The organism is Micromonospora sp. NPDC023966, assembly GCF_040639095.1.
GTDB lineage: Bacteria > Actinomycetota > Actinomycetes > Mycobacteriales > Micromonosporaceae > Micromonospora.
Map to the genome: position 1 here is coordinate 112,941 of NZ_JBEZZJ010000008.1, position 55,406 is coordinate 168,346.

56 protein-coding genes and 3 pseudogenes (2 of these 59 cut by a window edge) are annotated in these 55,406 nt (G+C 73.1%); 38 read left to right on the forward strand and 21 right to left on the reverse strand.

Annotated features, from left to right (window positions below; translation table 11 throughout):
• The 3 genes from AB0F68_RS14100 to AB0F68_RS14110 form a co-directional block, all read left to right on the forward strand.
• On the forward strand, positions 1–410 hold the 3' end of the coding sequence (locus tag AB0F68_RS14100; RefSeq protein WP_357336741.1) for a winged helix DNA-binding domain-containing protein. It extends 712 nt beyond the left edge of the window; only the last 410 of its 1,122 coding nucleotides appear in the window; the start codon falls outside the window, past its left edge; it ends in the stop codon at positions 408–410.
• 132 nt (positions 411–542) lie between these two features.
• On the forward strand, positions 543–1,160 hold the full coding sequence (locus AB0F68_RS14105) for an IS607 family transposase (RefSeq protein ID WP_357336743.1): 618 nt from the start codon (positions 543–545) through the stop codon (positions 1,158–1,160).
• Positions 1,157–2,575 carry a transposase gene (locus tag AB0F68_RS14110; protein ID WP_357336745.1) on the forward strand — a complete coding sequence of 473 codons (1,419 nt, stop codon included), beginning with the start codon at positions 1,157–1,159 and terminating at the stop codon, positions 2,573–2,575. The genes AB0F68_RS14105 and AB0F68_RS14110 overlap by 4 nt, the downstream gene beginning before the upstream one ends.
• On the opposite strand, the gene AB0F68_RS14115 is transcribed toward AB0F68_RS14110, so the two are convergent.
• Positions 2,559–2,708 carry a hypothetical protein gene (locus AB0F68_RS14115; protein ID WP_357336747.1) on the reverse strand — a complete coding sequence of 50 codons (150 nt, stop codon included), beginning with the start codon at positions 2,706–2,708 and terminating at the stop codon, positions 2,559–2,561. The two genes, AB0F68_RS14110 and AB0F68_RS14115, sit on opposite strands and share 17 nt — an antisense overlap.
• A gap of 51 nt (positions 2,709–2,759) precedes the next feature.
• On the opposite strand from AB0F68_RS14115, the gene AB0F68_RS14120 reads away from it, so the two are divergent.
• Positions 2,760–3,140, forward strand: coding sequence for a hypothetical protein (locus tag AB0F68_RS14120; RefSeq protein ID WP_357336749.1), 381 nt, complete (start codon positions 2,760–2,762; stop codon positions 3,138–3,140).
• Between the two features lie 5 nt (positions 3,141–3,145).
• On the opposite strand, the gene AB0F68_RS14125 is transcribed toward AB0F68_RS14120, so the two are convergent.
• Both AB0F68_RS14125 and AB0F68_RS14130 read right to left on the reverse strand, forming a co-directional pair.
• Positions 3,146–4,231, reverse strand: coding sequence for a DUF3866 family protein (locus AB0F68_RS14125; protein ID WP_357336752.1), 1,086 nt, complete (start codon positions 4,229–4,231; stop codon positions 3,146–3,148).
• 59 nt (positions 4,232–4,290) lie between these two features.
• Positions 4,291–5,298 (reverse strand): cation diffusion facilitator family transporter, encoded by a 1,008-nt coding sequence (locus tag AB0F68_RS14130; RefSeq protein ID WP_357336755.1) that lies wholly within the window; start codon positions 5,296–5,298, stop codon positions 4,291–4,293.
• 150 nt (positions 5,299–5,448) lie between these two features.
• On the opposite strand from AB0F68_RS14130, the gene AB0F68_RS14135 reads away from it, so the two are divergent.
• From AB0F68_RS14135 to tatC, 5 genes are all read left to right on the forward strand, one after another.
• Positions 5,449–6,447, forward strand: coding sequence for a WYL domain-containing protein (locus AB0F68_RS14135; RefSeq protein ID WP_357336757.1), 999 nt, complete (start codon positions 5,449–5,451; stop codon positions 6,445–6,447).
• Positions 6,444–7,451: a YafY family protein gene (locus tag AB0F68_RS14140; protein ID WP_357336759.1), complete on the forward strand. Its 1,008-nt coding sequence runs from the start codon at positions 6,444–6,446 to the stop codon at positions 7,449–7,451. Before AB0F68_RS14135 ends, AB0F68_RS14140 begins: the two co-directional genes overlap by 4 nt.
• Before the next feature lie 10 nt (positions 7,452–7,461).
• The gene (locus AB0F68_RS14145; protein WP_357336761.1) at positions 7,462–7,710 is read left to right on the forward strand and encodes a hypothetical protein; all 249 of its coding nucleotides are present in this window, start codon (positions 7,462–7,464) and stop codon (positions 7,708–7,710) included.
• Between the two features lie 215 nt (positions 7,711–7,925).
• A complete protein-coding gene (gene tatA, locus AB0F68_RS14150; protein ID WP_357336764.1) occupies positions 7,926–8,231 on the forward strand; it encodes a Sec-independent protein translocase subunit TatA in 306 nt (101 codons plus the stop codon).
• Positions 8,232–8,251: 20 nt separating this feature from the next.
• A complete protein-coding gene (tatC, locus tag AB0F68_RS14155) occupies positions 8,252–9,205 on the forward strand; it encodes a twin-arginine translocase subunit TatC (RefSeq protein ID WP_357336766.1) in 954 nt (317 codons plus the stop codon).
• A gap of 73 nt (positions 9,206–9,278) precedes the next feature.
• Here the strand turns inward: tatC and AB0F68_RS14160 are convergent, their stop codons facing one another.
• On the reverse strand, positions 9,279–9,458 hold the full coding sequence (locus tag AB0F68_RS14160; protein ID WP_357336769.1) for a hypothetical protein: 180 nt from the start codon (positions 9,456–9,458) through the stop codon (positions 9,279–9,281).
• Here AB0F68_RS14160 and AB0F68_RS14165 point away from each other — a divergent pair.
• Positions 9,457–9,852 carry a hypothetical protein gene (locus AB0F68_RS14165; protein WP_357336772.1) on the forward strand — a complete coding sequence of 132 codons (396 nt, stop codon included), beginning with the start codon at positions 9,457–9,459 and terminating at the stop codon, positions 9,850–9,852. The genes AB0F68_RS14160 and AB0F68_RS14165 overlap by 2 nt on opposite strands.
• Before the next feature lie 79 nt (positions 9,853–9,931).
• On the opposite strand, the gene AB0F68_RS14170 is transcribed toward AB0F68_RS14165, so the two are convergent.
• The gene (locus AB0F68_RS14170) at positions 9,932–10,816 is read right to left on the reverse strand and encodes an ABC transporter substrate-binding protein (RefSeq protein ID WP_357336774.1); all 885 of its coding nucleotides are present in this window, start codon (positions 10,814–10,816) and stop codon (positions 9,932–9,934) included.
• A gap of 161 nt (positions 10,817–10,977) precedes the next feature.
• Here AB0F68_RS14170 and AB0F68_RS14175 point away from each other — a divergent pair, with 161 nt between their 5' ends.
• The 6 genes from AB0F68_RS14175 to AB0F68_RS14200 all read left to right on the forward strand — a co-directional run bounded on the left by AB0F68_RS14175 (position 10,978) and on the right by AB0F68_RS14200 (position 16,084).
• Positions 10,978–11,355, forward strand: coding sequence for an SCP2 sterol-binding domain-containing protein (locus tag AB0F68_RS14175; RefSeq protein ID WP_357336777.1), 378 nt, complete (start codon positions 10,978–10,980; stop codon positions 11,353–11,355).
• Positions 11,352–13,448: a glycogen debranching N-terminal domain-containing protein gene (locus AB0F68_RS14180; protein WP_357336779.1), complete on the forward strand. Its 2,097-nt coding sequence runs from the start codon at positions 11,352–11,354 to the stop codon at positions 13,446–13,448. The genes AB0F68_RS14175 and AB0F68_RS14180 overlap by 4 nt, the downstream gene beginning before the upstream one ends.
• A 152-nt stretch (positions 13,449–13,600) precedes the next feature.
• Positions 13,601–14,299, forward strand: coding sequence for a hypothetical protein (locus tag AB0F68_RS14185; protein WP_357336781.1), 699 nt, complete (start codon positions 13,601–13,603; stop codon positions 14,297–14,299).
• 137 nt (positions 14,300–14,436) lie between these two features.
• The gene (locus tag AB0F68_RS14190) at positions 14,437–14,574 is read left to right on the forward strand and encodes a hypothetical protein (protein WP_357336783.1); all 138 of its coding nucleotides are present in this window, start codon (positions 14,437–14,439) and stop codon (positions 14,572–14,574) included.
• A 36-nt stretch (positions 14,575–14,610) separates the two neighbouring features.
• Positions 14,611–14,997, forward strand: coding sequence for a hypothetical protein (locus AB0F68_RS14195; RefSeq protein ID WP_357336785.1), 387 nt, complete (start codon positions 14,611–14,613; stop codon positions 14,995–14,997).
• A gap of 127 nt (positions 14,998–15,124) precedes the next feature.
• The gene (locus tag AB0F68_RS14200) at positions 15,125–16,084 is read left to right on the forward strand and encodes an alcohol dehydrogenase catalytic domain-containing protein (protein ID WP_357336788.1); all 960 of its coding nucleotides are present in this window, start codon (positions 15,125–15,127) and stop codon (positions 16,082–16,084) included.
• A gap of 18 nt (positions 16,085–16,102) precedes the next feature.
• Here the strand turns inward: AB0F68_RS14200 and AB0F68_RS14205 are convergent, their stop codons facing one another.
• A complete protein-coding gene (locus AB0F68_RS14205) occupies positions 16,103–16,846 on the reverse strand; it encodes a hypothetical protein (protein ID WP_357336790.1) in 744 nt (247 codons plus the stop codon).
• A gap of 97 nt (positions 16,847–16,943) precedes the next feature.
• Here AB0F68_RS14205 and AB0F68_RS14210 point away from each other — a divergent pair, with 97 nt between their 5' ends.
• Complete coding sequence (locus tag AB0F68_RS14210; protein WP_357336797.1) at positions 16,944–17,870, forward strand: diacylglycerol kinase; 927 nt, start codon at positions 16,944–16,946, stop codon at positions 17,868–17,870.
• Here AB0F68_RS14210 and AB0F68_RS14215 read toward each other — a convergent pair.
• Complete coding sequence (locus AB0F68_RS14215; protein WP_357336997.1) at positions 17,833–18,789, reverse strand: EamA family transporter; 957 nt, start codon at positions 18,787–18,789, stop codon at positions 17,833–17,835. The two genes, AB0F68_RS14210 and AB0F68_RS14215, sit on opposite strands and share 38 nt — an antisense overlap.
• 167 nt (positions 18,790–18,956) lie before the next feature.
• Entirely contained in the window at positions 18,957–19,730 is a 774-nt protein-coding gene (locus tag AB0F68_RS14220) for an HAD-IA family hydrolase (protein WP_357336800.1), read from the reverse strand.
• Between the two features lie 77 nt (positions 19,731–19,807).
• Here AB0F68_RS14220 and AB0F68_RS14225 point away from each other — a divergent pair, with 77 nt between their 5' ends.
• Entirely contained in the window at positions 19,808–22,612 is a 2,805-nt protein-coding gene (locus tag AB0F68_RS14225) for a DEAD/DEAH box helicase (protein ID WP_357336802.1), read from the forward strand.
• Positions 22,613–22,645: 33 nt separating this feature from the next.
• Here the strand turns inward: AB0F68_RS14225 and AB0F68_RS14230 are convergent, their stop codons facing one another.
• On the reverse strand, positions 22,646–23,569 hold the full coding sequence (locus AB0F68_RS14230; RefSeq protein ID WP_357336805.1) for a 5'-3' exonuclease: 924 nt from the start codon (positions 23,567–23,569) through the stop codon (positions 22,646–22,648).
• Positions 23,570–23,660: 91 nt separating this feature from the next.
• On the opposite strand from AB0F68_RS14230, the gene AB0F68_RS14235 reads away from it, so the two are divergent.
• The 4 genes from AB0F68_RS14235 (at position 23,661) to AB0F68_RS14250 (ending at position 26,690) form a co-directional block, all read left to right on the forward strand.
• Positions 23,661–24,122, forward strand: a complete 462-nt coding sequence (locus tag AB0F68_RS14235) for a MarR family transcriptional regulator (RefSeq protein ID WP_357336808.1) — start codon at positions 23,661–23,663, stop codon at positions 24,120–24,122.
• 16 nt (positions 24,123–24,138) lie between these two features.
• Positions 24,139–24,996 carry a haloalkane dehalogenase gene (locus AB0F68_RS14240; protein ID WP_357336811.1) on the forward strand — a complete coding sequence of 286 codons (858 nt, stop codon included), beginning with the start codon at positions 24,139–24,141 and terminating at the stop codon, positions 24,994–24,996.
• 43 nt (positions 24,997–25,039) lie between these two features.
• Complete coding sequence (locus tag AB0F68_RS14245; RefSeq protein WP_357336813.1) at positions 25,040–25,549, forward strand: DUF1877 family protein; 510 nt, start codon at positions 25,040–25,042, stop codon at positions 25,547–25,549.
• A gap of 67 nt (positions 25,550–25,616) precedes the next feature.
• Complete coding sequence (locus AB0F68_RS14250; protein ID WP_357336816.1) at positions 25,617–26,690, forward strand: DUF4037 domain-containing protein; 1,074 nt, start codon at positions 25,617–25,619, stop codon at positions 26,688–26,690.
• Positions 26,691–26,711: 21 nt separating this feature from the next.
• On the opposite strand, the gene AB0F68_RS14255 is transcribed toward AB0F68_RS14250, so the two are convergent.
• Positions 26,712–27,977, reverse strand: coding sequence for an MFS transporter (locus AB0F68_RS14255; protein WP_357336820.1), 1,266 nt, complete (start codon positions 27,975–27,977; stop codon positions 26,712–26,714).
• An 82-nt stretch (positions 27,978–28,059) separates the two neighbouring features.
• Here AB0F68_RS14255 and AB0F68_RS14260 point away from each other — a divergent pair, with 82 nt between their 5' ends.
• A complete protein-coding gene (locus tag AB0F68_RS14260; RefSeq protein ID WP_357336822.1) occupies positions 28,060–28,950 on the forward strand; it encodes a winged helix-turn-helix transcriptional regulator in 891 nt (296 codons plus the stop codon).
• Between the two features lie 80 nt (positions 28,951–29,030).
• A complete protein-coding gene (locus AB0F68_RS14265) occupies positions 29,031–29,984 on the forward strand; it encodes a D-2-hydroxyacid dehydrogenase family protein (RefSeq protein ID WP_357336825.1) in 954 nt (317 codons plus the stop codon).
• A gap of 253 nt (positions 29,985–30,237) precedes the next feature.
• Here AB0F68_RS14265 and AB0F68_RS14270 read toward each other — a convergent pair whose 3' ends face one another.
• Both AB0F68_RS14270 and AB0F68_RS14275 read right to left on the reverse strand, forming a co-directional pair.
• Positions 30,238–31,215 carry an aldo/keto reductase gene (locus AB0F68_RS14270; RefSeq protein ID WP_357336830.1) on the reverse strand — a complete coding sequence of 326 codons (978 nt, stop codon included), beginning with the start codon at positions 31,213–31,215 and terminating at the stop codon, positions 30,238–30,240.
• A 124-nt stretch (positions 31,216–31,339) separates the two neighbouring features.
• Positions 31,340–32,233 carry an MBL fold metallo-hydrolase gene (locus tag AB0F68_RS14275; protein ID WP_357336832.1) on the reverse strand — a complete coding sequence of 298 codons (894 nt, stop codon included), beginning with the start codon at positions 32,231–32,233 and terminating at the stop codon, positions 31,340–31,342.
• 109 nt (positions 32,234–32,342) lie between these two features.
• Between AB0F68_RS14275 and AB0F68_RS14280 the strand changes: the two genes are divergently transcribed.
• The 6 genes and pseudogenes from AB0F68_RS14280 to AB0F68_RS14305 all read left to right on the forward strand — a co-directional run bounded on the left by AB0F68_RS14280 (position 32,343) and on the right by AB0F68_RS14305 (position 38,590).
• Positions 32,343–32,768, forward strand: coding sequence for a MarR family transcriptional regulator (locus AB0F68_RS14280; protein WP_357336837.1), 426 nt, complete (start codon positions 32,343–32,345; stop codon positions 32,766–32,768).
• Between the two features lie 200 nt (positions 32,769–32,968).
• Positions 32,969–33,223: pseudogene (locus tag AB0F68_RS14285) on the forward strand (TetR family transcriptional regulator C-terminal domain-containing protein); the annotation flags it as partial.
• Positions 33,224–33,431: 208 nt separating this feature from the next.
• Positions 33,432–34,766, forward strand: coding sequence for a PHB depolymerase family esterase (locus AB0F68_RS14290; protein ID WP_357336840.1), 1,335 nt, complete (start codon positions 33,432–33,434; stop codon positions 34,764–34,766).
• A gap of 224 nt (positions 34,767–34,990) precedes the next feature.
• A complete protein-coding gene (locus AB0F68_RS14295; protein WP_357336842.1) occupies positions 34,991–37,576 on the forward strand; it encodes a discoidin domain-containing protein in 2,586 nt (861 codons plus the stop codon).
• Positions 37,577–37,689: 113 nt separating this feature from the next.
• Positions 37,690–37,812: a 50S ribosomal protein L36 gene (locus tag AB0F68_RS14300; RefSeq protein ID WP_091265774.1), complete on the forward strand. Its 123-nt coding sequence runs from the start codon at positions 37,690–37,692 to the stop codon at positions 37,810–37,812.
• A 4-nt stretch (positions 37,813–37,816) separates the two neighbouring features.
• The gene (locus AB0F68_RS14305; protein WP_357336847.1) at positions 37,817–38,590 is read left to right on the forward strand and encodes an SDR family oxidoreductase; all 774 of its coding nucleotides are present in this window, start codon (positions 37,817–37,819) and stop codon (positions 38,588–38,590) included.
• On the opposite strand, the gene AB0F68_RS14310 is transcribed toward AB0F68_RS14305, so the two are convergent.
• From AB0F68_RS14310 to AB0F68_RS14325, 4 genes are all read right to left on the reverse strand, one after another.
• Positions 38,550–39,314 carry a glycosyltransferase family 2 protein gene (locus AB0F68_RS14310; protein WP_357336851.1) on the reverse strand — a complete coding sequence of 255 codons (765 nt, stop codon included), beginning with the start codon at positions 39,312–39,314 and terminating at the stop codon, positions 38,550–38,552. The genes AB0F68_RS14305 and AB0F68_RS14310 overlap by 41 nt on opposite strands.
• A 64-nt stretch (positions 39,315–39,378) precedes the next feature.
• Positions 39,379–40,047, reverse strand: a complete 669-nt coding sequence (locus AB0F68_RS14315; protein WP_357336853.1) for an ElyC/SanA/YdcF family protein — start codon at positions 40,045–40,047, stop codon at positions 39,379–39,381.
• Positions 40,048–40,073: 26 nt separating this feature from the next.
• Complete coding sequence (locus tag AB0F68_RS14320) at positions 40,074–40,358, reverse strand: DUF4873 domain-containing protein (protein ID WP_357336855.1); 285 nt, start codon at positions 40,356–40,358, stop codon at positions 40,074–40,076.
• Positions 40,355–41,071, reverse strand: coding sequence for a TetR/AcrR family transcriptional regulator (locus AB0F68_RS14325; protein ID WP_357336858.1), 717 nt, complete (start codon positions 41,069–41,071; stop codon positions 40,355–40,357). Before AB0F68_RS14325 ends, AB0F68_RS14320 begins: the two co-directional genes overlap by 4 nt.
• Before the next feature lie 48 nt (positions 41,072–41,119).
• Between AB0F68_RS14325 and AB0F68_RS14330 the strand changes: the two genes are divergently transcribed.
• Positions 41,120–42,025 carry a diiron oxygenase gene (locus AB0F68_RS14330; RefSeq protein WP_357336861.1) on the forward strand — a complete coding sequence of 302 codons (906 nt, stop codon included), beginning with the start codon at positions 41,120–41,122 and terminating at the stop codon, positions 42,023–42,025.
• A 171-nt stretch (positions 42,026–42,196) separates the two neighbouring features.
• Here the strand turns inward: AB0F68_RS14330 and AB0F68_RS14335 are convergent, their stop codons facing one another.
• Positions 42,197–43,468 carry a transposase gene (locus AB0F68_RS14335; RefSeq protein WP_357336863.1) on the reverse strand — a complete coding sequence of 424 codons (1,272 nt, stop codon included), beginning with the start codon at positions 43,466–43,468 and terminating at the stop codon, positions 42,197–42,199.
• Positions 43,469–43,538: 70 nt separating this feature from the next.
• Between AB0F68_RS14335 and tnpA the strand changes: the two are divergent.
• Positions 43,539–43,905 (forward strand): annotated as a pseudogene (tnpA, locus tag AB0F68_RS14340) (IS200/IS605 family transposase).
• Between the two features lie 121 nt (positions 43,906–44,026).
• Here the strand turns inward: tnpA and AB0F68_RS14345 are convergent.
• Genes AB0F68_RS14345 through AB0F68_RS14355 form a run of 3 tightly spaced genes read right to left on the reverse strand, consistent with a single transcriptional unit; the run spans position 44,027 to position 45,215 of the window.
• Positions 44,027–44,311 (reverse strand): BON domain-containing protein, encoded by a 285-nt coding sequence (locus AB0F68_RS14345; protein WP_357336999.1) that lies wholly within the window; start codon positions 44,309–44,311, stop codon positions 44,027–44,029.
• Positions 44,311–44,904, reverse strand: coding sequence for an STAS domain-containing protein (locus AB0F68_RS14350; protein ID WP_357336866.1), 594 nt, complete (start codon positions 44,902–44,904; stop codon positions 44,311–44,313). Before AB0F68_RS14350 ends, AB0F68_RS14345 begins: the two co-directional genes overlap by 1 nt.
• Positions 44,901–45,215, reverse strand: coding sequence for a hypothetical protein (locus AB0F68_RS14355; protein WP_357336868.1), 315 nt, complete (start codon positions 45,213–45,215; stop codon positions 44,901–44,903). Before AB0F68_RS14355 ends, AB0F68_RS14350 begins: the two co-directional genes overlap by 4 nt.
• Positions 45,216–45,371: 156 nt before the next feature.
• On the opposite strand from AB0F68_RS14355, the gene AB0F68_RS14360 reads away from it, so the two are divergent.
• From AB0F68_RS14360 to AB0F68_RS14380, 5 genes are all read left to right on the forward strand, one after another.
• Positions 45,372–46,046, forward strand: coding sequence for a response regulator transcription factor (locus AB0F68_RS14360; RefSeq protein ID WP_357336871.1), 675 nt, complete (start codon positions 45,372–45,374; stop codon positions 46,044–46,046).
• A complete protein-coding gene (locus AB0F68_RS14365; RefSeq protein WP_357336873.1) occupies positions 46,043–47,392 on the forward strand; it encodes a HAMP domain-containing sensor histidine kinase in 1,350 nt (449 codons plus the stop codon). Before AB0F68_RS14360 ends, AB0F68_RS14365 begins: the two co-directional genes overlap by 4 nt.
• Entirely contained in the window at positions 47,389–47,949 is a 561-nt protein-coding gene (locus tag AB0F68_RS14370; protein WP_357336876.1) for a GerMN domain-containing protein, read from the forward strand. Before AB0F68_RS14365 ends, AB0F68_RS14370 begins: the two co-directional genes overlap by 4 nt.
• A gap of 154 nt (positions 47,950–48,103) precedes the next feature.
• Positions 48,104–48,916, forward strand: a complete 813-nt coding sequence (locus AB0F68_RS14375; protein WP_357336885.1) for a SigB/SigF/SigG family RNA polymerase sigma factor — start codon at positions 48,104–48,106, stop codon at positions 48,914–48,916.
• 216 nt (positions 48,917–49,132) lie between these two features.
• On the forward strand, positions 49,133–53,641 hold the full coding sequence (locus AB0F68_RS14380) for a HAMP domain-containing protein (RefSeq protein WP_357336888.1): 4,509 nt from the start codon (positions 49,133–49,135) through the stop codon (positions 53,639–53,641).
• A gap of 207 nt (positions 53,642–53,848) precedes the next feature.
• On the opposite strand, the gene AB0F68_RS14385 is transcribed toward AB0F68_RS14380, so the two are convergent.
• A complete protein-coding gene (locus tag AB0F68_RS14385; protein ID WP_357336890.1) occupies positions 53,849–55,213 on the reverse strand; it encodes a nucleotidyl transferase AbiEii/AbiGii toxin family protein in 1,365 nt (454 codons plus the stop codon).
• A gap of 118 nt (positions 55,214–55,331) precedes the next feature.
• Between AB0F68_RS14385 and AB0F68_RS14390 the strand changes: the two are divergent.
• Positions 55,332–55,406 (forward strand): annotated as a pseudogene (locus AB0F68_RS14390) (pentapeptide repeat-containing protein) (its annotated part continues 281 nt past the right edge of the window); the annotation flags it as partial.

The following is a 55,406-nucleotide window of genomic DNA, read 5'->3' on the forward strand; positions in this document are numbered from 1 at the left end:
AGCCGCTCCGGGGCGAGCTGCGGGTGTTCCGCGACGAGCAGGGGCGGGAGCTGTTCGACCTGCCGGACGCGGAGCGACCCGATCCGGACACGCCGGTCCCGCCGCGGCTGCTCCCGGAGTACGACAACCTCCTGCTGTCCCACGCCGACCGCAGCCGGGTGCTCGGTGAGGCCGATCGCCGCCGGGTGATCACCCCGGCGGTGGCTGCCACGGTGCTGGTGGACGGGTTCGTGGCCGGCACGTGGACGATCGCGCGGCGGGACGGCGCGGCGACGCTGGAGGTGCGGCCGTTCCGCCCGCTCGCCGCGGCGGACCGGGACGCGCTGGCGGAGGAGGCGAGCCGGCTGCTCGCCTTCGCCGCTCCGGAGCTGCCGGACCGGATGGTCCGGGTCGCCGAGCCGGGGCCTTGACGAGTCACCGCCCGCATGCTCGTCTATGGCTCGCGGGGAAGCCGAGACATGCCGCCGGGTTCCCCGGCCGACGACCAGGGAGCAGCTACTAGTGGTTGCTTTCCTTCCTAGAGCTATCCACAATCGACTGTCGTGGGTAGTGTTTATCGGATCGGTGAGTTCGCTAAGCGGGTGGGTCGCTCGGTGAGTACGGTGCGTCGGTGGGAGGCGGAGGGCCGGATCACGGCCCGTCGTCTGCCGTCCGGGCAGCGGTATTTCGACGATTCGGATGTGCGCCGGGTGCTGCAGTCGGGCTTCGACGCCGACCGGCGGAAGGTGGTGGTGTACTGCCGGGTCTCGTCGCCGGGTCAGAAGGTCGACTTGGCCTCGCAGGTGGCGGCGATGCAACAGTTCTGCCTCGCTCGCGGTCTGGCTGTGGACGAGTGGATCAGCGAGGTCGGCGGCGGGATGGACCTTCGCCGTAAGAAGTTCCTGGCGTTGATGGACGCCGTCGATCGGGGTGAGGTCGCCACGCTGGTGGTGGCGCACAGGGACCGGTTGGCGCGGTTCGGGTTCGAGTTGCTGGAGTATCTGGCGGCGCGCGGCGGCTGCGAGATCGTCGTGGCCAACCAGGAGTCGCTGTCCCCGCAGCAGGAGTTGGTCGAGGACCTCCTGGCCGTCGTGCACACCTTCTCGTGCCGGCTGGACGGTTTGCGCCGCTACGAGAAGAAGTTGAAAAGTGCGGACTTGACCATGGAGGGTGACTGGTGAAGGTCACCCGGATCGCCTACTCGGCCCGACTGAATCCGGGCAAGTACGCTGCCCTGGTGGAGCAGGCCCGTCGGTTGGGCCGGGTGCGCAGCGAGGTGTGGCAGCGGTATGGCTCGATCAACGGTGTCGGGGCCGGACTGCGGGACCGGCAGGTGCGGGACCGGTGGCTGGCTGACGGCACGCATGTGCAGTTCGCCGTGTTGGCGAATGCGTGGAAGGAAACCGTCCGCGATGCCATGGCCGACATCGCCGCGAACCTGGAGGCGGCCAAGGTCGATGTCCGGCGGGCGATCAGCCGACGCACCAACGATCCGGCCGAGCGTAAGCGGATGTTCACGGCGTTGAAGGCTGACGATTGGGCTGACGACCCTTTCCTGGCCCGGCAGATGCGCAAGCATTGGAAGCGTGGCCGCAACCGTACACACGATCAGATAGTGGTGCGAGCCGACAAGTACAACACCATCGTCGATGGGCGTGGGCGGTTGTGGCTGGCGGTTCCCGGTCTCGAGCCCCGCAAGATGGTCCGGATCCCGTTGTCCACGACCGTCGCCCCGACGGGCACGCTGCGGCTGGTTTTGCGCGGCGGTCGGGTGGAGGTTCACTACCAGATCGACGCGGCGACGATGCGGTCGTCGCAGCGACCATGCGGCGATGCGACGGTCGGTGTGGACAAGGGCTACACCGAAGCCCTGACCGACTCCGACGGCCAGCCCCACGGTGAACAGCTCGGCGACCTGCTCACCCGCGAGTCGGACCGGTTGAAGGAACGTAACCGCCGTCGGGCGAAGCTGCGCTCAATCGCCAACAACGCCGCGCTCCGTGGCGACCAGGCGAAAGCGCACCGGATCAAGGCCAACAACCTCGGCACGGCGAAGCGGGACCGGCAGGCGGCCCGCCACCGTGCCCGGGTGCGCACGGAAATCTTCACCGCCGTGCACGAGGTCGTGGACAAGGCCGCCACCATGATCGCCGAAGACCTCACCAAACGCTTCACCGGCCGCAAAACCCTTCCTAAGAACATCAACCGGCGTCTCGCCGCGTGGACCAAAGGAGTCACCGCCGAGGCCCTGAAAAGCGTGTCGGAGCGCAGAGGTTCTGCGCTCGTACATGTCAACGCCGCCTACACCTCACAAGCCTGTCACCGCTGCGGCCGGTTCGGCCGACGCAGCGGGGACCGGTTTCACTGCACCTCGTGCGGGGTGGTGTGGCAGGCCGACGTGAACGCCGCGATCAACATCCTGCACCGAGCCGGCGACCCCGACATCGCCCTGCACACCCCACACCACAAGGTGAAGCAGATCCTGCAGGACCGGACCGATCGCCACCGGACCAGACTGCCGGTCCAGGACTCCAGCCCAGCCACCACCGGGCGGAGAGCGAAATATCCGAACCGCTCAACTACGAGCAACAAGTAGGAAGCAGCGTGACGTCATCGCACACATCGACCTCGGTCTGGACGAGCAGGCCCATCCCGGCATCAACGGGCTGGCCCGCTACCGCCCGGAGACCGCCAAGCCGCTGCTCGACCTCGCCGACACGCTGCTGCACGCCCCGCATCCCACGCTGAGCCCGGGGGAGCGGGAACTCATCGCCGCGTACGTGTCGGACCTGAACGCCTGCACGTTCTGCTGCGCGTCGCACTCGGCGTTCGCCGCCGCCCAGCTGCCGGCGGGGATGCCGCTGGTGGAGCAGGTCCGCCGGGACCTGGACGCGGCGCCGGTCGAGGCGAAGCTGCGGGCGCTGCTGCGGATCGCCGGGGCGGTGCAGCGCAGCGGCCGGGAGGTCACCACCGAGCTGGTCGAAGCGGCCCGTGCCGAGGGCGCGACCGACCTGGAGATCCACGACGCGGTCCTGATCGCCGCCGCGTTCTGCATGTACAACCGCTACGTCGACGGCCTGGGCACGCTGGCGCCGGCCGACCCGACCGGTTACACCCGGGCCGCCGCGCACATCGTCGCGCACGGCTACGGCGCGCGCTGACCGCCTCAGCTCAGCAGGCGGGCGGCGTGCCGGCCGGCGGCGGCCGCGGCCAGGAAATAGGCGTGGTCGCCGTTGAGCCCGCGGCCCATCGTCGACAGCCCCACCGGGCTGGCCCGCAGCGCCGCGTCCAGGCCCTCGGTGGGCACGGTGACGATCCGGTGCCGCGCCGCGAGCGGGGCCAGCGCCGCCGTGACCTCGGCCGCGAGGGCCGGGTCGAGGCCGTCCGGCACGACGAGGTCCGCGGGGGCCAGGGCGACCCGGCCGTACGCGGTGAGGCTGTGATGGGAGACGCCGCGGTGCCGGGGGCGGGGGTCGGCGTCGGAGACGCGCAGCGAGCCGACCGGCCGCCCGCCCAGCGTGGCGACCGCGTTGACCGCCTCGCCGACGGCCACCCCGGAGAAGCCCCAGCGGGTGCCGGTGCCGAGGTTGCCGGGGCCCTGGGCGACGATCGCGACGTCGGCGCCGAGCACGTGCCGCGCGGCGAGCAGGCCGCTGTGCAGGGTGCTGGCCTCCAGGTCACCGCCGAACGCCTGGCCCACGCTGACCGTGCCGGCGAGGTGGCCGGCGAGCCCGGCGAGGGTGCGGGAGAACCAGGCCGGCAGCGCCCCGCCGTCGGTGAGCAGGTACGCCACCCGGGCGTCCGGGGCGTCGGCGTGGACGCCGGCCAGGATCGCCGGCAGCGCGGAGTGCAGGTCGGCGGTGACCACCGGCATCCCGTCGACGGAATCCGCGGCGGCCAGCCGCGCGTGGTGCGGGGAGGCCTCCTCGTCCACGCCGAGCAGGATGGGCTGCAGCGGGGTGTAGCGGGCCTTGACCAGGTGCCCGGCCTCGCGGGTGTCGGCGGCCTGCGGCGGGTCGGCGGGGAGCCGGTCGGGCAGGGCGACAACCAGCGCGTAGCCGCCGGTGCCGAGGCCCATCAGCAGGGCGCCGGCGTTGAGCAGCACCCGATCACCGGGCTCCGGGTCGCCGACCAGCACCGGGTAGGCCAGGGCGCGCATCCGGCCGCCGTCGGGCAGGTCGACGTCGAGTTCCGCGGCGCCGGCCCATCGTCGCCGTACCGCCGTGACCGTGCCGGACCGCCATCGCACCATGCCGGCACGCTATCGGCCGGTGCCGGCACCGGCGGCCGCCGGGTCGGGCCGCCCGCCGGTTAGGGCACCCTGCCCGCCTCCTGGTCCACCGCCCGCGCGTCCTCGTCCTGGGTGGTCCGGGCCCGATGCCCGGCGCTGCCGCGCATCGAGCGGGTCGGGTCGAGGAAGACGTACGCGATCTCCGGAAACCGGCCGGTGAGCCGCCGCTCGGCCTCGTCGGCGGCGTTCTCGATGTCGGCGCCCGTGGCGTTGTCCTCGAAGTCGACCTTGGCGGCGACCAGGATGTCCTCCGGGCCGAGGAACATGGTCATCAGGGTGTCGATGCGGTCCACCGCCGGCAGCCCGGCCAGCTCGTGCTCGATCTGCCGGTGCACCCGGTCGGAGACGGCCCGGCCGACCAGCAGCGAGATGTTGCTGCGGGCCAGGATGCTGGCGACCACCAGCAGCAGCACGCCGATGAGGATCGAGGCGCCGCCGTCGTAGACCTCGTCGCCGGTGAGGTGGGACAGCGCGAGTCCGGCGGCGGCGATCAGCAGGCCGATCAGGGCGGCATTGTCCTCCAGGAAGACCGCCTTGACCGTGGTGTCGGCGGTCAGCCGCAGGTAGCGGCGCGTGGTGGCCCGCCAGCGCCGGGACTCGTTGCGGACCTGCCGCATCGCCCGGGCCAGCGAGACCGACTCGATGGCGAAGGAGACCGCCAGCACCACGTAGGCGGTCAGGTAGTCGCCGGTGTGCTCGTGCACGAGGATCGTGGTGACCCCGTGGGTGATGGCGAAGCCGGCGCCCACCACGAAGGTGAACAGCGCGGCGAGGAACGCCCAGACGTAGCTCTCCTTGCCGTACCCGAAGGGGTGCCGTGGGTCGGCGGGCCGCGCGCCGCGGCGCAGCGCCATGTAGAGCAGCACCTCGGTGGTGGTGTCGGCGACCGAGTGGGCGGCCTCGGAGAGCATCGCCGCCGAGCCGGAGATCAGGCCCGCGACGAGCTTGGCGACCGCGATGGCGAGGTTCGCGGCGCCGGCCACCACGACCGTGCCGACGCTCGCGCTCTTGATTTCCGCCTGCGCCATGCGCTTACCCTATGGCCGTCATCGGCCCCATGCCCGGCGAGCGACGTGGGCCGCGGACGGTGTGGTCCGGATCGCCTCCGGGCGGGACTGCCGCGCGGCGCGCCCGCGCGGGTGCGCGCTGCGGACGTGCGGGCTGCTAGCGTTCTCCACGTGTCGCGGACCCGTACCGAACGCCTGGTCAACCTGGTGATCTGCCTGCTGTCCACGCGGCGGTTCCTGACCGCCGCGCAGATCGCCGCGACCGTGCCCGGCTACGAGCACGATCCGGACGACGCCAAGGACCACGAGGCGTTCCAGCGCAAGTTCGAGCGGGACAAGGCCGAGCTGCGGGAGCTCGGGGTGCCCCTGGAGACCGGCACGGCCAGCGTCTTCGACGCCGAGCCGGGCTACCGGATCGCGCCCCGCGAGTACGCCCTGCCCGACATCCCCCTCGAACCGGACGAGGCGGCCGCCGTGGGCATCGCGGCGCGGCTGTGGCAGCACGCCGGCCTGGCCGCCGCCGCCTCGTCGGGGCTGGCGAAGCTGCGCGCCGCCGGCATCGACGTGGACCCGCAGGCCACGCTCGGCCTGGAGCCGATGGTCACGGTCGACCCGGCGTTCGCGCCGCTGACCGCCGCCGCGCGGGACCGGCGCGAGGTCAACTTCGACTATCGGGTGCCCGACCGGGACGCCCCGACGCGCCGCCGGCTCCAGCCGTGGGGCGTGGTCTGCTGGCGTGGCCGCTGGTACGTGGTCGGTCACGACCTGGACCGGGCGGCGACCCGCTGCTTCCGGCTCTCCCGGGTGGTGGGCGCGGTTCGGGTGACCGGCCAGCCCGAGGCGTACGAGCCGCCCGTCGGGGTGGACCTGATCAGCCACGTGGCCCGCTGGTCCGGGCCGGTGGAGCGGACCGGCCGGGCCAGCGTGCTGGTCGCCCCGGGCCGCGCCGCCGGACTGCGCCGCTGGGCGGTGGAGACCCACGCCGGGCCGGACGGCGACCGACTGGTCCTGCCGTACGCCGACGCCGACTACCTGGCCGGGCAGATCGTCGGGTACGGCCCGGACGTGCGGGTGCTGGAGCCGCCGGAGGTCCGCGAGGCGGTCATCCAGCGGTTGAAGGAGATCGCCGCCCGCCACGACGACCTGGCCGTGGCCGGGGGTGCCCGGTGACCCGCCCGGCGGCCCGCGGTGGCCGCGCCTCGGCGGACCGGCTGGCCCGGCTGCTCAACCTGGTGCCCTACCTGCTGGCCCGCCCCGGCATCGAGATCGCCGAGGCGGCGCACGACCTGGGGGTGACCGAGAAGCAGCTCCGCGAGGACCTGGAGCTGCTCTGGGTGTGCGGGCTGCCCGGTTACGGCCCCGGCGACCTGATCGACATGGCGTTCGACGGCGACCGGGTGACCATCACCTACGACGCCGGCATCGACCGTCCGCTCCGGCTCACCCCGGACGAGGCGCTGGCCCTGGTGGTGGCGCTGCGGATGCTCGCCGAGACGCCCGGGGTGGCCAACCGGGAGGCGGTCGAGCGGGCCCTCGCCAAGATCGAGAGCGCCGCCGGTGACCTGGCCGGCGCCCCGGTCGAGGTGCGGCTGCCCGGCGACACGGCCCGGGTCCGCGAGCTGCGCGCCGCCGTGGAGCGCGGCCGGGCGCTGCGGATCACCTACTACACCGCCGCCCGGGACGAGACCACCGAGCGGACCATCGACCCGCTGCGGATGCTGATGGTGGGCGGCCGGGCGTACGTGGAGGCGTGGTGCCGCCGGGCCGAGGCGGTCCGGCTGTTCCGGGCCGACCGGATCGATGCGGTCACCGAGCTGGCGGAGCAGGCCGTGGTGCCGCCGCAGGCCCGCCCGCACGACCTCAGCGACGGGGTGTTCCGCCCCTCGCCGGACCTGCCGCTGATCACCCTGCGGATCGGCCGGGGCGAGCGGTGGATCACCGAGTACTACCCGTGCGAGCGGGTCGAGGCCGACGGGGAGCACTGGCTGGTGTCGCTGCGGGTCACCGACCTGGGCTGGGCCCGCCGGTTCGTGCTCGGGCTCGGCCCGGAGGTGACAGTGGTCGCGCCGGCCGAGCTGGCCGAGCAGGTCCGTGCCCAGGCGGTCGCCGCCCTGGACGCGTACGCCACTCCGGTCGACCGCGCCGATCCGGCGGTGGCCGCGGTCACCCAGTAGGCTGACCGCCGTGGTGACGTGGATCGTGCTCGGGGTCGTGCTGTTCGCGCTGGTCGTGCTGGCCCTCGCGGTCCGTCCGGTGCTGACGCGGCTGCCCCGGCTGCGCCGCACGGCGCTGGCCCTGCAGCGGCGCCAGGCCGAAGCGGAGTCGCTGCGGTCCGCCGCCGAGGAACTCCAGTCCCGGGCCGAGTCGCTCCAGGAGCGGGTGGCCGTCGCGCAGGAACGGATGACGTTGATCAAGGCCAGGCGCGGCAAGTGATCGACAACGGTCGGTCCGCTGCTCGGTAGCTGCGCGTTCGCGGCCGGATCCGCGCACGATTGCGCCCCCGTGGGTGGTTGACGGGACACTCCGGGTTGGCCGAGACTTCACCGACCAGGCCCGCAACCGGGGGCCCGGCAGGGTGGCAACCGTCTTCGACGCACGTACGATGGGCTCGACCACCCCTCACCGACACAGAGCGACTGGAGCTTCCCATGGGTGCCCTCAAGCCGTGGCACATCGCCGTACTCGTGGTCGTGCTGATCCTGCTCTTCGGCGCGAAGCGGCTCCCCGACGCGGCCCGCTCGCTGGGCCGCTCGCTGCGGATCATCAAGGCCGAGACCAAGAGCCTGCACGACGACGACCGTGACCTGGCCGAGAAGGCCGACGCGCAGGCCGGCTACCAGCCGCTCGCGCCGCAGCAGCAGCAGGTCGCGCAGCCGCAGCAGCAGTTCGCCCCGCAGCCGCAGCAGCCGGTCGCCCCGCCGGTCGACCCGGTGCAGCGCGTCCGCGAGAACTGATCCGAAAGGGCCCCACCACCGTGGCCTTCGGGTTGAAGAAGCGCGGCCCAAGCACGTTCGAGCGGGCCGCCGACGGCTCGATGACGCTCATCGAGCACGTCCGTGAGCTGCGCAGCAGGCTGTTCCGCGCGTCGCTGGCGGTCGTCGGCGGCCTGATCGTCGGCTTCTGGCTCGCCGACCCGGTCTTCCTGCTGCTGAAGCGGCCGTACTGCCGGCTGCCCGACACGACGAACGCGCTGGGCCAGTGCCAGGACCTGCTGGCACTGGCACCGACGACCGGGTTCGTGCTGAAGCTGAAACTCGCGCTCTGGCTCGGTCTGATCATCGGTGGGCCGGTCTGGCTCTACCAGCTGTGGGCGTTCATCGCCCCGGGTCTGCACCGTCACGAGCGCAAGTGGGCCTACGTCTTCGTGGCGATCGCCGCGCCGCTGTTCGCCGCCGGTGCGGTGCTGGCCTACTTCGTGGTCGACAAGGGCCTTAGCTTCCTGATGGAATCCGGCGTGGGCGGGCTGTCCAACCAGTTCGAGGTCAGTGCCTACATCGGGTTCATCACGAACATGATCCTGCTGTTCGGGGTGGCGTTCGAGTTCCCGCTGATCCTGCTCATGCTCAACTTCACCGGCGTGGCCACCGCCCGTCGTCTGTTGAGCTGGTGGCGCGTGGTGATCTTCGTGTCCTTCGCGTTCGCCGCGATCGCCACGCCGGACCCGGGTCCGTTCGGCATGACGTTGCTGGCCACCGCGCTGTCCCTGCTCTACTTCGTCGCGGTCGGGGTGGCCTTCGTCAACGACAAGCGGCGGGGGCGCGGCCGGGAGCTCTACTCGGGCGTCGCCGACGACGAGGTGTCGCCGCTGGACCTGTCCGTCGAGCCGGTTGGGGCCGCCGGCGGGGTGGAGGCGACCGCCCCGATCGGGGCGCCCGAGCCGATCGCCACCCCGGCGCCGATCGAACGCCGCTACGACGACATGACCTGACCGGCCCCGTCCGAGCACCGACGCGAACGCCGTCCCCGCCCCGGGGGCGGCGTTCGCGCGTATCGGCGGGGGATCAGAGGAGGGCGAGCAGCCGGTCCAGCGGCGCCGGAGTGCGGGCCGGGCCGAGGGCGTCGGCGAGCAGCGTCGCGTACTGGCTCTTGCGGCCGGACCGGTTGCCGATGAAGCGGTGGAGCTGGCCGGCGAGCGGCCGGGGACACCGCGAGGCCCGGTGGCTCGGCATACTGGCAGCCATGATCGACAATGGCCGGCCGAGCCGTCCGGATCTGCCCTCGGCGCTGCGCTTCCTGACCGAACTGGTCGCCTGGGTCGCCACCCCGTGGGCCCTCGCCCCGCACTCCGTGGTGCTGGCGGTCGCCTCGGTGGTGCTGCTGATCGGCCTGCCCACCGTGTTCGCCACCCCCGGCGACAAGCGACAGGTGATCGTGCCGGTGCCCGGGCTGGTCACCGTCGCGCTGGTGCTGCTGCAACTCATCGCCGCGGTGCTCGGGGCCTGGGCGGCCTGGCCGAGGCCGGTCGCGATCGCGGTGACTGTGCTGGCGGTGATCACCGTGGTGACCGAGCTGCCCCGCTGGCGCCGGCTCGCCCCGCTCGGCCGCGACGGCCACCCGGCCCGCCGCGCCGGCTGACCCCGCCAGCTGGCGGGCCGCCGATCCAGGCCACCCGGCCCGCCGCGCGGCTGATCCCGCCCGTCGTGGCGGCCGCCGGTCAGGCCACCCGGCGGGCCGCGTCCGGTGGCGGGGCCGGCACGGCGTCCGGGTGCAGGATCGCCGCGATCGCCTCGGCGCCGTCGACCAGGCGCGGGCCGGCCCGCACGATCAGTCCGTCCGCGTCCAGCGCCCAGACCTCCGCCCCGGGGAACCGCGCGGCCACCCCGGCGGCCTGCGTGGCGGCCCCGTCCAGGTGGAAGCCGCACGGCGCGACCAGGACCACCTCGGGCCGGGCGGCCCGCAGCGCCGCCCAGGTGGTCGGCGTCGACCGGGCCCCGGGGTGGGTCGCCACCGGCTCGCCGCCGGCGGCCTCGACCAGGTCGGGGATCCAGTGCCCGGCGCCGAACGGCGGATCCACCCACTCCACCACGGCGACCCGCCGCCGGGGCCGCCCGGCCACCGCCGCGCGGACCGCCGCGAGCCGCGCCCGCAACGCGTCCACCAGGGCCTCCGCCCGGTCCGGCACCCGGGCGGCCGCGCCCACCGCCAGGATCGTGTCCAGCACATCCGCCAGGGTGTACGGGTCGAGCGACAGCACCTCCGCCCGGCAGCCGAGGTGGTCGACGGCGTCCGCGACCCGGCCCGACGGCAGCGCGCAGACCCGGCACAGGTCCTGGGTGAGGATCAGGTCCGGGTCCAGCCCGGCCAGCGCGCCGGCGTGCAGCGTGTACAGGTCCGCGCCCGCCGCGAGCTGGCCCTTGACGTACGCGTCGATCTCGCCGGGGCTCATCCCCCGGGTGTCCCGGCCGCCCACCACGACCGTGGTGCCGGCCCGGTGGGCCGGTGGCACCGCGCACTCGAAGCTGACCCCGACCAGCTCGTCACCGAGCCCCAGGGCGTAGACGATCTCGGTGGCCGAGGGGAGCAGGGAGACCAGGCGCATCCCGCCATCCTGCCGCCTTCGCAGTTCCCCCGATCTTCGGGTCCGTGCCGGGGTCCGGCGTTAGTCTGGGGCGGCGCCCGACCGGTGCGGACGCGTCCGTTGTCGTGGCCCGCCGAGCATCAGTGCCGGCGACGCGACGGCCCTCTCCCGGAGGCGGTGCGGTGTCCGATCCGATCGAGGCGTACTTCGCGCAGGTCGCCCGGCGGGCACCCGAGCGGCTGCTGCGCCGCACCGCCGGCACGATCCGGTTCGAGCTGGAGGAGGCCGGCACGCTCGACGTCTGGCACCTGACCATCGCCGACGGCCGGATCGCGGTGGACCATCGGGCCCGGGACGCCGACACGGTGATCCGGACCCGGCGGGACTTCTTCGTCCGGATGGCCCGTGGGGAGGCCAAGCCGCTCGCCGCCTGGCTGCGCAACGACATCATCGCCGAGGGGCACTTCCGGTTCGTGGTGCTGCTGGAGCGCCTCTTCCCGGCGCCGCCCGGGGCGCGGCATCCGCGCGCCCTCACCGGGGAGCGCGGCGAGGCCGGATGAATTCCAACCTGGTCCGCGTGCTGGACGGCAACGTCTTCGTGCTCAGCGAGGACAACGGCGACATCGAGGCGACCGTGCTCAATCCGGTCGGCTTCTTCGACTTCGACACCCGGTTCCTGTCGGTCTGGCGGCTCACCCTGGACGGCGACCGGTTGAACGCGCTCTCCCTCGCCGAGCGGGACTACCTCCAGCTGCGGTTCTTCCTCGTGCCCGGCGCACCGACGCACTACGTGGACTCCAAGTGTTCGATGATCCGGGAACGCATGATCACCGGCGGCGCCCTGGAGGAGCGGCTGACGGTGCTCAACCACCACCACGTGCCGGTGGAGTACACCGTCCGGCTCGACGTGGGCAGCGACTTCGCGCCGATCCCGGGCGTCGCCACCGAGCGCACGCCGCCGGGGCGCCGCTACCAGCGGGTGCAGGAGCGCGGCCTGCGCCTCGGCTACCTGCGGGAGAGGTTCCAGCGGGAGACGGTGGTGACCAGCAGCGAGCCGGTGCGGGTGGACGAACGGGGTTTCACCTGGACGGTCCGGCTGGCGCCCAAGCAGGTGTGGACGACGACGCTGCGGGTGGAGACGCTGGTGCTGCGGCCGGACGGCGTGGAAGTCCGGGACCGGTTGGAGCGGCGGGCCCGGGCCACAGCTGGTGAACGGCAGCAGGACCTGGCCGGATGGCTGTCCCGGACGCCGCAGCTCAGCTGCGACTGGGGGGCGTTGACCGACGTCTACCGGCGCAGCCTGGTGGACCTGGCGGCGCTGCGCTACTCGCCGCTGACCCTGCCCGAGCAGGTGATGCCCGCCGCCGGCCTGCCCTGGGCGGCGACCATCACCGGTCGGGACAGCATCCTGACCAGCTTCATGGCGCTCCCGGTGGCGTCCGAGCTGGCCTCCGGGACGGTGCGGATGCTGGGCCTCAACCAGGGCGCGGTGCTCGACGACTTCCGCGACGAGGAGCCCGGCAAGATCCTCCGAGAGTTCCGCTACGGGGAGATGGTGGCCTTCGAGGAACGGCCGCAGTCCCCGTACTACGGCAGCGCCGACGCCACCCCGCTCTACGTGATCCTGCTCGACGAGTACGAGCGGTGGACCGGCGACGCGGACCTGGTGCGGGAGTTCGAGGACGAGGCCCGGGCGGCGCTGCGCTGGATCGACGAGTACGGCGACCTGCTCGGCGACGGCTACGTCCGGTACCTGCGGCGCAACGAGCGCACCGGAGTGACGAACCAGGGCTGGAAGGACTCGCCGGAGGCCATCTGCTACGCCGACGGGCGGCTGCCCGGCCCGCCGCTGGCCACCTGCGAACTCCAGGGGTACGCGTACGACGCGAAGCTGCGCGGCGCGCGGATGGCCCGCAAGTTCTGGGGGGACCCGGCGTACGCCGACCGGCTGGAGCGGGAGGCCGAGGCGCTGCGGGAACGCTTCGACCGGGACTTCTGGATCGCCGACCGGGGCTACTACGCGCTCGCCCTGGACGGCGACGGCCGGCAGGTCGACGCGCTGGCGTCCAACATGGGCCATCTGCTGTGGAGCGGCATCGTGCCGGCGGAGCGGGCCCAGCAGATGGCCGCCCACCTGCTGGGGCCCCGGCTCTTCTCCGGCTGGGGGATCCGCAGCCTGGCCACCGAACAGGAACGGTACAACCCGCTCGGCTACCACCTCGGTGCGGTCTGGCCGTTCGACAACGCCCTGATCGCCTGGGGCCTGCGCCGGTACGGCCTCGCCGACGAGGCGGGGCGGGTCGCCGAGGCCATGGTGGACGCCTCCACGTACTTCCACGGCCGGCTGCCCGAGGCGTTCGCCGGCTACCCCCGCGAGCTGACCGAATATCCGGTGCGCTTCCCGACCGCGAACGGTCCGCAGGCGATGGCCACGGCCGCCCCGTTCCTGCTGCTGCGGGCCCTGCTCGGGCTGGAGGCGGCCGGCGAGCACCTGCTGATGGCGCCGCGGGTGCCCGCCCGGTTCGGTCGGGTGGAACTGCTCGACGTGCCGGGCCGGTGGGGCACGCGCGACGTGATCGGCAGCGGGCTGGCCCACCTGGGCGCCGACGGCCTCAGCGGGGGCGCCGGCCGGCCCGCCCGCCATCCGGGGTGAACAGCACGGCCACCCCCGCGGCCCTTGCCCCTTGCCAGGACGGCCGGCCCGCTTAGACTCTCCTGACTCCGCCGAAGTCCCCCGGGCGGTGTGCCGGGGCGGTTGTCGGCGCCCGTCCTGGTCAGCACGCTGACCTCCGCTCCGGAGAGCCCATGAAGAGCCGTACCGCCGCCGCCGTGGCCGCGATCTGCGCCACCGCCGCCCTCACCGCCTGTGGTGATGACGACCCCGCCCCGAAAGGCGAGCAGGTCCCGGTGACCGCCACGGACACCAGTTGCGAGGTCGCCACCACCCTCTTCACCCCGGGCGCGGTCACCTTCGCGGTGACCAACCGGGGGCAGCAGTCCACCGAGGTGTACCTCTACGGCCGGGAGGGCGCCCGGTTCACCAAGGTGGTCGCCGAGGCGGCGGACGTCGCGCCGGGGAAGACCCAGGACCTGCGCGCCACCCTCGCCACCGGGCTGTACGAGGTCGCCTGCAAGCCCGGCCAGCAGGGCGACGGCGTGCGGACCCGGATCACCGTCTCCGACGACGGCACGGTGGCCAGCGCCGTGGCCGAGACGGCGTACGACCGGGAGGTCGCGATCGAGCTGACGGCGGCCGGGATCACCGGCGCCGACGGGGTGATCGCCGAGCCCGGCGAGAAGATCCAGTTCCGGGTGACGAACAAGACCACCGTCGCCCGGACGCTCTACGTGCTCAACCCGCAGAGCAAGCGGGTCGCCGAGATCAAGACGGAGCCGAACGGTAAGGCGGAGGCGGTCGTCGCGCTCGGCGGCGTCGGCAACTGGACGCTGAAGGTCAAGGGCGACGGCGTCACCCCGGCGACCAGACGACTCGTCGTGCGCTGACCGGTGAGCCCCGCCACCCGCTGCGAGAAGCGGGTTCGCGGCGGGTCCCGGGCGGTCTAGTGTTCGCCCGGGGCCGCCGCCGCGCCGCCGGCCGGCTCGGCCCGGTGCCCGCCTCGCCCACCGGGAGGACCCCACCCATGCGCGCCACCGTGATCCACGGCCCGAACGACGTCCGGGTCGAGGAGGTGCCGGACGCCGCCGTCCGCACCGATCTTGAGGTCACGTCCGGGCGCTCCGACCCCCTCCGGGGATGCGGTTCCAATCTGCCGGGCTGATGATGGAAGCTCGGCAGCCCGGCGTGGGGAGGCGACATGGGTTGGTTGCGAGATCGGCTCAGCCGCGCCCGGAGTGGGCCGAAGGATGGCGCGGAGCGCCTGACTGGTGGCCTGCTCCATCTCAAGCAGGAGCAGGCGGAGCTCGGCGACCGCGACACGGTGCAGCGGTGGCTTCGTGAGATGCGCCCGGAGCACGAGACGCAGGTGTTTGTTCACCGGCCGTGGGGCACGCTCGTCGCGGTCGCCGATCGCGGTGAGTCGGTGGCGGTCTTTTTGTCCGACGGCAAGAAGACGTGGGTTGCGGCCGCTCCGGGAGCGTCCGACGGTCAGCATCTGACGCCTGAGCAGATCGAGTACGTCCTGCTCGACGCGCTTACCGCACCGGGACCGCCGACCTGGGCGGAATGGCGCGACTTTCCCTGAGCCGTTAAGCACGGCTTGGCCCCAATCCTCACTTGGGGCCAGCTCCCATACTCGCCTCACGCGGGGTGCAGCTCCCGCACCTCTGACAACCGGTGGCACCGGCACCTCAGATTGCCCCACCGACGCCGTGGTCCGCACCGTGCTGGCCTGCATCTGCGGCAGCGACCTGTGGGCGTACCGCGGGGTGGCCCAGCGGCAGCCGGGGCAGCGCATCGGGCACGAGTTCCTCGGCGTGGTCGAGGCCGTCGGCGCCGAGGTCGGCTCGGTGCGGGTCGGCGACCTGGTGGTGGCGCCGTTCGTCTGGTCCGACGGGACCTGCGACTTCTGCCGCGAGGGGCTGCACGCCTCCTGCCCGCACGGCGGCTTCTGGGGTTCGGTCGGCTCCGACGGCGGTCAGGGGGAGGCCGTCCGGGTGCCGGACGCCGACGGCACCCTGGTGAAGCTGCCCGCCGAGGCCGCCGGCGACGAGCGGCTGCTCACCGCGCTGCGGGCGCTCTCCGACGTGCTGGCCACCGGCCACCACGCCGCCCTCGCCGCCCGGGTCCGCCCCGGGGCCACCGTCGCCGTGGTCGGTGACGGCGCGGTCGGGCTCTGCGGGGTGCTCGCCGCGAAGCGGCTCGGCGCGGAGCAGATCATCGCGCTGGGCCGGCGCACCGCCCGCACCGACATCGCCCGCACCTTCGGGGCCACCGACGTGGTCGCCGAGCGGGGCGAGGCGGCGGTCGCCGCGGTGCGGGAGCTGACCAAGGGGCAGGGCGCGCACGCGGTGCTGGAGGCGGTCGGCACCGAGGAGTCGATGCGGACCGCGATCTCCATCGTCCGCGACGGCGGCGCGGTCGGCTACGTCGGCGTCCCGCACGGCGGCAGCGCCGGGGTGGACATCGGGCAGATGTTCGACCGCAACGTGGCGCTCGTCGGGGGCGTCGCGCCGGCCCGGGCGTACATCCCGGAGCTGCTGGCCGACGTGCTGGACGGCACCATCGACCCGTGCCCGGTCTTCGACCGGTCGGTCACCCTCGACGGGGTGCCCGACGGCTACCGGCCGATGGACGAGCGGACTGCGCTGAAGGTCCGCATCACCTTCTGACCCGGCGGGCCTTTCGCGTCAGTGCGGGTGGCGGCCGAACTGGCTGCCCAGTGCCGTGCCGGCCGTGCAGGGCAGCTCCCCGGGGGCGAGCTGGGTGTGCGACGGCCGCCAGGTCTCGGCGCCCTTGGCGCCGACCCGGGCCAGCAGGCAGTCGTACTGGGCGGCGCGCAGGGCCACCCCGACGGTGCCGCCGGCCGTGGCGACCTCCCGGTGCACGGCGGGGTCTAGGCCGAGACCGTCGACAGCGGCGCGGACGGGGGCCTCGTCCGGGCCGGCGGCGGCGAGGGCGTGCTTCAGGCGCTCGTCCACGCCGCTCAGCGACGGGTCCGGCCGGATCGGCAGCGGGGTGCCGGCCGGGCAGTCGATGTCGTCGTCGCGGCTGTCCCGCTCGGGGCCGAGCCGCAGCCGGAAGCAGACCTCCACGTCCCCCTCGACCACGACGCCGTTGCTGTTGACCCCCTGCCCGTGCCCGGCGACCCGGAGCACCAGGGTGACCCCGGTCTGCCAGTGCGTCTCGCCGGTGACCGTCAGCACGGCCACGCCGGGCTCCTGGGCCGCGGTGTGCGCGTAGTCGGCCGCCCGGTACAGGTGGTCGTAGCCGAACCGTGCCTCGATCCGGTCGACGGTCTCGGTCGCGTCGGCCACCGCGCTGTCGTGCCAGGCCGGCTCGACCGGGCGCAGCGCCCACCAGACCCCGCCGGTCAGCAGGAACGGGGCGAGCGCGACCGGGGCGGCGACGGCGAGCAGGGTTCGGGTGCGCATTTGCCGGGGAGTATGCCGGACGGCCGCCCGCGATGCCGCCCCGTCGACCGGGGATCGGGATGTCTCCCCTGGTGAGCGGTGTGGCCCGTGCCGTACGGTGCTCGCCGTGACCGCGCACGATCTTGTCCCGCCCGGCCCGGTGGCCGTGCTCGCCAACCCGACCGCCGGCCGGGGACGGCACCGTGGCCTGCTGCCCCGGCTGATGGAGCGACTGGGCAGCGCCGGCCGACCGGTCGAGCTGCTGCGGGCGGGTACCCCGGAGGAGGCGGAGGCGGCGTGCCACGCCGCGGTCGCCGACGGCGCCGGGGCGCTGGTCGCGGTCGGCGGGGACGGCACCGTGCACCGGGCGTTGCAGGCGGTCGCCGGCACGCCGGTGCCGTTCGGCCCGGTTCCCGCCGGCACCGGGAACGACTTCGCCGCGGACACCGGCTTCCCGGCGGACCCGCTGGCCGCGGTCGAGGTGATCGCCGACGCGCTGCGCGCCGGCCGCACCCGCCCGGTCGACCTGGCCCGGCTGACCACCCCCGGTGGCGGCGACCGCTGGTACGGCGCCGTGCTGGCCGCCGGCTTCGACGCGATCGTCAACGAGCGGGCCAACCGGATGCGCTGGCCGAGCGGCCCGCGCCGCTACGACCTGGCCATCCTGATCGAGCTCGCCCGGCTGCGTCCGCGCCGCTACCGGCTGTGCCTCGACGGCGTGGAGCAGGAGGTGGACGCGGTGCTGGTGGCGGTCGGCAACGGGGCCAGCTACGGCGGCGGCATGCGGATCTGCCCGGACGCCGACCCGACCGACGGCCTGCTGGACGTGGTGGTGGGCGGCCGCTTCGACCGGCGCACCCTGATGCGGGTCAAGCCCCGCATCTACCAGGGCACCCACGTCACCCACCCGCTGGTGCGCAGCTACCGGGCCCGCGTCGTCGAGCTGGACGCCGAGGGCATCACCACGTACGCCGACGGGGAGCGGGCGTTCGACCTCCCGGTGCGGGTCAGCGCGGTGCCGGCGGCGGTGCGGCTGCTGCGCTGACCAGCGCGCCGCCCTCGGTCTCCCGGCTGATCAAGGGCTCCACCACGGTCGCCGCGTCGATCGAGCAGGCGGTCCGCCGGGCGCCCACCGCGGCGGGCGGCGGCGCGGCGGCCGGGGCGCCGGCCCGTACCGCGCCGATGCTCGCGGCGATCACCAGGGCGATGGCGAGCACCTCCACCGGGTGCAGCGCCTGGCCGAGCACCAGCCACCCGGCGAGCGCGGCGATCGCCGGCCCCAGGCTCATCAGCACGGCGAAGGTCGCCGTGGGCAGCCGCCGCAGCGCCAGCAGCTCCAGGGTGTACGGCAGCACCGAGGCGAGCAGGGCCAGGCCGGTGCCGAGCCCGAGCACCGCCGGGTGCCACAGCCGGCCGCCCGAGCCCACCAGCCCGATCGGCAGGGTGACCAGCGCGGCCACCGCGAGCGCCAGGGCCAGCCCGTCGGCCCGGGGGAACCGCCCGCCGACCCGGGCCGAGCAGACGATGTACGCCGCCCACAGCGCGCCCGCGGCCAGCGCCAGCGCGGCCCCGACCGGGTCCAGCCGGTCGAACCCGCCCTGCCCGAGCAGGGCCACCCCGGCCAGCGCCAGCCCGGCCCAGCACCAGGCGGCCAGCCGGCGGGCGGTGAACACGGACAGCGCCAGCGGGCCGAGCACCTCCAGGGTCACCGCCGGTCCGAGCGGGATCCGCTCGATCGCCTGGTAGAAGATCGAGTTCATGCCGGCCAGGGCCAGCCCGAAGGCGACCACGGCCGCCCAGTCGCCCCGGCCGTGCCCGCGTAGCCGGGGGCGGCACACGGCCAGCATCAGCAGCGCGCCGATGGTCAGCCGCAGGGTGACCGCTCCGGCCACCCCGGTACGCGGGAAGAGCAGCGCGGCCACCGCCGCGCCGAACTGCACCGACAGCGCCCCGCCGAGCACCAGCCCGACCGCGCCGAAGCGGCTGCCGGAGAGCCCTCCGGGGAGTCGGGGACGAAAGGAGCGGTGGGTGGTCACGCCCCTGACGCTAGCGCCGCCGGCCGGCCCCGGTGCGGCCGGGCCGCCGCTGTGCTGGGCGCGCTCCCGCCCCGTGACCGCGCTGCAGTCGACGGTCAGTTGGGCCGGGCGAGGTCGAGCACCGCGCTCAGGCCGTTCGGCCGGCCCGCGTCGGCGCAGGGCAGCACCAGCACCCGGCAGCCGGCCGCCACCGCGCCGGCGTCGGCGGGGGTGTCACCCACCATGAGCGTCCGCTCCGGGTCGACGCCGAGCATCCCGCACGCCCGCAGGAAGATCCCCGGGTCCGGCTTGCAGCGTCCCACCTCGTACGACAGGGCGTAGGCGTCGACCAGCCCGTCCAGCTTCCAGGCGGCGAAGAGCGGCCGGAGGTCGAAGCCGATGTTGCTGACCACCGCCACCTTCACCCCGGCCTCCCGGAGCGCGGCCAGCACCGGCTCGGTGTCCGGGTACGGCACCCAGCCCTCCGGGACCAGCACCCGCTCGTAGAGCGCGTCGGCGAGCCCGTCGATGCCGGCGTCCACCGTCTCGGCCAGCCCGGTGTAGGCGCCCCGGTGGGCGTGCGGGTAGAGATCCCGGTCGGCCCAGAGTTCGGCCAGCCGGGGCGGCACCCGGGCCGGCAGCGGGCCGCCCGCCCGCCCGGCGGTGAGCAGCCGGTCGGCCAGCGCGGTGGCCCGCACCCGGTCCAGCTCGACCCCGCAGGCCGCCGCGGCGGCGATTACCCACTCGCGGGGCTCCTCCACCTGGGCGAGGGTGCCGTGGAAGTCGAAGAGCACCGCTTCCACGGAACGACGGGACGGGCTCGGGCGGACGGCGTCGTCGGCGCCGCTCGAGACTCGGGGCGGTTCGGCATGATCCGGCACGTCGTGCACCCTACCGACCCGCTCCGACCCACCTGCCGGACGGCCTTGGCCGGTGGTCGTCGTCCCCACCGATTAATCTTGGGGACATGTCGAGCCCCGCCGAGCGGTACGCCGCGGCGCGCCGCCGGGCCGCGCAGGCCTCCGCCTTCCCGGCCCTGGACGAATTCGCCCGCGATCTCGGGTTCGACCTCGACGACTTCCAGCGGGAGGCGTGCGAGGCCCTGGAACGGGGCAGCGGTGTGCTGGTCTGCGCGCCCACCGGCGCCGGCAAGACCGTGGTGGGCGAATTCGCCGTACACCTGGCGCTGCGCGGCACGCCCGGGAAGCCGGCGGCGGCCGACGGCGGCGGCGGGGGGCCGACCACCCGGCGCAAGTGCTTCTACACCACGCCGATCAAGGCGCTCTCCAACCAGAAGTACCACGACCTGGTCGACCGCTACGGCGCCGAGCAGGTCGGCCTGCTCACCGGCGACAACGCGATCAACGGCGACGCGCCCGTGGTGGTGATGACCACCGAGGTGCTGCGCAACATGCTCTACGCCGGCTCGGCCACCCTCGAGGGTCTCGCCTACGTGGTGATGGACGAGGTGCACTACCTCGCCGACCGGTTCCGCGGCGGGGTCTGGGAAGAGGTGATCATCCACCTGCCCGCCTCGGTCACCCTGGTCTCGCTCTCGGCCACCGTCTCCAACGCCGAGGAGTTCGCCGACTGGCTGGTCACCGTGCGCGGCGAGACGGCTGTGGTGGTCAGCGAGCACCGCCCGGTGCCGCTCTGGCAGCACATGCTGGTCGGTAAGCGGATGTTCGACCTGTTCCACGACGCCGACGCCGCCCGCAAGCACGACGTCCACCCGGAGCTGCTGCGCTACACCCGGGACACCGTGCGCCGGCTGGAGCTGGGGGAGGGGCGCAGCGCCGGGCCCGGCGCGGGCCGGCGCGGGCCCCGCTGGCGCGGCCCGATGCGCCCCGACATCGTCGAGCGGCTCGATCGGGAGAACCTGCTGCCGGCGATCCTGTTCATCTTCAGCCGGGCCGGCTGCCAGGCGGCCGTGCAGCAGTGCCTCGCCGCCGGGCTGCGGCTCACCTCGCCCGAGGAGCGCACCGAGATCCGCCAGGTGGTCGAGTCGCGGATCACCGCCATCCCGGGCGAGGACCTGACCGTGCTGGGCTACTGGGAGTGGCTCGACGGGCTGGAGCGCGGGCTCGCCGCGCACCACGCGGGCATGCTGCCCGCGTTCAAGGAGGTCGTCGAGGAGCTGTTCGTCCGCGGCCTGGTCAAGGCGGTCTTCGCCACCGAGACGCTCGCCCTGGGCATCAACATGCCGGCCCGCTGCGTGGTGCTGGAACGCCTGGTCAAGTTCAACGGCGAGGCGCACGTCGACCTCACCCCGGGTGAATACACGCAGCTCACCGGGCGGGCCGGCCGGCGCGGCATCGACGTCGAGGGGCACGCCGTGGTGGTCTGGTCGCCCGAGACCGACCCCCGGCACGTCGCTGGCCTCGCCTCCACCCGCACCTACCCGCTGCGGTCCAGCTTCCGGCCCTCCTACAACATGGCCGTCAACCTGGTCGGCACCGTCGGCGCGGAGCCGGCCCGGGCCCTGCTGGAGTCCTCGTTCGCGCAGTTCCAGGCGGACCGGTCGGTGGTCGGCCTGGCCCGGCAGGTGCAGCGCAACACCGAGACGATCGAGGCGTACGGCGCCGAGGCGGCCTGCCACCAGGGCGACTTCGACGAATATTTCGCCCTGCGGGTGGCCATCGCCGACCGGGAGCGTGCCATCGCCCGGCAGGGGCAGACCCAGCGCAAGGCGGCGGCCGTCGCCTCGCTGGAGCGGCTGCGGGTGGGCGACGTGATCCGGGTGCCGTCAGGCCGGCGGGCCGGCCTCGCCGTGGTGCTCGACCCGGCCACCGGCGGCTTCGGCGAGCCCCGCCCGCTGGTGCTCACCCAGGACCGGTGGGCCGGTCGGGTCAGCCCCGGCGACTTCACCACCCCGGCCGAGGTGCTCGCCCGGATCCGGGTGCCCAAGCACTTCAACCACCGCTCGCCGGCGGCCCGGCGCGACCTGGCCGCCGAGGTCAGCGGCACCGGGCTGGACCGGCACGGCGGTCGGCGGGGTGCGCGCTCCCGGCAGGCGGTCGGCGACGACCACCAGCTCAGCCAGCTCCGCACCGAGCTGCGCCGGCATCCCTGCCACGCGTGCCCGGACCGGGAGGAGCACGCCCGCTGGGCCGAGCGGCGCCGCCGCCTGGAGCGCGACACCGAGGAGCTGCGCCAGCGGGTGGCCGGGCGCACCGGTTCGCTGGCCCGCACCTTCGACCGGATCGTGGCGCTGCTGACCGCGCGCGGCTACCTCTCCGCCGACGGCGAGGTGACCGACGCCGGGCGGATGCTCGGCCGGATCTGGACCGAGGCCGACCTGCTTGTCGCCGAGTGCCTGCGCCGCAAGGTGTGGGACGGGCTCTCCCCGGCCGAGCTGGCCGCCGCGGTCTCCGTGGTGGTTTTCGAGGCCCGCCGGGACGTCGACGAGCGGGCCGGCCTGCCACGTGGCCCGGTCGCCGAGGCGGTCGACGAGACGCTCAAGCTGTGGGGCGACATCGAGGCCGACGAGGCGTCCCGCGGCCTGGCGGTCACGCGCGAGCCGGACCTCGGGTTCGCCTGGCCGATCTACCGCTGGGCCCGGGGCGAGGCCCTGGCCAAGGTGCTCGCGAGCGGGCACCAGATCGACGGTGAGATGCCGGCCGGTGACTTCGTCCGCTGGGCCCGCCAGGTGGTCGACCTGCTCGGCCAGCTCGCCGACTCCGGCGGCGCCTCCACCGAGCTGCGTTCCACCGCCCGGCAGGCGATCGCGGCGGTCAACCGGGGTGTGCTGGCCTACCACGCCGCCGCCTGATCCGGCCGGGCCGAGGCGGCCCGGCCGGTCCGGTCAGGAGCGGGGCATGGCGAGCGCGTCCACCAGGCGCCGGCACGAGCCGGCGAGGTTCCACCGCTGGGCCAGCTCCAGCAGTCGGTCCGGGTCCGCCGGCGCCGTCGGCAGCGCGGTGGCCAGCTTCGGCAGTGGCACGTCGGTGGCGACCCGGACCACCTTCGGCGCGACGGCCAGGTAGTCGCGGGCCGCGTTCAGCTTGGTGCGCAGCCCCGGGGCGAAGCCGGAGCCCGGGTCGTCGAGCGCGGCGAGGATGCCGGGCAGGCCGTCGTAGCGCTCGATGAGCCGGGCCGCGGTCTTCTCACCCACCCCGGGCACCCCGGGCAGGCCGTCGCTCGGGTCCCCGCGCAGGGCGGCGAAGTCGGCGTAGCGGTCGGCGGGGACGCCGTAGCGGGCCCGGACCGCGGCGTCGTCGCAGTCGTCGAGCTTGGCCACGCCACGGCCGACGTAGAGCAGGCGCACCTGGCGGGCGTCGTCGATGAGCTGGAACAGGTCGCGGTCGCCGGAGACCACCTCCGCCGGGCCGGGCTGGGTCACCGAGAGGGTGCCCAGCACGTCGTCGGCCTCGTAGCCGGTGGCGCCGACCGCGGGGATGCCGAGCGCGTCGAGGACCTCCAGGATCATCGGCACCTGCGGGGAGAGGGTGTCCGGCACCACCTCGCCGCCCTCGGGCGCCACCCGGTGCGCCTTGTACGACGGCAGCAGCTCCACCCGCCACGCCGGTCGCCAGTCGTGGTCCAGCGCGCAGACCATCCGGTCGGGCCGCCGGGTGCGGACCAGCTGGGCCAGCATGTCGAGGAAGCCGCGGACGGCGTTGACCGGCTGGCCGTCGTCCGTCTTCGCCGCCGACTCGGGGATGCCGAAGTAGGCGCGGAAGTAGAGGCTCGGGGAGTCGATCAGCAGGATCGGGGGTCGGTGTGCCACGCCGACAAGCGTGGCACAGCCCACCGACGAGGTGGGGGACGCGGCGAGAGAACACTAGCCATGGACATTGTCTACATGTACTGTTTCTCGCATGAACGGAACGCCGATCAGCCCCAGCCCCGGCCATCTGGTCTGGCGGCTGGCGATGCGCTGGCGGGTGGCGGTCGATCGGGCGCTCGTCCCGCTCGGCCTCACCCACGCGCAGTACGTGCTGCTCTCCTCGCTGCACGGGATGCGCCGCGCCGGCCTGCACCCGAGCCAGCGCGAGCTGGCCGACCACACCGGCCTGGAGCCGCTCTACGTGTCGAAGCTGGCCCGGTCCCTCGAGGCCGACGGCCTGCTCCGGCGCGAGCGCGACCCGGTCGACACCCGCGCGGTCCGGCTCGCCCTGACCGACCGGGGTCAAGAGGTGGTCCGCCCGGCGATCGACACCGTCCAGGTGTTGCTCGGCCGGCTGCTCGCCCCGCTCGGCGGCCGCGACGACCCGCGTACGGCGGAGTTCGTCCGCGACCTGACCGCACTGCTCGACACCCCGCTCGACCCACCCGCCTGACCGAAGGAGCCCGGACATGCCCGAGACCAAGGTGCTGGACTCGACCATCCACCACGAGGAGAGCGGCGCCGGACCGGTGCTCGTGTTCCTGCACGGCAACCCCGGTTCGTCGCACACCTGGCGCAAGGTGCTGCCCGTGGTCGGCGCGGGCCGGCTGCTCGCGCCCGACCTGATCGGCATGGGCCGCTCCGGCAAGCCCGACCTGGCCTACCTCTTCGCTGACCACGCCCGCTACCTGGACGCCTGGTTCGACGCCCTCGACCTGACCGACGTGGTCCTGGTCGGCCACGACTGGGGCGGCGCGCTGGCCTTCGACTTCGCGGCCCGGCACCCCGGACGGGTACGCGGCGTCGCGTTCCTGGAGACCATGGTCAAGCCGATGGCGTGGAGCGACCTCTCGCTCCAGGCCCGGGCCCGCTCCGAGGCGATCCGCACGCCGGGCCTGGGCGAGGAGCTGGTGCTCGACCAGGACCTGCTCGTCCGGCAGGCGTTCACCGGCGGAGTGCTCCAGCCGGTGGGGGAGGAGGACCTGAAGACCTACCTCGCCCCGTACCCGACCCGGGAGAGCCGGCGGCCGCTGCTGGCCTGGGCGCGCCAGATGCCGCTCGGTGGCGAGCCGGCCGAGCTGGTCGCCCGGATCGAGGCGTACGACCGGTGGCTGGCCGCCAGCGACGAGGTGCCGAAGCTGCTACTCACCTTCGAGGGCTCACCGACCCTGCTGATCACCCCGGAGCTGGCCGACTGGTGCGCGCGGAACATGGCGGCCCTGGAGACGGTCGCCTGCGGGCCGGCCGGGCACCACGCACCCGAGGATCGCCCCGCCGAGATCGCCGCGGCCATCTCCGCCTGGGCGGACCGCCACCGGCTCCGCTGACCCGGGGCGGTGGCCGGCGGCGGCGCCGGGAAGACTGGGACGGGTGGCCGTCACCCAGCAGCTCGCGCGACTCTCCGCCGACCAGCTCGCCGTCTGCCGCCGGGCCACCGAGGAGCTGGACCGGCTCTGCTCGTACCGGCTGCTGCCGGCGGCGGACCACCTGGACCTCGACTGGTCGCCGGCCGCGCTGTGCCGCGCCGCCGAGCTGGGCCCGGCCGCTCCGGCGACCGTCGCTGCGCTGCGACGGGCGCTCGACGGCGACGCGGAGATCAATCCGGCGTACCGCGACCGGGCCGAGGCGGTGTGGGAGCACCCGGTGACCGCGCTGGAGCCCGCCGGTGTCGCCGAGGTGGCCGCGCGGCTCGCGGCGGCGGACCCGGAGGTGGTGCCGGCCGCCGTGACGGCCGAGCCGGCCCTCGCGGCGGCCCGGCTCGGCCTGCCGGCGGTCGACGGGGACCCGCGGCGCCACCTGCGGGGCCACCTCGTGGCGCTGCGGGAGTTCTACCAGGCGGCGGCGCGGCGCGGGCTCGCGGTCGCGGCCTGGTGGGACTGACCGTCGGAGCCCGCCGTCGGCCGGAAACCGGGCGGCGCGGTCGGCGTACGGTGCGCAGACTGGCGGGATGACGTTCGTACCCGGCCTGACCCTGGCGCACCGGTTCCACGACGAGGTGGTCGCCCCGCTGCTGGCCCGCCGGCTGCCCGGCCTGCGCTACGCCGCCGGGCTGCTCGACGGCGGCTCCGAGCTGCTCGGCCTGGACACGCCCCGGTCGACCGACCACGACTGGGGGCCGCGCACCCAGCTCTTCGTCGCCGCCGCGGACGAGGTGGCGCCGGTGCGGGCGGTCCTCGACGCGGAGCTGCCGACCGAGTTCCTCGGCTGGCCGACCCGGTTCACCGGCGGGCCGACGGTCCGGCTCGGCGTGGCCAGCGCCGACGGCGAGCGGCACGGGGTGAGCGTCGACGAGCTGGGAGCCTGGCTGCGGGACCGGCTGGGCGGGGACCCGCAGGCCGGGATGACGACGGCGGACTGGCTGGCCGCCCCCACCCAGCGGCTCGCCGAGCTGACCGCCGGGGCGGTGTTCCACGACGGGCTCGACGGGGCGCTCACCGTCGCCCGGGCCCGGCTGGCCTGGTACCCGGACGACGTCTGGCGGCACGTGCTGGCGGCCGGATGGCAGCGGGTCGGTCAGGCCGAGCACCTGGTCGGCCGCTGCGCCGAGGTCGGTGACGAGCTGGGCAGCCGGGTGGTCACCGCCGGGCTGGCCCGCGACCTGATGCGCCTCGGCCTGCTGCTGCACCGCCGCTGGCCCCCGTACGCGAAATGGCTCGGCACGGTCTTCGCCGCGCTGCCGGCCGCGGCGCCGGTGCTGGACGCGCTGACCGTCGCCCTCGGGCCGGACGGGTGGTCCCAGCGGCAGACCGGGATGGTCCGGGCGCTGGAGACGGTGGCGACCTGGACCAACGAGACCGGGCTGGCCGCGCCGGTCGACCCGGCCGCCCGGCCGTTCCACGACCGGCCCTTCCTGGTGCTGGGCGCCGAGCGGTTCACCACCGCGCTGCGCGCCGCGATCGCCGACCCGGAGCTGCGCGCCCGCCCGCCGGTCGGCGCGGTGGACCAGTACCTCGACAACGTCGACGTGCTCACCCGACCGGCGCGGGCCCGCCGGGTCGCCGCGGCCGTCCTGCCGGACTGAGCGCCGAAGCCGGGCAGCGCATTACCGGGCCGCCGGAACGGTCTCCGGTTCGGCCGGCTCGTCGAGCCGCAGGTCGGTCAGGTCGCGCAGGCGGCGTACCGGGGACAGCAGCAGGGCCAGCGGAGCCAGCACGGTGGCCGCGGCGAAGCAGAACAGGGTGACCCGGGCGCCGGCGAGCCCGGCGAGCGCCCCGGCGAGCAGCCCGCCGACCGGGATGGCGCCCCAGGAGACGAAGCGGACCGTGGCCATCACCCGCGAGAGCAGGTCGGGCGGGCTGGCGATCTGCCGGTAGGTGCGGGTGGTCACGCTGAGCACGACCACGCCACCGGCGAAGACCACGTTGCCGGCCGCGAACGCCAGGTACGCCGGCCAGCCGGCGCCCAGCGGCACCAGGAACGCACCGCCGACCGCCACGAGACAGGCGACCAGCAGCGACCGGGCGGTGCCCCAGCGCCCGGTGATCCACGGGGTCAGGGCCGCGCCGACCAGCGAGCCGACCCCCTCGACCGCAAGCAGCACACCGACCAGCGCCGCCGGGGCGTGCAGCTCCCGGACCAGGTAGAGGGGGTAGACGGCGAGCTGCGCCCCGCAGACGAAGTTCACCGCGGTGGCCGTCCACATCGTCGGTCCCATCACCGGGTGGCGGGTGACGTACCGCCAGCCCTCGCCGATCATGGCGCGGACCGGGGGCCACTGGTCCGGGGCGTCAACCCGGCGGGCGGGCAGCGATCCGAGCAGCGCCGCGGAGACCAGGTAACTGGCCGCGTCGACCAGCACGGCCGGCACCGCGCCGAGGGCCTGCACCGCCAGGCCACCCAGGGACGGGCCGCTGAGCTGGGTGGCGGCGTGGGTGGCCGAGGTGAGGCTGTTGCGGGCGTGCAGTTGGTCGCGGCCGACGATGGCCGGCAGGAAGGTGGCGTTGGCGACGTCGAACAGCACGTTGGCGAAGCTCACCACGAGCGCCACGACGACGAGCTGGGCCACGGTGAGCCGGCCCCACCACCAGGCCAGCGGCACGGAGGCCACCGCGACGGCCCGGGCCAGATCCGCGCCGACCTGCGCGCCGCGCAGCGGCAGCCGCTGGACGATCACGCCGGCGGGCAGCCCGATCACGAGCCAGGCGACGTAGCTCGCGGCGGCGATCAGACCCATCTCGAACGCCGACGCGTCCAGCACGGTCAGCGCGGTGAGCGGCAACGCGACCGCACCGACCGCCGACCCCACCGAACTGGTGGTGCCGGCGGCCCACCAGCGCCAGAACACTCCGGCCCCCTGCCCGACGGACATGCCGCCAACCCCCGATCCGAGCCAGTGAGTTCCAAACTGAAACGGACTATAGTCGAGGCTGCGGGCCCAGCGGGAGGTTGATGTGAGACGGGCGGACCTCGGCGACGCCGACTGCGGCATCGCGCAGGCGCTCGGCGTGCTGGGCGACTGGTGGACGGTGCTGATCGTGCGCGAGGTCGCCGGTGGGACCACCCGGTTCGACGCGTTGCAGCGCGAGCTGGGCGTCAGCCGGCGGGCCCTCACCGAGCGGCTCGGCGGGCTGGTCGCGCAGGGCGTGCTGCGCCGCGAGCCCTACTCGGCGCACCCGCCGCGCCACGATTACCTGCTCACCGCCAAGGGGGAGGCCCTGCTCCCGGTGCTGGTCGCGCTTCAGGACTGGGGCACCCGGCACGTGATGGGCGACGGCGCGCTGACCGCCACCGCCGACGCGGAATCGGCCGAGGCGCGCCGGGTGCACCGGCTGGTCGGCCGTCGCGTACCCCCGATGAACCTGCCCCGGCACGACGGCGGCGCGGAACCGCCGGCGGCGCCCGGGCGGTGGACCGTGCTCTACCTCTTCCCGGGGGCGTTCGCGCCGGATGCTCCGGGCCTCCCGCCGAGCTGGGGCGAGATTCCCGGGGCCGTCGGGTGCACGCTCGAATCGCGGACGTACGCCGACCGGCACCCGCTGTTCCGCGCCGCCGGGGCCGAGGTGCGCGGGGTGAGCACCCAGCGGCCCGACCAGCTCGCCGCCTTCGCCGCGCACGCCCGGTTGCCGTACCCGCTGCTCTCCGACGAGGACGGCCGGCTCGCCGCCGGGCTGCTGCTGCCCACCTTCCGGGCCGGCGGCGTGGCCCGGTTCAAGCGGCTCACCCTGCTGCTGGACCCGGAGGCGGTGGTGCGGGCCGTGCAGTTCCCGGTCACCGACCCGGCCGGCTCGGTCGACGAGATGCTCGCCGAGGTGCGCCGCCGCACCGCCGCCGCCGCGGCTTAGGCTCCCTTTCCTGCAGCCGAGCGTGACCCCAGCCCCGAAGTAGCGATGAGCTGGAGCCCGGGGCCGTACGATCATTTGTCATGTCAACTGATCTTCGCTGCGGCGTGCTGGACGACTACCAGGGGGTGGCACTCGGTTTGGCGGACTGGTCCCGGGTCCGGGCCACCAGCTTCCGCGAGCATTTCACCAGCAGCGACGAGCTCGTGGCGGCCATCCACGACTGCGAGATCGTGGTCGCCATGAGGGAGCGCACGCCGTTCCCCGCCGAGGTGTTCGACCGGCTGCCCCACCTGCGGCTGCTCGTCACCACCGGCATGAGCAACGCCGCCATCGACCTGTCGGCGGCGCGGGCGCACGGCGTCACGGTGTGCGGCACGGGCGGCGGCTGGACCTCGACGGTCGAGTTGACGTGGGCGCTGATCCTCGGCCTGGCCCGCCATCTGGTGCCCGAGTCGACCTCGCTGCGCACCGGCGGTCCCTGGCAGCACACCCTCGGTACCGACCTGCACGGACGTACCCTCGGGCTGCTCGGCCTGGGCAGGATCGGGTCGCAGGTGGCGGCGGTCGGGCGGGCGTTCGGCATGGACGTGGTGGCCTGGAGCCAGAACCTGACGCGCGAGCGGGCCGAGGAGGGCGGCGCGCGGCTGGCCCCCGGCCTGGACGCCCTGCTCGCCGGCTCCGACGTCGTTTCCGTTCACCTCGTGCTCGGCGACCGGACCCGCGGGCTCGTCGGCGCGCGGAAACTCGTCCTGATGAAGCCGACCGCCTACCTGGTCAACACCTCGCGGGCGGCGATCGTCGACCAGTCCGCCCTGGCGTCCGCGCTGCGCGAGGGGCGGATCGCGGGGGCCGGGCTGGACGTGTTCGACGAGGAGCCGCTGCCCGCCGGCCATGAGTTCCGTACGCTGCCGAACGTGCTGGCCACGCCGCACCTCGGCTATGTCAGCGAGCGGAACTATGCGACGTTCTTCCGGGACGCCGTGGATGACATCGGCGCCTTCCTCGACGGCAGCCCGATCCGCGTGCTGACCTGACTCACCCGAACCTGGTCCTGGTCGGGAAGGCTGTCTCCCAGCACCTGAAGGTCCTGGAAAACGCCGGGCCCGTGGTGCGCAGCGTGCAGGTGCAGTGGCGTATCTGCACGCTGCGCACCGAACCGCTCGACGAGGTGTTCGCCTGGCTCGACCGGCTAGGAACGTTGTCGGTCAGAGCTCCTGGGAGCGATGCCGCCCGTGCGCAAGCGGCAAGACCCTGTTCGCGAGTGTGCGGTCACAGCCGGGGCAGGGGTCAACGCTCCAGCAAGCGCATGCTGGCTTCGTCGTGGGTGTCGCCGACAGCGGGAGGAAGGTTGTCGAGCTTCTCGATCTGTTCGGCGGTCAGTTCCACGGCGTCGGCCGCAGTGTTCTCCTCGACGCGTGCCACGCGCTTGGTGCCGGGGATGGGGGCGATGTTGTCGCCTCGGGTCAGCAGCCAGGCCAGTGCGATCTGCGCCGGGGTGGTACCCGCTTCGGCGGCAACGGCTTGGACCTCGTCCGCGAGACGCAGGTTGCGCTGGAAGTTCTCGCCGGTGAAGCGCGGGTTGTTCTTACGCAGGTCGGTCTCGTCGAAGCCGCTGGTCGAGCGGATCTGCCCGGTGAGGAATCCGCGTCCCAGGGGCGAGTAGGGAACGAAGCCGATGTTCAGCTCGTTCAGCAGGGGCAGCACCTGTGCCTCCGGGTGCCGCGTCCACAGGGAGTACTCCGACTGGACGGCAGCGATGGGATGCACGGCGTGGGCGCGGCGGATCGTCTCCGGTCCGGCCTCGGACAGGCCGATGTGGCGGATCTTGCCCTCGGTGATCAGTTCGGCCAGTGTCCCGACGGTGTCCTCGATCGGCGTGTTCGGGTCGACTCGGTGCTGGTAGTACAGGTCGATGTAGTCGGTTCCCAGCCGCCTGAGCGAGCCTTCGACGGCGGTGCGGATGTTGGCCGGGCTGCTGTCGAGTTGTCCTGCCCCGCCGCCCGCATGCGAGATCATGCCGAACTTCGTCGCCACCACGGCCTGGTCGCGGCGGCCCTTCAGCGCCTTGCCGAGGAGTTCCTCGTTGATGTACGGGCCGTAGACCTCGGCGGTGTCGAGGAAAGTGACGCCCAGCTCCAGGGCCCGGTGGATGGTGCGGATCGACTCGGCGTCGTCCGTGCCGGCTCCGGTGTAGGCGTAGGACATCGAGACCAAGCCCAGACCGATACGGGAGACGTCCAGGTCCCCCAGCTTGATGTGCTTCATCACAGTTCTCCGTTTCTCTGTAATTTGTACGACTTGCTGCACTGCGAACGGCTCCGCCGCTCATCGCCGGCACTGTTGGCGATCACTCGCGCTGGGCCAGGGGCCGCGCCACCGGGTGGGACGGTCAGGCGACGGGGATCCAGGTGAACCGGCCGTCGGGGCGGCGCTCGGCGCGTCCGAAGACCACGTCGGCAAAGTGGCAGCCGTAGCCGATGGTGTCGGGGCGGCCCAGCTCCTGGACCAGGCGGCGGCGGTACTCGCCGGCTTCGGCGTGGTCGTGGTCGATCCCGCAGCCCCATTCGGGGTGGGTGACCTGGACCGGCGCGTGCATTGCGTCGCCGAACGCGATGAGCCGCCGGCCGCCACCGGTGATGGTGTAGGTGGTGTGGCCGACGGTGTGTCCGACCGAGAACGAGGCCTGCACCCCGGGGAAGATCTCCTCGCCGTCCTCCGCCGTACGGACGCGGGGTGCGAAGGCGGCCAGACGTTCCTCGGTCGCCCCGCCCTCGGCGGCCAGGTCGCGCCGCTCCCACTCGGGTGCCGCGACGAAGTGGGTGGCGTGCGCGAACGGCGGCGCGTCGGTGCCAGGCTCGTTGCTCCAGGCCCAGCCCAGGTGGTCGAGGTGCAGGTGGGTGATGGCGACGGCCTCGATCTGGCGCGGCTCGCGGCCCAGCCGCCGCAGGCCGTCCAGCAGCCCACCGCCGTAGATGCTTCCCAGCATCGGGTTGGCCGGGTCGTCGGGGTAGGACTCGGGTCCGAACCCGGTGTCGATGAGCAGCGCCCTGTCACCCCGCTCGACCAGCAGCCCGCCGATGGCTGCGGGCAGGAAGCCGCCGCTGTCGAGATGATCGCGGTTGGCCGCCCAGTCAGCGTCGGTGGCGGCGGGCAGCCAGCCGCGCGGCTTGCACAGAGCCAGCCCGTCCGGGACGTAGGTGATCTTCAGTTCACCCAGGCGGAGCGAACGAACGCGCGGTGCGCTGGTCAGCCGTAGGCGGTCGAAATCGGTCGTCGTGGCCATATGGTCCTACCCCGTGCTCGAGAAGGTGCCGCCGGGCGGCGGTGCCGACTGGAAGTTACAACTAGAACAGCTCTAGTTGCAACTATCCGAGCTGCAGTAGACTGATGCCATGGCCACCGAGCGCGAGACCCCAGCCCAAGGCGACCGCCAGCTGTGCGGGCTCGTCAAAGACCTGGCCAGTCACATCGAAGCCCACCTTCGGGTCCGGGCGGCCACCCTCGGCCTGACCGCCTCACAGGGCACCGCGCTGCGCGAGCTGACCAGCCCCATGACCCTGCGCGAACTCGCCGAGCGGATGAGCTGCGAGCCCTCCAACGTCACCTTCATCGCCGATCGCCTCGAAGAGCAGGGCTACCTCGAACGCCATCCACACCCCGGCGACCGCCGCGCCAAACAGCTCGTCCTGACCCCCAAGGGCACCGAACTGCGCGAACGCCTCCTCGAGTTGCTCTCCGAAGACTCCCCCCTGTCCCCTCTGGCCCCCGAAGAGCAGGACGCCCTGCAGCACCTCCTCACCCGCGCCCTCATCCGCTGACCCGCCACCTCGGCGTGCAGGGCCCGCAGGTTCGCCGGGGCCCCCAGCTTGTCGATGCGGAGACGTGCCAGCGGGGCTCGCCGCGGTGCACCAGCGGCTGAAACACGGACTACCCGCCGGTCCGGCCGGTCGCCACTCGGTGGCCAGCAGCGACCAGACCTCGATGTCGAGCCGCTCACCGAGGAAACTGGGACGGGGCCCTCGCCGACGAGGAGTTCGCCGCCGACCAGCGCCACCGCTACGACCGGTGGCGGGCCCGGCTGCGGTCGCACGTGGACGCCACGCTGCGCCGGGCGCCCGCCGGGCCGCACGCCGACCCCGGCGACCTGGCGGCCGCCTGCGCGGCCTTCGCGCACGGCCTGGTCGTCCAGGCGCTCTTCGACCCGGCCGCCTTCCCGGCACGCCGGCAGGTGGCGCTGCTCGACCGCTTCCTCGCCGACCCGTTCCCGGCCTGACCGGATCCGGGCCGGCACCCGGCCCGACCACTTCCGGAAGTTGTTGTCGCCCCCGCGGCCCGGCCCTAGACTCCGACTCGGACCGCAGTGATTCGCGGTCGTCGATCTCGTCTCCGAGGGTCCGGGCCGCCGTCGAAGGCGCCTCGCCGGCGAGCACGCCGCGGGCGTATCTGCCCTGCGCGGCGTCCCCACCACCTGAGGAGATCCCATGCTGCCCAAAAGGAGAAGGCGCAAACTGCTCGGTGCCGCCCTGGTCGCCGCCGGGCTGGCCGCCCTGGCGGCGATCACCGCCCCCGGCCCCGCCGCGGCCGCCGCGCTGACCGAGGTGACGAACTTCGGCGCCAACCCGAGCAACCTGCGGATGTACCTGTACGTCCCGGACACCGTCGCGGCCCGGCCCGGCCTGCTCGTGGTCAACCACTACTGCACCGGCAGCGGGCCGGCGATGTACTCCGGCACCCAGTTCGCCGCGCTCGCCGACCGGTACGGCTACCTTGTCGTCTACCCCTCGGTGACCCGGAGCAGCCAGTGCTTCGACGTCTCCTCGCCCCAGGCGCTGCGGCGCGACGGCGGCAGCGACCCGGTGGGCATCAAGTCGATGGTGGACCACGTGCGGCAGCACTACCCCGTCGACCCGAACCGGATCTTCGCGACCGGCGTCTCGTCGGGCGCCATGATGACCAACGTGCTGCTCGGGCTCTACCCGGACGTGTTCAGTGCTGGGGCGGCCTTCGCCGGGGTGCCGTTCGGCTGCTTCGCCACCACCAACGGCTCGGAGTGGAACAGCGAGTGCGCCAACGGCCAGGTGGTGAAGAGCCCGCAGCAGTGGGGCGACCTGGTCCGCAACGCCTACCCGGGGTACAGCGGGCGACGGCCCCGGATGCAGCTCTGGCACGGGACCAACGACGAGACCCTGCGCTACCCGAACTTCACCGAAGAGATCAAGCAGTGGACCAACGTGCACGGGTTGAGCCAGACGCCGGCTTACACCGACAGTCCGCAGTCGGGCTACACCCGCACCCGCTACGGCGGCACCGGCGGCACCGCCACGGTGGAGGCCATCAGCATGCAGGGCGTCTCGCACAACCTGCCGGTCGACGCCGCCCAGGCGGTGCGCTTCTTCGGCCTGGACAGCGCGACGCCGCCTACGAGCCCGCCGCCGACCGGCGCGCCGCCCACGACGCCATCGCCCAGCACGCCCCCGCCCAGCACGCCACCGCCGTCCGGCGGGTGCCGGGTCGTGTACGCGGTGAACGCCTGGAACACCGGGCTGACTGCGTCCGTCACGATCACCAACACCGCGGCCACGGCGGTCAACGGCTGGAGCCTCGCCTTCACCCTGCCCGCCGGGCAGACCGTCACCAGCGGCTGGAACGCCACCTACGCCCCGGCCAGCGGGGCGCTGACCGCCCGCAACGTCTCCTACAACGGGACCATCGCCCCTAACGGCTCGGTGGCCATCGGCTTCCAGGCCACCCACACCGGTAACACCGGCGAGCCCACCTCCTTCACCCTCAACGGCACTCCCTGCACGGTCGCCTGAGGCCGGGCGGCGGCCGCCGGGACCACCCCACCCGGCGGCCGCGCCTGTGCCGGCCCTTAGTTCCGGACTTTTCACAAGACGCGAAAAAAGCCTCGGCCAAGGCTTCGAGGAATTGACATGTGCCGCTGCCCGGCGGAAGGGTCCAGCGGGACGGGCGGGTGACCGCAACATGCCGGTAACCCGTTCGTCGTCCCGCTCCCCACCACCCCGCCACGGAGACGCCCATGTCACCCGTCCCGCCGCACTTCAGCCCACCCCGCCCGCCGCTGCGCCGGCTGCTCGCCGTGCTGGCCACACTCCTCGCCACGGTGGCGCTGGTGGCCCCGCCGTCCCCGGTCCGGGCGGCCGACCCGCTGCTCTCCCAGGGGCGGCCCACCACCGCCTCCTCGGTGGAGAACGCCGGCACCCCGGCCAGCAACGCCACCGACGGCAACACCGGCACCCGGTGGTCCAGCGCCTTCGGCGATCCCCAGTGGATCCAGGTGGACCTCGGCGCGACCGCCACCGTCTCCCGGGTCACCCTGGTCTGGGAGGCCGCCTACGCGCGGGCGTACCAGATCCAGACCTCGACCGACGGCGCCACCTGGACCACCGTCTTCAGCACCGCGGCCGGCGACGGGGGCACCGACGACCTCACGGTCACCGGCACCGGCCGCTACGTGCGGATGACCGGCACCGCCCGGGCCACCGCCTACGGCTACTCGCTGTGGGAGTTCCAGGTCTACGGCAGCACCGGCGGCGGCACCGGCTGCGACACCGCGACCAACGCGGCGCAAGGCCGGCCCGCCACCGCCTCGTCCACCGAGAACGCCGGCACCCCCGCCTCGGCGGCGGTGGACGGCAGCCCGACCACCCGCTGGGCCAGCGCGGCGAGCGATCCGCAGTGGCTCCAGGTCGACCTCGGCAGCGTCCGTACCCTCTGCCGGGTCGTGCTGAGCTGGGAGGCCGCCTACGGGCGGGCGTACCAGATCCAGACCTCGACCGACGGCGCCGCCTGGACCACCGTGTACGCCACCACCACCGGCGACGGCGGCACCGACACCCTGACCGTCAGCGGCTCCGGCCGCTACGTGCGGATGTACGGCACCGCGCGGGCCACCGGCTGGGGTTACTCGCTCTGGGAGCTCACCGTGAACACCGCCGGCGGCGGCACCATCCCGGGCGGCGGATCGCTCGGACCCAACGTGATCACCTTCGACCCGTCGATGTCGAGCGCGAGCATCCAGAGCCAGCTCGACGCGGTCTTCCGCACCCAGGAGTCGAACCAGTTCGGCACCCAGCGGTACGCGCTGATGTTCAAGCCGGGCGACTACTCCGGCATCAACGCGCAGATCGGCTTCTACACCTCGATCATGGGTCTCGGCCGGAACCCGGGCGACGTGCGGATCCACGGTGACGTCACCGTCGACGCCGGCTGGTTCAACGGCAACGCGACCCAGAACTTCTGGCGGTCGGCGTCGAACATGCAGGTGTTCCCCTCGGCCGGGTTCACCCGGTGGGCCGTCTCGCAGGCCGCGCCGTTCCGCCGGATGGACATCCAGGGCGACCTCAACCTGGCCCCGAACGGCTACGGCTGGGCCAGCGGCGGCTACATCGCGGACAGCCGGGTCACCGGCGTCGTCCAGCCGTACTCGCAGCAGCAGTGGTACACCCGGGACAGCAACGTCGGCGGCTACCTCAACGCCGTGTGGAACGTGACCAACTCCGGCGTGGTCGGTGCGCCGGCCACCAGCTTCCCCAACCCGGCGTACACCACCCTGGCGCAGACCCCGGTCAGCCGCGACATCCCCTACCTCTACCTCGACGGCAGCGGCAACTACCAGGTGTTCGTCCCGTCCACCCGGACCAACGCCAGCGGGGCGTCCTGGCTGGGCGGCGCGACGCCCGGCACCTCGGTGCCGCTGAGCCAGTTCTACGTCGCCAAGCCGGGCGACTCGGCCGCCACCATCAACGCGGCCCTGGCGCAGGGTCTGAACCTGCTCTTCACCCCCGGGATCTACCCGGTGAGCGAGACCATCAGGGTCGACCGCCCGGGCACCGTGGTGCTCGGCGTCGGCTACCCGACCCTGATCCCGCAGAACGGCGTCACCCCCATGACCGTCGCCGACGTCGACGGGGTCCGGCTGGCCGGGATGCTCTTCGACGCCGGCCCGACCAACTCGCCGGTGCTGCTCCAGGTCGGCACACCCGGCTCGTCCGCGAGCCACGCCGCCAACCCGACCTCCATCCAGGACGTCTTCTTCCGCATCGGCGGCGCCGGCGCGGGCAAGGCAACCACCAGCCTGGTGGTCAACCAGAACGACGCCCTGATCGACCACATCTGGGCCTGGCGCGGCGACCACGGCACCGGCATCGGCTGGACCGTGAACACCGCCGACACCGGCCTGATCGTCAACGGCAACAACGTCACCGCGCTCGGGCTCTTCGTCGAGCACTACCAGAAGCACGAGGTGATCTGGAACGGCAACAACGGGCGGACCATCTTCTTCCAGAACGAGTTGCCGTACGACCCGCCCAGCGCGTCGGCCTGGATGAACGGCTCGCGGGTCGGCTACGCCGCATTCAAGGTCGCCGACGCCGTCAGCACGTTCGAGGGCTGGGGGATGGGCAGCTACTGCTACTTCAACGTCGACCCGACCATCGCCGCGTACCATAGCTTCGAGGCGCCGATCAAGTCCGGGGTGCGGTTCCACAGCCTGCTCACCGTCTCGTTGGGCGGCAACGGGTCGATCACCCATGTCATCAACGACACCGGCGGCACGGCGCAGGGCACGGACACCGTGCCGGTGAACGTGGTCAGCTACCCCTGACCGGGTGGGGCGGCAGGTGGTCCCTCGCCTGCCGCCCCCTCCCCGGCGCATGACCCGCGTCCGCGCGGGTACGCGGCCTCCGAACGGGGAAGCAGCGGGAACGGAGGAACGGCATGAAGGTCCGAAGCTCCCTGCGCGCGCTGAAGCGCAAGGCCAACTCGATCGTGGTACGCCGCCGCGGCAAGGTGTTCGTGCTCAACAAGGCGGATCCCCGGCAGAAGGCGCGGCAGGGCTGACCGAGTGGCCGACATCCTCATCACCGGAGCCGGCAGCGGGTTCGGCCGGGGCGCCGCGCTCGGGCTGGCCCGGGCCGGCCACCACGTCATCGCCGGCGCCGAGATCTGGCCGCAGGTACGCGAGCTGCGCGCCGAGGCGGACCGCGCCGGGGTGACCCTCGAGGCGATCAAGCTCGACGTCACCGACCCGGCCGACCGGGCGTACGTTCGGCGCCACCGGGTGGACGTCCTGGTGCTCAACGCCGGTGTCCAGGAGGCGGGGGCGGTGGTCGAGATTCCGATGGACCGGGTCCGCCGGTCGTTCGAGGTGAACGTCTTCGGGCACCTGCATCTCGTCCAGGACCTGGTGCCGCCGATGCTGGAGCGGGGCGCGGGCAAGGTCGTCTGGGTGTCCTCCGCGGTCGGCATCCGCACCCGACCGTGGCTCGGCGTCTACGCCGCCACCAAGCACGCCATCGAGGCGCTGGCCTGGGCCATGAAGGGCGAGCTGGAGCCGCGCGGCGTCCGGGTCGCCGTGATCAACCCCGGCCCCTACCGCACCGGGTACAACGACACCGGAGCCGAGGCCATGTTCCAGTGGTGGGACTCCTCCACCGCGCTGCTGGACCGGCCCGACTTCGACGACTACCTGAAGAACCAGCGCGACCCGCAGGAGATGGTCGACGAGATGGTCCTGGTCATCCCCGCCGACCGGCATCCGTTCCGGACGGCCTACCCGCCGGAGGTCCGGCAACAGCTCAGGGAGTTCGAGTCGCAGGTCTGGGACGCGACGACGTGACCCCGGCCGGCGCGGCGTCGTCGGCGCGAGCATCCCGCGCGAGCCGCCGGGCGGCGGCGAAGCGGACCAGCGGCGCGTAGATTCGGGCCGAGTCGGCCAGCGAGGAGAAGTGCGACGAGGCGTTGCCGGCACCGTAGTGGGTGGCGATGGGGACCTGCTCGATCGGCCGTCCCTCCCGGGCCGCGTGGAGCAGCACGTTCATCTCGTACTCGAATCGCTCGCCGGGGACGGTCCGGAGCCAACCGAGCAGCCTCGCCGGGTACGCCCGTAGCCCGGTCTGGGTGTCCTGGACACGGCGGCCGGTGGCGATCCGGAACGCGGCCCGGGTCGCCGCGTTACCGAATCGGCTGCGCAGTGGCACCTCGCCGTCGAACCGGCGGACGCCCAGCGTCGGCGCGCCCGTGTCGCGCATCCGGTCGGCGACCCGCACCACGTCGGGAATCCGGTGCTGCCCGTCGGCGTCCACGCACACCACGTCATGTCCGGGGTGGTGGAGGGCGACGTATCGGAAGCCGGTCTTCAGCACGATCCCCTTGCCCCGGTTGACCCGCCGTTGAAGCACCGTGGCGCCGCGGTCGCGGGCTGCCGCGAGCACTTCGGCCGCGTCGGGGCCGCTGCCGTCGTCGACGACGACCACGTTCGCCGACGGCAGCGCGGCGGCCAGGTCGCCGACGAGCCGCGGCAGGCGGTCCCCGGGTCGGTACACCGGCACCAGCACGATCACGGAACCTCCCGGGGTGAGCCGTCGCCTGCCGGCCCCATTCGTCGCGGCCGATCGACGACCGTGCTTACCCGTGGCGCCGCCCGACGAATCCACTCCGGTCGGGGCGGAGCAGGCCGGCGACGCGCTCTGCCGCCCGGGCCAGGGCGTGTTCCCGGCGCAGCAGCGACTCCGGGCTGCGCAGCCCGAGGTAGCACAGTCGGCTCGCCGCCCGGGCCGCCCGCTCGTGGCCGGCGGGCACCGGGTCGGGTCCGGCCACCGGCACGTCCAGCAGCGCCGCGCCGGACAGCCCGAGCACCTTGCCGGCGAGGAACCGGATCCGGGGCAGGTGCCACGGGTGGGAGACCAGCCCGAGCGGCCGCGCCGGGGTGTAGGCCGACCCGGCGAGCAGTCCGTCCTGGACGGTGTGCGCGAGGTTCTGCAGGGTGGTCCGGGACCGGGTCTCGGCGTGCAGCCGCGCGTACCGGTCGAGGTCGGCGGCGCGGGCCAGGGCCAGCATCAGTTCGGCCTCCCGGCACCCGGCGGGCGGGCCCGGCGCGCCGGCGGGTCCGTGCGGCCAGCCGCCGGTGAACACCACCCGCGCCCCGGCGGCCCGCCGGAACTCGGCGGTGTGCGCGCGGACGTACCCGATGGCGGCCCGGGCCCGGGCGGTGCTCTCCGCGGTGAGCCGGTAGCCGTCGTCGTCGGCGACCACGCCGCGGCCGAACACCAGCAGCGCGGTGGCGGTCGGCGTCACCCGATCCACGGTACGCCGGCCGGCGGTCAGCCCTCGTCCGCGCCGGCCGGGCAGGACAGCCAGGGCGGCTCGCCCACGCCGGTGATCCGCACGCCGCCCCACGGATCGGCCTCGGCGAGCCGGCCCCGGGCGACCCGCTCGCCGACCCGCACCTCGACGTCGCGCCGGCCGGAGCGGAGCAGCCGCAGCATCCGGGGCTCCGGCTCGATCCGCCCGGCCCAGTGGTAGCGCCCGTCGACCGGCTCCCAGCGCCCGCTGGCGTGCAGGCGGACCGCGGTCCCGGCGATCTCCGCCGGCCCGTGCCAGCTCACCGCTCGATCCGCTCGTGCGCGCGGGTCAGCTCGTCGGTCAGGTCCGCGGCGCGCCGGACGCCCTCGATGCCGCTCCAGAGCAGCGTGGTCAGGTAGTCGGTGAGCGCGGCCCGGCGGATCGGCTGCCCGTGCGTGGCCCACCAGTCGCCGACCGCCTGCACGAAGCCGACCAGCCCGTACGCCCAGGGCTCGGCGGGACCGGCGTCGAGCCCGAGCGCGCGCAGCCGGTCGCCGATCACCCGGGCCAGGCCGGTGGCCACCTGCCGGCTGGTGCCGGCCACCACCTGATGGATGCCGGGATGCCCGGCCTCGTGCAGCAGGAACCGGTAGAGCGTCGGCTCCGATTCGATCACGCTCAGGTACGCGTCGATGGTCGCCTCCACCAGCGCGCGCTCCTCGCGGACCTGCTCGACGGCGGGGGCCACGGCGTCGACGACCCGGGCCGCCACCACCTCGCTGACGGCCAGCCAGAGCTGGGCCTTGTCGGCGAAGTAGCGGTAGAGCACCGGTTTGCTGACCCCGGCCGTGGCGGCCACCTGGTCCATGTCGACCGCGGGGCCGTGCCGCAGCAGCGCCTGCACGGCGGCCCCGATCAGCTCCTGCCGGCGCTGCTCGCGGTGATCGGCCCAGCGGTCCCGGCGGCCGGAGCGCGGGGGTGCGGGCGGCTCCGGCGGGGCGTCCGAGGCATTGACATCGGTGGAGGTGCGTCGCATGCTACCACTCGTAACAGTTACTCGAAGTTACGTCAATATGGAGGGGCCATGGAGGGGACGACGCCGGCCGGATTCCCGCGCGAGGCGGTGGCCACCCGCCTGCTCGCCGCCTCGGTGCGCACGAGCTACGACCCCGCCGTCGACATCGACTGGTCGGCGCCGCACGTCCCCGGGGTGTACTGGATGCCGCCCCGGCGCAGCACGCTCTACGGCACCGCGTTGTGGGAGGGGATGAGCGAGGAGCAGCGGATCGCGCTGACCCGGCACGAGGTGGCCAGCGTGGCCAGCGCCGGGCTGTGGTTCGAGACGATCCTCATGCAGATGCTCATCCGGCACTACTACGACGCCGACCCGACCAGCCGGCACGCCCAGTACGCGCTCACCGAGGTCGCCGACGAGTGCCGGCACTCCATTATGTTCGGTCGGCTCATCGAGGCCCTCGGCTGCCCGGTCTACCGGGCCGACCCGGTCGACCACATGCTCGGGCGCTGGCTCAAGGCCACCGCCACCGGCCCGCAGATGTACGCGGCCATCCTCATCGCCGAGGAGATGCTCGACGCGTTCCAGCGGGAGGCCATGGCCGACGAGTCGATCCAGCCGCTGATCCGGATGGTGTCCCGGATCCACGTGGTCGAGGAGGCCCGGCACGTGCGTTTCGCCCGCGACGAGCTGGCCCGCCAGGTCGAGGCCGCCGGCCCGGTCGGGCTGGGCTACGCGCGGCTGGTGATCGGGCGGGCGGCGTACTCGATCACCCGTCGCCTGGTCAATCCGCGGGTCTACGCGGCCGTCGGCATCCCGCCGGCGGCCGCGGTGGCCGCGGCCCGGGCGAACCCGCACTGGCGGGCCACGCTGCGCTGGTCGGCCCAGCGCATCGCCGAACACCTCGCCGAGCTGGGCCTGATCGCCGGTCCGGGCCGGCTGCTCTGGCGTCGCGCCGGACTTCTGGCTGACTGACCGACGGTGGCCCCCGGAGGGCGGCCGCCGCCGGTCGGGGCGGCATCAGGACGTGGGGAAGTTGTCCGGGGTGCGGATGCGGTTGCGCATGAAGTTTCCCGAGTCGGTGAGGACGGCGGTGACGGCGTAGCTGCCGCCCGCGCAGGTGCCCGGCCGGAACGCCACGCTGCCTCACTCGAGTACGTCCAGTTCGCTTGACATTCTCTCCGCCATATGGGCGGAGATTTCCTCCACGCTGCGTGTGGAACACGCGGCGCCCAGGCGGATTCCTGCTTCTCGGCGCGGTGCCGGCAGGGGTGCCGGTCTTACCTGCGCTCCACAGGCGTTTAGGCTCTCCCAGCGTCCCTGGGCGAGGATGTTCTTGGCCGCGTTGACGTCCCGGTCGTGGGCCGATCCGCACGGGCAGGTCCACGACCGGACGAACAGCGGCTTCCGGCCATCTATGCGCCCGCACGTCGAGCACGTCTGCGACGACGGCGCGAACCGGTTGATCTTGGCGAAGGTCCGTCCGGCGCGGACGGCCTTGTACTCGAGCATGCCAACGAACTGCGACCAGCCGGCGTCGTGCACCGACTTCGCCAGTCGGGTCCGGCCGAGGCCGACGACGCACAGGTCCTCGACGTACACCGCTTGGTTGTCGCGGATGATCCGTGTGGAGAGCTTGTGCTGCCAGTCCCGCCGGGTATCGGCTACCCGCGCATGCGCGCGGGCCACCTTCACGACGGCCTTGGTGCGATTCGCGCTGCCCCGCTGCTTGCGGGACAGGTCCTGCTGCAACCGGCGCAGCTTGCGGGCCGCCCGGCGCAGGAATTTCGGCGCGTCGATCTTCGTGCCGTCGGAGAGGACCGCGAAGTGGGTCAGCCCCAGGTCGATGCCCACCTCGGTGCCGGCCGGGGGCAGCGGCTGGTCGGGGGCGGCCACCACGAACGAGGCGAAGTACCGTCCGGCTGCGTCCTTGATGATTGTGACCGAGGTGGGGTCCGCGGGCAGTGCCCGTGACCACCGCACTGCCAGGTCGCCGATCTTCGGCAGCCGCAGTCGACCGTTGTCGAGCAGCTTGAAGCGGGCGTTGGCGGTAAACCGGACGGCCTGCCGGTTGTCCTTGCGGGAACGGAACCGGGGTGGCGCGACGGTGCGGCCTTTGCGTTCGCCGGTCAGCGAGGAGAAGAAGTTCCGGTAGGCGGCGTTCAGGTCCGCAAGGGCCTGCTGGAGCACCACGGCCGAGACCTCGCCCAGCCATGCCCGTTCGGGCGTCTTCTTCGCCTCGGTAATCACCCGCTTGGACAGCTCGCCGTCGGAGACGTACGGCAGCCCATCTTCGCGTGCTGACTGGCGGATGCGCAGCCCGTCGTTGAACACGACCCGCGCGCACCCGAACGCCCGAGCCAGCGCTTCCTGCTGGGCGGGTGTCGGGTAGACGCGGTAGTTGTAGCGGAGCTGCACATTGGACAGCTTGCCATCGGCCTATGACACAGATTGGGGACATCAAAGCGGGGGACACTGGGTTCTCGTCCTGCATGTCCACTTGGTCTTCGCGACCAAGTTCCGGCACACAGTGTTCGACGACTGGCACCTGACCCGCCTGGTGGAAATCATGCGGGCGGTAGGCGTCGACTTCAAATGCGAACTCATCGAGTTCAACGGCGAAGGCGAACACGTGCACCTGCTGGTCGACTTTCCGCCCATGGTCGCCCCGTCGAAGCTGGTCAACAGCCTCAGGCGTGTCCTCACGGCGGATGCGGCAGGAGTTCCCCGACCTGACGTCCCACTACTACCAGGCCAACCGGCTCTGGTCAGCCTCACACTTCGCCGGGTCCCTCGGCGGCGCACTCCTGACCGTCCTGCGTCAATACATCGAACAGCAGAACCAGCCGGGATAGAGCCGCCCGGGCCAAGTCGGCCCTCCCGCGCCGGCCTTCACCCCCGCCCTCAGGGGCGTAGCACTGACCCGAATCTAGGTAGGCGCCGAGGGTAGAGGCGAGCGCCGATCCGTGCAACCACTCAGCGGCCGCGGCGCCACCCGGAGCGCAGCCGGAGCGCGTTGCAGACGTCGAACACCCCGGAGACGTCCCAGGCCAGCTCGCCGGCCGCCCGCCGGGTCTCCGGATCGGTCACCACCCCGGCCAGGATCACCACCCGGTTCTGCGCCGTGACCGTGATCTGCTGGCGCCGGGTGGTCCAGTCGATGCTCAACCGCTGCGCCACCAGGGCGGCCAGCCGTACGTCCGCGCCGTCGGGCGGGGGCCCGTCGTCGGCGAACGGGAAGTCGGGGTACGGCCAGGACATCACGAGCTGCGGGCTCCTTCGGCTCGTTCGCGGTTCTCCACCGGCGCCGCGGGACGCCGCGGCGCCGGACCGACCGACCCGCCCAGCGCCCGGGCCCGGCTGTCGACGACCGCGAAGACCCCGTCCAGCCGCATCGTGTGCAGCACGGTACGCACGAACCGGGACGGCGCCACCAGGCACAGCCGCCGCCCGTCGCGCCGGGTCTCCTGGTGGGCCCGGACCAGCAGCCCGAGCCCGGCCGAGTCGATCACCTCGACCTCGGTGAGGTCGACAAGCACCCGGTCACCTACCGTGGCGGCCTCCGCCAGCGCCCGGCGTACCCGCTCGGCGGAGTCGGCCTCGGGGACGGCCGGCGGCCCACCCACCTCGTCGAGGTCGTCGACGCCGAGGCCGCCGTCGTGCAGGGTGGCCCGCGCACCGCACCGGGGGCAGTGGTGCGGCCCGGACGCGAAGGGCGAGCCGACCCAGCCGTTCTCGAACACCAGCGTCCAGACCACCTCGGCGTCCGGCAGGATGCAGCCGGTGCCCGTGACGCTGTCGCCGCAGCCGTCGCAGATGAGCAGCATCAGGTGCTCCGCGGGTACGACCGTCACAATCCCTCCTTCCGCCGCACGCCCGGTCGGGGCGGCGGTTCCTTCCCGGGCGCCGGGCGCCCGGCGGCCAGCACCGCGAGGACGACCGCGACGGCGGCGAACCCGGACTGCACGACCAGCGGCCACACCGCCGGCCCGCCGGGACCGGTGTCCACCAGGCCCACGACGATCGCGCCGAGCAGCGCGGCGGCCACCCCGAGCGCGAGGGTCAGCCAGACCGGCGCGGCCGTGCGCCCGGGCACGACCAGGCGACCCGCCGCGCCGACGGCGAGCCCGACGACGAGCGCCCCGACCAGCGTGCTGCCGTTCACCGTTCCTCCCTCGTCCGCCCCGGCTGTCCGCTCCGGCCCCCCACTCTGCGCAGCGGCCTTGGCGGGCGCCGCGCGGTTGTATGACAGTTCCGTGACAAAAGCCGGGAACGGCTGACGCGGTTGGGCCACTTGGGGGCGGCCGGTCATGATGCGGGTATGACGGCCGTACTGGTGATCGAGGACGACGACCGTATCCGGCTCGCGCTGCTGCTCGCCCTGGAGGAGGAGGGCTATTCCGCGTACGGCGCGGCGACCGCGGAGGAGGGGCTGCGCCGGCAGCGGGAGAGCCGGGCCGACCACGTGCTGGTCGACCTGATGCTGCCCGGCCTCGACGGGTTCGAGTGCATCCGCCAGTTGCGCCGGGACGACGACGTCCCGATCGTGGTGGTCAGCGCCCGCGACGACACCCACGACATCGTCGCAGCGTTGGAGGCCGGAGCGGACGACTACGTGGTCAAGCCGGTGGCCATCAAGGAGCTCTCCGCCCGGCTTCGTGCCCTGCGCCGGCGCGGCCGGGTCGTGGCGGCCACCGTCCCCGCCCAGGTCTTCGGGGACCTGGAGATCAGCGCCGAGGCCGGCGAGGTTCGCCGCGCCGGCCGGGCCGTCGCGGTGACCCGGACCGAGTTCCGGCTGCTCTGCGAGCTGGCCGAGCACGCCGGACGGGTGCTGTCCCGGCAGCAGCTGCTGCACCGGGTCTGGGGGTACGAGACCGGCGACGAGCGGCTGGTCGACGTGCACGTGGGCCGGCTGCGGCAGAAGATCGAGCCGGACCCGGCCAACCCACGGCACCTGGTCACCCTCCGCGGCCTCGGTTACAAGCTCCAGCGGTGACCCGCCTCGGACTGCGTGCCCGGGTCACCGCCGCGTTCGCGGTCGGTGCCCTGCTGCTCGCCGCCGTGATGGCCCTCTTCTCGTACGACCTGACCCGCCGCTCCCTGCTCGAGGAGCGGGAGCGCACCGCCGTCCGGGCCGCGTACTACGACGCCGCGGTGGTGCGGTCCGGGTTGGACACCGGGACCCCGGACGTGGTGGCGGTGCTGCGCTCCCTGGACACCGGCAGCAGCCGCCGCCCCCTGCTGCACCTGCGCGACGGCTGGTACGCCCGCACCGCCGACGTCGGGGCCGGCTCGGTCCCGGCGGAGCTGCAACGGCTGGTCGCCGCCGGCCGGCCGGCCGTGCAGCGGGTCCGCGTGGACGGGCAACCGGTCCTGCTGGTCGGCGTCCCGCTCGCCGGCGAGCTGGGCTACTACGAGCTGACCTCGTTGCGCGAGGTCGAGGAGACCTTCCAGGTGATCGGGCTGGCGCTGACCGCGGTGGCCATCATGGTCGCCGGCGCTGGCGCCGCCCTCGGCTGGTACGCGACCCGGCACAGCGTCCGGCCGCTCACCGCGGTCGCCGACGCCGCCGAGCGGATCGCCGCCGGTGACTTCGCCACCCGGCTCGACCCCACCACCGACCCGGACCTCACCAGGCTCTCCACCTCGTTCAACCACATGGTCGACCAACTGGTGCGGCGGATCGAGCGGGACCGCCGGTTCGCCGCCGACGTCAGCCACGAGCTGCGCTCCCCGTTGCAGACCCTGGCCGCCGCCGCGAGCGTGCTGACCCGCCGGCGGGAGCACCAGGACGAGCGCACCGCCACCGCGGCGGGGCTGGTCGCCGACGAGGTGGACCGGTTCCAGCGCCTGGTGGACGACCTGATCCAACTGGCCCGCACCGAGCAGCCCGCGCACCGCGACACGATCGACGTGGCCGGGCTGGCCCGCGCCGCCTGCCGGGAACGGTCCCTGCCGGAGAGCCTCGTCGAGGTGGCCGAGGGCACCCCGGCCCGGTGGCGGGTCGACCGGCGCCGGGTCGAGCAGATCCTGCTGAACCTGCTCGACAACGCCGTGCGCTACGGCGGCGGCCCGGTCGCCGTACGCCTCGGCATGCGCGACGGAATCGGCGTGCTCGACGTCGACGACGACGGACCGGGCGTGCCGGCGGCCGACCGGGAGGCCATCTTCGACCGCTTCGTCCGTGGCCGGGCCGCGCACGCCCGGGCCGGCACCGACGGCACCGGCCTCGGCCTGGCCCTGGTGGCCCAGCACGCCGCCGCGCACGGCGGACACGCGGCCGTGGTGGAGCGCGACCGGGGCGCCCGGTTCCGGGTCGAGCTGCCGGGGGCGGGCGGATGACCCGGCGACTTGTCCCACTGCTGATCGCCGCGGCGCTGCTCGGCGGCTGCGGGGTGCCGGTCGACGACGAGCCCCGCCCGGTGCGGCCGCCGCCCGGCGGCTTCCCGACCCCGGCGGGCACGGCGACGGCCGACCCGGACGGGCGGGTCGACGAGCCGCTCTGCTTCGTCCAGGGCGACGGGCTGACGGCGGTCACCCGCCGGGCCGACGGCCTGCCCGGCGTGGACGCCCACCTGCAGCACCTGCTGGCCGGGCCGGACGGCGCGGAGCGGGACCGCGGGCTCGCCACGGCCCTGCCGGGCACGGTCGCGGTGGCCGGGGCCACCCTGAGCGGCACGGTGGCCACCGTCGACGTGCGGCAGGCCGGCGAGGAGACCGGCCGCAACGACGAGGTCCTCGCCTTCGGGCAGATCGTCTGCACGCTGACCCAGCGCCCCGACGTGGACAGCGTCGCGTTCCGCCGGGACGGGCAGCCGCTGGAGGTGCCGAGGGCCGACGGCAACCTCTCCGCGCTGCCGCTCACCGCCGCCGACTACCGGCCGCTGCTGCACCGCTGACGGCCGGAAGTGGTTGGGGTCACCGCTCTTTTGCCCGACTTTGGGCGAAATCTCCATCGTCCATTCGGTTGATTGGCGGCAACCTTTGGTCTATGGTCACTGGCACGACCGGTGCTTGGGAGGCACCCGTTCTCCTCAGGACAGGAAGGGCAGCATGACCACGACGACCATCGCGCCGACGACGACCAGCGAGGTGCACCGCGCGGCGGTGACCGGCGAGGAGACCCGCGCCAGCGAGCTGATCGCCGCCCTGGCCGCGCTGCCCGAGGGGCACCCGGAGCGGCCGGCGCTGCGCAACCAGGTCATTGAGGCGTGGCTGCCGCTGGCCAACCACCTCGCCGCCCGCTACAGCGGCCGCGGCGAGCCCGCCGGCGACCTGGCCCAGACCGCGGCCCTCGGCCTGATCAAGGCGGTGGACCGGTTCGACGCCTCCCGCGGCGTGGACTTCGCCGGCTTCGCCATCCCGACCGTCCTGGGCGAGATCAAGCGGCACTTCCGCGACCGCACCTGGAACATCCGGGTCCCGCGCCGCCTCCAGGAGCTGCGGCTGCGCATCTCCGAGGCGAACAGCACCCTGACCCAGACCCTCAACCGGGCCCCGACGGTCGCCGACATCGCCAGCCACCTCGACGTCACCGAGGAAGAGGTGCTCGAGGGCCTGGAGGGTGCCCGCGCCTACAACGCCGTCTCGCTCTCCACCCCGATCGGCGACGGCGACAGCGCCACCGAGCTGGGTGACACCCTCGGCACCGACGACAACGAGTACGAGCTGGCCGAGCTGCGCGCCTCCCTCGGCCCGGCGCTCGCCACCCTCGACGAGCGCGAGCAGAAGATCCTCACCCTGCGCTTCTACGGCAATCTGACCCAGAGCGAGATCGCCGCTCAGGTCGGCGTGTCCCAGATGCACGTGTCCCGGCTGCTCGCCCGCGCGCTGACCAAGCTGCGCGGCCAGCTCACCGAGGCCTGACCCGCCAGGGCGGGACGCCCGCCCTTCTCCCCGGTTCACGCGAAGCGCTGCCGCCTCGCCCCGGGCCTGCGCACCGCCACCGACTCCCCTCGGTGGCGGTGCGTCTTGCGGTCCACCCGCCCCGCCCGCCCCACGGTCCGGTGCGGTGCATACTTGCGCGGATGCAATCGTTGCCGGGGGCGATTCCGCCGTTCGGCTGGCACAGAGGCGGTAGTGGTGGTCGACCAGACGATCCCGCGGCGGCGTGAAACGACCCCGGCGGCCGGCGCGCCGGTGTCGGATCCGGGCCTCCGCCAGCTGTTGGCCGGCCTCACCGCGGTCCGGGACGGCGACTTCGGCACCCGGCTTCCGGAGGACGCCGACGGACTGCTCGGCGAGATCGCCACCGTGTTCAACGGCATGGTCGACCAGCTCTCCCTGTTCACCTCCGAGGTCACCCGGGTCGCCCGGGAGGTCGGCACCGAGGGGCAGCTCGGCGGCCAGGCCGACGTGCCCGGCGTGTCGGGCACCTGGAAGGACCTGACCGACTCGGTGAACGCGATGGCCGGCAACCTGACCGACCAGGTACGCGACATCGCCGAGGTGGCCACGGCGGTGGCCCGGGGCGACCTGTCGCAGAAGATCACCGTCGACGTGCGCGGCGAGATCCTGGAGCTGAAGGTCACCATCAACACGATGGTGGATCAGCTCTCCTCGTTCGCCGACGAGGTGACCCGGGTGGCGCGGGAGGTCGGCAGCGAGGGCCGGCTGGGCGGTCAGGCCGAGGTGCCCGGCGTCGCCGGCACCTGGCGCGACCTGACCGACTCGGTGAACTTCATGGCCGGCAACCTGACCAGCCAGGTCCGCAACATCGCCCAGGTCACCACCGCCGTGGCCCGCGGCGACCTGTCGCAGAAGATCACCGTCGACGCCCGCGGCGAGATCCTGGAGCTCAAGAGCACCATCAACACGATGGTGGACCAGCTCTCCTCGTTCGCCGACGAGGTGACCCGGGTGGCCCGGGAGGTCGGCACCGACGGCCGGCTCGGCGGCCAGGCCCAGGTCAGCGGCGTCGCCGGCACCTGGCGCGACCTGACCGACTCGGTGAACTCGATGGCGGTCAACCTCACCGACCAGGTACGCAGCATCGCCCAGGTGGCCACCGCGGTGGCCCGAGGCGACCTGTCGCAGAAGATCACCGTCACCGCGCACGGCGAGATCCTGGAACTGAAGAACACCATCAACACGATGGTGGACCAGCTCTCCTCGTTCGCCGACGAGGTGACCCGGGTGGCCCGCGAGGTCGGCACGGAGGGCCGCCTCGGCGGCCAGGCCGACGTCAAGGGCGTATCGGGCACCTGGAAGGACCTCACCGAGTCGGTGAACGTCATGGCGGACAACCTCACCGCCCAGGTCCGCAGCATCGCGGAGGTCACCACCGCGGTCGCCAAGGGCGACCTGACGCAGAAGATCCGGGTGGACGCCCGGGGCGAGATCCTCGCTCTGAAGGAGACCATTAACACGATGGTCGACCAGCTCTCCGCGTTCGCCGACGAGGTGACGCGGGTGGCCCGCGAGGTGGGCACCGAGGGCCGGCTCGGCGGTCAGGCCCGGGTCTCCAACGTGGCCGGCACCTGGAAGGACCTGACCGACAACGTCAACGAGATGGCGAACAACCTGACCAACCAGGTGCGCTCCATCGCGCTGGTCGCCACCGCGGTCGCCCAGGGCGACCTGAGCCGGCAGATCACCGTCGAGGCGAAGGGCGAGGTCGCGGTGCTCGCCCAGACCATCAACACGATGGTCGGCACGCTCAGCGCGTTCGCCGACGAGGTGACCCGGGTGGCCCGCGAGGTCGGCACCGAGGGGCAGCTGGGCGGTCAGGCGCGGGTGCCGAACGTGGCCGGCACCTGGAAGGACCTGACCGACAACGTCAACTCGATGGCGAACAACCTCACCGGCCAGGTGCGCAACATCGCCCAGGTGACGACCGCGGTGGCCCAGGGCGACCTCACCAAGAAGATCGACGTGGACGCCCGCGGCGAGATCCTGGAACTCAAGACCACCATCAACACGATGGTCGACCAGCTCTCCAGCTTCGCGGCCGAGGTCACCCGGGTGGCCCGCGAGGTCGGCAGCGAGGGCCGCCTCGGCGGCCAGGCCGAGGTGGAGGGCGTCTCCGGCACCTGGAAGCGGCTCACCGAGAACGTCAACGAGCTGGCCGGGAACCTGACCCGGCAGGTGCGGGCCATCGCCGAGGTGACCAGCGCGGTCGCCACCGGGGACCTGACCCGCTCGATCACGGTCGACGCCTCCGGTGAGGTCGCCGAGCTCAAGGACAACATCAACTCCATGGTGGAGTCGCTGCGCGAGACCACCCGGACCAACCAGGAACAGGACTGGCTCAAGACCAACCTGGCCCGCATCTCCGGCCTCATGCAGGGCCACCGGGACCTGGAGGTGGTCGCCGGCCTGGTGATGAACGAGCTGGCCCCGCTGGTCTCCGCGCAGCTCGGCACGTTCCTGCTGGTCGACGAGGCCGCCGACCGCCGGGGCCTGCGGGTGGTCGGCGGCTACGGCCACGACGCCACCCGCCGCCGCTACGCCCTCGGCGACTCGCTCGTCGGGCAGGCCGCGCTGAGCAAGCGGGCCATCGTGGTGGACGCCGTGCCGGCCGACTACGTCACCGTCTCGTCGAGCCTGGGCGCCGCCGTGCCGCTGCACCTGGTGGTGCTGCCCATCCTCTTCGAGGACCAGGTGCTCGGCGTCATCGAGCTGGCCAGCATGGGCCGGTTCACCGAGGTCCAGCGCGACTTCCTGGAGCAGCTCACCGAGACCATCGGCGTCAACGTCAACACCATCGTCGCCAACGCCCGCACCGACGTGCTGCTCACCGAGTCGCAGCGGCTGGCCGCCGAGCTCCAGGCCCGCTCCGAGGAACTGCAGGCCCGCTCCGAGGAGCTCCAGAGCTCCAACGCCGAGCTGGAGGAGAAGGCCGCCCTGCTGGCCCGGCAGAACCACGACATCGAGACGAAGAACTCCGAGATCGAGCAGGCCCGCCAGGAGCTGGAGGCGCGGGCCCAGCAGCTCGCGCTCGCCTCGAAGTACAAGTCGGAGTTCCTGGCCAACATGAGCCACGAGCTACGTACGCCGCTGAACTCGCTGCTCATCCTCGCCCAGCTGCTGGCCCAGAACCCCAACCGCAACCTCACCCCCAAGCAGGTCGAGTACGCCACCGTCATCCACTCGGCCGGCGCCGACCTGCTCCAGCTCATCAACGACATCCTCGACCTGTCCAAGGTCGAGGCCGGCAAGATGGACATCAACCCGGAGACGTTCGAGCTGTCTACGCTGCGCGACTACGTCGACGCCACCTTCCGCCCGCTCACCACGCCGCGCGGACTGGAGCTGAACCTGATCACCGGCCCGGACGTGCCGGCCCGGCTGCACACCGACGAGCAGCGGCTGCGGCAGGTGCTGCGCAACCTGGTCTCCAACGCGGTCAAGTTCACCGAGAAGGGCCGGGTGCAGCTGCGCATCGAGCGGGCCCGCCCGGACGAGCTGCCGGCCGGGATGCCGCCGGCGGAGACGGTCATCGCGTTCCGGGTCGTCGACACCGGCATCGGCATCGCCGAACAGCACCTGAGCGCCATCTTCGACGCGTTCCAGCAGGCCGACGGCACCACCAGCCGGCGGTACGGCGGCACCGGCCTGGGCCTGTCCATCAGCCGGGAGATCGCCCGGCTGCTCGGCGGGCAGATCACCGCGCAGAGCGTCCTCGGCCAGGGCAGCACCTTCACCCTCTACCTGCCCGCCACGGCCGCCCCGTCACTGCCGGACACCGGCGTCGCCTTCCCGGCCACGGCAACGGCGGCACCCGTCGAGTCGGAGGCCCAGCGCTGGGTGGAGCAGCAGCAGCGACGGGTGCTGGTGCTCGAAGCGCACGAGAAGGGACTGCTCACCCTGCTGGCCCGCGGGGTGGCCGCGGGGACCGGCGGCCCGGTCGAGGTGTCCACCGCGGTCGACGTCGAGTCGGCCGTCGACACGCTCGCCCGGCACCGCCACCACCTGCTCGTGGTGCAGCTCGACCCGGCGGACGAGCATGGCACGGCGCTGCTCAAGGCGCTGCACGAGCACCCCGGCCTGCGCGGCCTGCCGGTGCTGGCGTACCACGGGAAGCCACTCGCCGGCGGGCAGGACACCCTGCTCCAGGGGATGGCGGCGGACCGCCCGCTGGAGATCCTCGGCAGCCTCGACGAGCTGCGGGAGCGGATCGTGCTGCACCTGACGGCGGACACGCCGGAGCGGGTGCCGTCCTTCCCGGCGCCGGGCGCCGACCTCAGCCCGGTCAGCGACCCGGTCGTCCGGGAACTGTCCGGCCGCAAGGTGCTCGTGGTGGACGACGACGCCCGCAACGTCTTCGCCCTGACCAACATCCTCGAACTGCACGGCATGGATGTGGTCTACGCGGAGAACGGCCGCAAGGCCCTCGAGACGCTGATGCGGCACGACGACATCGACCTGGTGCTGATGGACGTGATGATGCCCGAGATGGACGGATACGCGGCCACCGCCGCGATCCGCGCCATGCCCCGCTACGCGGACCTGCCGATCATCGCGGTGACCGCGAAGGCGATGCGCGGGGACCGGGAGAAGAGCATCTCCTCGGGCGCCAGCGACTACGTCACCAAGCCCGTGGACGCGGAGGACCTGCTCACCTGCATCCACCGCTGGCTCACCAGCTGAGCCTTATCCCCGGGCTTGGGATTCGAGTCCCTAGCAGCGCACCAACGATCAAGGCCCTGGCCTGCCGTTACGCCTGACCGGAGCCTTTCGTGCCCGCGGTCGGGTGCCCAATGGTGCTCGGGGGCGGTTGGACCGTTCTGCCGACCCCAGGACGACGCGCTGCAGCCGTGGACGACGCGCAATCCGGCTTCGGGTCCACGCCCCAGGTCAAACGCGGTAGCCCTGCCGCCCTGGGCATGGGTTTCCATAGTTGTCCCGGTGAGGGCGCATTACCGTGGATGGGCTGGTCCGGTCGAACTCCCGCTGGCAGTATGCGCAGCGCACCCGATAGCGGGCGTCTGGACGAGGGCGTGCTCTGGTCGAGCGCAGAACGCTGGAGTGGCGGGAGCGGGAGAACGTGGTCCGTTCGCCATACTCTCCGGCCTTCGCCAGTTCGATCTCGAAGCGCGGCTCGAACTTGATGTCGGTGTTCTCCAGGGATGTGATCTTCCAGTTAAGAAGGCTCTTTATGCCGGGACCCGATGAGCGACCGCCGGTCTGGTCCCAGACGTAGAGGTATTCCTGTCCCGTCCCGCCCTTGCGCCACTTGAACGTCAGCGAGTACGGCTCGACCAGCCGCTGTACTCCGTCGTAAGTTATGCGCAGCAGTGTTTGCGAGCGCCCGGCATGCATGATCGGCGTGCGCAGCTCGGCTGGGAAGAAAGCAAGCTGGTTGGCGTCGCCATACTGGAAGGATGAGAACAGCGAGCGGAGTTCGCCTTTGAATCGGTCCACCGCGAGGGCGAAGTCCATCCGGCTCTCCGAGACGCAGACGATCTTGCTCCAATAGCCGCGCATTACCTCGAACGGCACGGCGAGCAGGAGTCCAAGGGCGGCCTGTGGGCTCTGCTCGAAGATCGTCTTGCGTAGGAAGGTTGTCACGATCCTCGTCCTGTCCACCGCGATGTCGTTGTTGACAAAGATTGAGTAGACGAGGTCGAACAGGTCGTTGGACATGTGGCGCTGCAGCAGACATTTGAGCTTGTCGGCTAGGGCCTCCTCCAGGCTGACCACCTCGAGGCTGGCCGCGCAGTCCGCCTGGTCGGAGTAGGGGTGGATGAGCTTCCGCTGTTGAATCGGCAGATAGAGCTGGCCGAACTCGGTGACGTCCATGCGTAGCGCGATAGTCATCTTGCTGGCCTTGCCGTAAAAGTCCTTAAAGTACAGCGTGAACTTGTGTACGGTCTTGCCCTTGTCGATGCTGCGCTGATCGGTCTGAGCGTTCCGGTCGAGGTCGAACTCGACCCCGGTCCGTGCCTGGATCATCCGGCAGGCGCCGTTCAATGCGTCAAGAAGCTGGGTGGGGTGCAGGCCGGTGGGAGCGGCGAAGTCCAGGTCTCCCGAGAACCTGGTGTTGACGAAGTACCCCTTGCGGAATGCGTTGCCGCCTTTGAGAACCAGCCGGTTGCGCATCAGCTGGTTGTCGGCGTACAGACCGGCCAGCAGCCACCCGTACAGGTAGTCACGCTGCACGTCGGAGGTGTGGACACCGAGGAGTTTGCCCGTCGCGTCGATCTCGTCGCGGTTGATCACGCGAAGATTCTCCTATCTGTCCGTTCTATCCGCCACTGAGTTACCGCCGTGCTTCGCATGGGGCGGATATCGGCGGGAATGGGACTCGTCGGCGTGGCTCCCAGCGGCGAGGTTGCTCTCGGGTGCCACCTTGACCGGCATCAACGTCGAAGGTGCGCGATTACCGGCTCACGGTCCGCCGGCACCCGACTTA

Excerpts from the sequence above, each read along its gene's own strand:
- AB0F68_RS14300 (WP_091265774.1), top strand. The coding sequence starts at position 37,690 with ATGAAGGTCCGAAGCTCCCTGCGCGCGCTGAAGCGCAAGGCCAACTCG.
- AB0F68_RS14240 (WP_357336811.1), top strand. The coding sequence starts at position 24,139 with ATGCCCGAGACCAAGGTGCTGGACTCGACCATCCACCACGAGGAGAGC.
- AB0F68_RS14325 (WP_357336858.1), bottom strand. The coding sequence starts at position 41,071 with ATGCGACGCACCTCCACCGATGTCAATGCCTCGGACGCCCCGCCGGAG.
- AB0F68_RS14265 (WP_357336825.1), top strand. The coding sequence starts at position 29,031 with ATGTCAACTGATCTTCGCTGCGGCGTGCTGGACGACTACCAGGGGGTG.
- AB0F68_RS14195 (WP_357336785.1), top strand. The coding sequence starts at position 14,611 with ATGGGTTGGTTGCGAGATCGGCTCAGCCGCGCCCGGAGTGGGCCGAAG.
- AB0F68_RS14370 (WP_357336876.1), top strand. The coding sequence starts at position 47,389 with ATGACCCGGCGACTTGTCCCACTGCTGATCGCCGCGGCGCTGCTCGGC.
- AB0F68_RS14270 (WP_357336830.1), bottom strand. The coding sequence starts at position 31,215 with ATGAAGCACATCAAGCTGGGGGACCTGGACGTCTCCCGTATCGGTCTG.
- AB0F68_RS14360 (WP_357336871.1), top strand. The coding sequence starts at position 45,372 with ATGACGGCCGTACTGGTGATCGAGGACGACGACCGTATCCGGCTCGCG.
- AB0F68_RS14375 (WP_357336885.1), top strand. The coding sequence starts at position 48,104 with ATGACCACGACGACCATCGCGCCGACGACGACCAGCGAGGTGCACCGC.
- AB0F68_RS14165 (WP_357336772.1), top strand. The coding sequence starts at position 9,457 with ATGATCGACAATGGCCGGCCGAGCCGTCCGGATCTGCCCTCGGCGCTG.
- AB0F68_RS14255 (WP_357336820.1), bottom strand. The coding sequence starts at position 27,977 with ATGTCCGTCGGGCAGGGGGCCGGAGTGTTCTGGCGCTGGTGGGCCGCC.
- AB0F68_RS14190 (WP_357336783.1), top strand. The coding sequence starts at position 14,437 with ATGCGCGCCACCGTGATCCACGGCCCGAACGACGTCCGGGTCGAGGAG.
- AB0F68_RS14225 (WP_357336802.1), top strand. The coding sequence starts at position 19,808 with ATGTCGAGCCCCGCCGAGCGGTACGCCGCGGCGCGCCGCCGGGCCGCG.
- AB0F68_RS14330 (WP_357336861.1), top strand. The coding sequence starts at position 41,120 with ATGGAGGGGACGACGCCGGCCGGATTCCCGCGCGAGGCGGTGGCCACC.
- AB0F68_RS14170 (WP_357336774.1), bottom strand. The coding sequence starts at position 10,816 with ATGCGCCTGGTCTCCCTGCTCCCCTCGGCCACCGAGATCGTCTACGCC.
- AB0F68_RS14290 (WP_357336840.1), top strand. The coding sequence starts at position 33,432 with ATGCTGCCCAAAAGGAGAAGGCGCAAACTGCTCGGTGCCGCCCTGGTC.
- AB0F68_RS14160 (WP_357336769.1), bottom strand. The coding sequence starts at position 9,458 with ATGGCTGCCAGTATGCCGAGCCACCGGGCCTCGCGGTGTCCCCGGCCG.
- AB0F68_RS14275 (WP_357336832.1), bottom strand. The coding sequence starts at position 32,233 with ATGGCCACGACGACCGATTTCGACCGCCTACGGCTGACCAGCGCACCG.
- AB0F68_RS14345 (WP_357336999.1), bottom strand. The coding sequence starts at position 44,311 with ATGTCCTGGCCGTACCCCGACTTCCCGTTCGCCGACGACGGGCCCCCG.
- AB0F68_RS14185 (WP_357336781.1), top strand. The coding sequence starts at position 13,601 with ATGAAGAGCCGTACCGCCGCCGCCGTGGCCGCGATCTGCGCCACCGCC.
- AB0F68_RS14205 (WP_357336790.1), bottom strand. The coding sequence starts at position 16,846 with ATGCGCACCCGAACCCTGCTCGCCGTCGCCGCCCCGGTCGCGCTCGCC.
- AB0F68_RS14235 (WP_357336808.1), top strand. The coding sequence starts at position 23,661 with ATGAACGGAACGCCGATCAGCCCCAGCCCCGGCCATCTGGTCTGGCGG.
- tatA (WP_357336764.1), top strand. The coding sequence starts at position 7,926 with ATGGGTGCCCTCAAGCCGTGGCACATCGCCGTACTCGTGGTCGTGCTG.
- AB0F68_RS14180 (WP_357336779.1), top strand. The coding sequence starts at position 11,352 with ATGAATTCCAACCTGGTCCGCGTGCTGGACGGCAACGTCTTCGTGCTC.
- AB0F68_RS14295 (WP_357336842.1), top strand. The coding sequence starts at position 34,991 with ATGTCACCCGTCCCGCCGCACTTCAGCCCACCCCGCCCGCCGCTGCGC.
- AB0F68_RS14130 (WP_357336755.1), bottom strand. The coding sequence starts at position 5,298 with ATGGCGCAGGCGGAAATCAAGAGCGCGAGCGTCGGCACGGTCGTGGTG.
- AB0F68_RS14250 (WP_357336816.1), top strand. The coding sequence starts at position 25,617 with ATGACGTTCGTACCCGGCCTGACCCTGGCGCACCGGTTCCACGACGAG.
- AB0F68_RS14280 (WP_357336837.1), top strand. The coding sequence starts at position 32,343 with ATGGCCACCGAGCGCGAGACCCCAGCCCAAGGCGACCGCCAGCTGTGC.
- AB0F68_RS14125 (WP_357336752.1), bottom strand. The coding sequence starts at position 4,231 with ATGGTGCGATGGCGGTCCGGCACGGTCACGGCGGTACGGCGACGATGG.